The organism is Kitasatospora sp. NPDC051853 (genome assembly GCF_044452665.1).
In the GTDB taxonomy this organism is placed as follows: domain Bacteria; phylum Actinomycetota; class Actinomycetes; order Streptomycetales; family Streptomycetaceae; genus Kitasatospora.
Genome location: NZ_JBITBY010000001.1, coordinates 917,734 through 973,801, shown reverse-complemented (window position 1 = coordinate 973,801; position 56,068 = coordinate 917,734). Strand labels below are relative to the sequence as shown.

General features: G+C 73.3%; 54 protein-coding genes (2 of these 54 running past the window's edge). 25 read left to right on the top strand and 29 right to left on the bottom strand.

What is annotated here, in order from left to right:
- Positions 1-430, top strand: the 3' portion of a protein-coding gene (zapE, locus tag ACIA8O_RS04305) for a cell division protein ZapE (protein ID WP_396291984.1). Its footprint begins 647 nt before the window's first position; only the last 430 of its 1,077 coding nucleotides appear in the window; its start codon lies off the left edge, out of view; its stop codon occupies positions 428-430.
- Between the two features lie 49 nt (positions 431-479).
- On the opposite strand, the gene ACIA8O_RS04300 is transcribed toward zapE, so the two are convergent.
- Positions 480-1,697, bottom strand: coding sequence for an agmatine deiminase family protein (locus ACIA8O_RS04300; RefSeq protein ID WP_396291983.1), 1,218 nt, complete (start codon positions 1,695-1,697; stop codon positions 480-482).
- A gap of 146 nt (positions 1,698-1,843) precedes the next feature.
- On the opposite strand from ACIA8O_RS04300, the gene ACIA8O_RS04295 reads away from it, so the two are divergent.
- On the top strand, positions 1,844-2,461 hold the full coding sequence (locus ACIA8O_RS04295; protein ID WP_396291982.1) for a TetR/AcrR family transcriptional regulator: 618 nt from the start codon (positions 1,844-1,846) through the stop codon (positions 2,459-2,461).
- A gap of 7 nt (positions 2,462-2,468) precedes the next feature.
- Here ACIA8O_RS04295 and ACIA8O_RS04290 read toward each other — a convergent pair whose 3' ends face one another.
- The 9 genes from ACIA8O_RS04290 to ACIA8O_RS04250 form a co-directional block, all read right to left on the bottom strand.
- Entirely contained in the window at positions 2,469-3,341 is an 873-nt protein-coding gene (locus tag ACIA8O_RS04290; protein WP_396291981.1) for a DUF4436 family protein, read from the bottom strand.
- Positions 3,338-4,540 carry an agmatine deiminase family protein gene (locus ACIA8O_RS04285; RefSeq protein WP_396291980.1) on the bottom strand — a complete coding sequence of 401 codons (1,203 nt, stop codon included), beginning with the start codon at positions 4,538-4,540 and terminating at the stop codon, positions 3,338-3,340. The genes ACIA8O_RS04290 and ACIA8O_RS04285 overlap by 4 nt, the downstream gene beginning before the upstream one ends.
- Positions 4,541-4,744: 204 nt before the next feature.
- Complete coding sequence (locus ACIA8O_RS04280; protein ID WP_396291979.1) at positions 4,745-5,563, bottom strand: ABC transporter ATP-binding protein; 819 nt, start codon at positions 5,561-5,563, stop codon at positions 4,745-4,747.
- Positions 5,556-6,551: an ABC transporter ATP-binding protein gene (locus ACIA8O_RS04275; RefSeq protein WP_396291978.1), complete on the bottom strand. Its 996-nt coding sequence runs from the start codon at positions 6,549-6,551 to the stop codon at positions 5,556-5,558. Before ACIA8O_RS04275 ends, ACIA8O_RS04280 begins: the two co-directional genes overlap by 8 nt.
- Positions 6,548-7,402, bottom strand: a complete 855-nt coding sequence (locus ACIA8O_RS04270; RefSeq protein ID WP_396291977.1) for an ABC transporter permease — start codon at positions 7,400-7,402, stop codon at positions 6,548-6,550. Before ACIA8O_RS04270 ends, ACIA8O_RS04275 begins: the two co-directional genes overlap by 4 nt.
- Positions 7,399-8,358 carry an ABC transporter permease gene (locus ACIA8O_RS04265; protein ID WP_396291976.1) on the bottom strand — a complete coding sequence of 320 codons (960 nt, stop codon included), beginning with the start codon at positions 8,356-8,358 and terminating at the stop codon, positions 7,399-7,401. The genes ACIA8O_RS04270 and ACIA8O_RS04265 overlap by 4 nt, the downstream gene beginning before the upstream one ends.
- Positions 8,355-9,998 (bottom strand): ABC transporter substrate-binding protein, encoded by a 1,644-nt coding sequence (locus tag ACIA8O_RS04260; RefSeq protein WP_396291975.1) that lies wholly within the window; start codon positions 9,996-9,998, stop codon positions 8,355-8,357. Before ACIA8O_RS04260 ends, ACIA8O_RS04265 begins: the two co-directional genes overlap by 4 nt.
- A complete protein-coding gene (locus ACIA8O_RS04255; RefSeq protein ID WP_396291974.1) occupies positions 9,995-11,002 on the bottom strand; it encodes an agmatine/peptidylarginine deiminase in 1,008 nt (335 codons plus the stop codon). The genes ACIA8O_RS04260 and ACIA8O_RS04255 overlap by 4 nt, the downstream gene beginning before the upstream one ends.
- Before the next feature lie 95 nt (positions 11,003-11,097).
- On the bottom strand, positions 11,098-12,264 hold the full coding sequence (locus ACIA8O_RS04250; protein WP_396291973.1) for an agmatine deiminase family protein: 1,167 nt from the start codon (positions 12,262-12,264) through the stop codon (positions 11,098-11,100).
- 204 nt (positions 12,265-12,468) lie between these two features.
- On the opposite strand from ACIA8O_RS04250, the gene ACIA8O_RS04245 reads away from it, so the two are divergent.
- On the top strand, positions 12,469-13,056 hold the full coding sequence (locus ACIA8O_RS04245; protein WP_396291972.1) for a TetR/AcrR family transcriptional regulator: 588 nt from the start codon (positions 12,469-12,471) through the stop codon (positions 13,054-13,056).
- A gap of 88 nt (positions 13,057-13,144) precedes the next feature.
- Here ACIA8O_RS04245 and ACIA8O_RS04240 read toward each other — a convergent pair whose 3' ends face one another.
- From ACIA8O_RS04240 to ACIA8O_RS04230, 3 genes are all read right to left on the bottom strand, one after another.
- Positions 13,145-14,341, bottom strand: coding sequence for an agmatine/peptidylarginine deiminase (locus tag ACIA8O_RS04240; RefSeq protein WP_396291971.1), 1,197 nt, complete (start codon positions 14,339-14,341; stop codon positions 13,145-13,147).
- 101 nt (positions 14,342-14,442) lie between these two features.
- Complete coding sequence (locus ACIA8O_RS04235) at positions 14,443-15,543, bottom strand: agmatine/peptidylarginine deiminase (RefSeq protein ID WP_396291970.1); 1,101 nt, start codon at positions 15,541-15,543, stop codon at positions 14,443-14,445.
- 154 nt (positions 15,544-15,697) lie between these two features.
- Positions 15,698-16,252, bottom strand: coding sequence for a TetR/AcrR family transcriptional regulator (locus tag ACIA8O_RS04230; RefSeq protein WP_396291969.1), 555 nt, complete (start codon positions 16,250-16,252; stop codon positions 15,698-15,700).
- A 211-nt stretch (positions 16,253-16,463) separates the two neighbouring features.
- On the opposite strand from ACIA8O_RS04230, the gene ACIA8O_RS04225 reads away from it, so the two are divergent.
- Positions 16,464-18,095, top strand: coding sequence for a serine/threonine-protein kinase (locus ACIA8O_RS04225; RefSeq protein WP_396291968.1), 1,632 nt, complete (start codon positions 16,464-16,466; stop codon positions 18,093-18,095).
- A 94-nt stretch (positions 18,096-18,189) separates the two neighbouring features.
- Positions 18,190-18,915 carry a dienelactone hydrolase family protein gene (locus tag ACIA8O_RS04220; RefSeq protein WP_396291967.1) on the top strand — a complete coding sequence of 242 codons (726 nt, stop codon included), beginning with the start codon at positions 18,190-18,192 and terminating at the stop codon, positions 18,913-18,915.
- 196 nt (positions 18,916-19,111) lie between these two features.
- Here the strand turns inward: ACIA8O_RS04220 and ACIA8O_RS04215 are convergent, their stop codons facing one another.
- Both ACIA8O_RS04215 and ACIA8O_RS04210 read right to left on the bottom strand, forming a co-directional pair.
- Positions 19,112-20,317, bottom strand: coding sequence for a cytochrome P450 (locus tag ACIA8O_RS04215; protein ID WP_396291966.1), 1,206 nt, complete (start codon positions 20,315-20,317; stop codon positions 19,112-19,114).
- Between the two features lie 93 nt (positions 20,318-20,410).
- Positions 20,411-20,629: a ferredoxin gene (locus tag ACIA8O_RS04210; RefSeq protein WP_396291965.1), complete on the bottom strand. Its 219-nt coding sequence runs from the start codon at positions 20,627-20,629 to the stop codon at positions 20,411-20,413.
- Between the two features lie 664 nt (positions 20,630-21,293).
- Here ACIA8O_RS04210 and ACIA8O_RS04205 point away from each other — a divergent pair.
- Positions 21,294-22,052, top strand: coding sequence for a MerR family transcriptional regulator (locus ACIA8O_RS04205; RefSeq protein WP_396291964.1), 759 nt, complete (start codon positions 21,294-21,296; stop codon positions 22,050-22,052).
- 7 nt (positions 22,053-22,059) lie between these two features.
- Here ACIA8O_RS04205 and ACIA8O_RS04200 read toward each other — a convergent pair whose 3' ends face one another.
- Together ACIA8O_RS04200 and ACIA8O_RS04195 are read right to left on the bottom strand one after the other, a co-directional pair.
- Complete coding sequence (locus ACIA8O_RS04200; RefSeq protein ID WP_396292119.1) at positions 22,060-22,602, bottom strand: hypothetical protein; 543 nt, start codon at positions 22,600-22,602, stop codon at positions 22,060-22,062.
- A 122-nt stretch (positions 22,603-22,724) separates the two neighbouring features.
- On the bottom strand, positions 22,725-22,907 hold the full coding sequence (locus ACIA8O_RS04195; RefSeq protein WP_396291963.1) for a DUF4253 domain-containing protein: 183 nt from the start codon (positions 22,905-22,907) through the stop codon (positions 22,725-22,727).
- Between the two features lie 88 nt (positions 22,908-22,995).
- Between ACIA8O_RS04195 and ACIA8O_RS04190 the strand changes: the two genes are divergently transcribed.
- Positions 22,996-23,439, top strand: a complete 444-nt coding sequence (locus ACIA8O_RS04190; protein ID WP_396291962.1) for an NTP pyrophosphohydrolase — start codon at positions 22,996-22,998, stop codon at positions 23,437-23,439.
- Between the two features lie 49 nt (positions 23,440-23,488).
- Here the strand turns inward: ACIA8O_RS04190 and ACIA8O_RS04185 are convergent, their stop codons facing one another.
- Positions 23,489-23,734: a hypothetical protein gene (locus tag ACIA8O_RS04185; RefSeq protein WP_396291961.1), complete on the bottom strand. Its 246-nt coding sequence runs from the start codon at positions 23,732-23,734 to the stop codon at positions 23,489-23,491.
- 187 nt (positions 23,735-23,921) lie between these two features.
- On the opposite strand from ACIA8O_RS04185, the gene ACIA8O_RS04180 reads away from it, so the two are divergent.
- Positions 23,922-24,860, top strand: coding sequence for a MerR family transcriptional regulator (locus ACIA8O_RS04180; RefSeq protein ID WP_396291960.1), 939 nt, complete (start codon positions 23,922-23,924; stop codon positions 24,858-24,860).
- Positions 24,861-24,922: 62 nt separating this feature from the next.
- On the opposite strand, the gene ACIA8O_RS04175 is transcribed toward ACIA8O_RS04180, so the two are convergent.
- Positions 24,923-26,170 carry a threonine/serine exporter family protein gene (locus ACIA8O_RS04175; protein WP_396291959.1) on the bottom strand — a complete coding sequence of 416 codons (1,248 nt, stop codon included), beginning with the start codon at positions 26,168-26,170 and terminating at the stop codon, positions 24,923-24,925.
- 192 nt (positions 26,171-26,362) lie between these two features.
- On the opposite strand from ACIA8O_RS04175, the gene ACIA8O_RS04170 reads away from it, so the two are divergent.
- The 6 genes from ACIA8O_RS04170 (at position 26,363) to ACIA8O_RS04145 (ending at position 32,403) form a co-directional block, all read left to right on the top strand.
- Positions 26,363-26,644, top strand: a complete 282-nt coding sequence (locus ACIA8O_RS04170; protein WP_396291958.1) for a heavy-metal-associated domain-containing protein — start codon at positions 26,363-26,365, stop codon at positions 26,642-26,644.
- A 48-nt stretch (positions 26,645-26,692) separates the two neighbouring features.
- A complete protein-coding gene (locus ACIA8O_RS04165) occupies positions 26,693-28,945 on the top strand; it encodes a heavy metal translocating P-type ATPase (RefSeq protein ID WP_396291957.1) in 2,253 nt (750 codons plus the stop codon).
- 107 nt (positions 28,946-29,052) lie between these two features.
- Positions 29,053-29,805 (top strand): (Fe-S)-binding protein, encoded by a 753-nt coding sequence (locus ACIA8O_RS04160; RefSeq protein ID WP_396291956.1) that lies wholly within the window; start codon positions 29,053-29,055, stop codon positions 29,803-29,805.
- Positions 29,802-31,235, top strand: coding sequence for a lactate utilization protein B (locus tag ACIA8O_RS04155; protein WP_396291955.1), 1,434 nt, complete (start codon positions 29,802-29,804; stop codon positions 31,233-31,235). Before ACIA8O_RS04160 ends, ACIA8O_RS04155 begins: the two co-directional genes overlap by 4 nt.
- Positions 31,235-31,888 (top strand): lactate utilization protein C, encoded by a 654-nt coding sequence (locus ACIA8O_RS04150; protein WP_396291954.1) that lies wholly within the window; start codon positions 31,235-31,237, stop codon positions 31,886-31,888. Before ACIA8O_RS04155 ends, ACIA8O_RS04150 begins: the two co-directional genes overlap by 1 nt.
- A 2-nt stretch (positions 31,889-31,890) precedes the next feature.
- Positions 31,891-32,403 carry a hypothetical protein gene (locus ACIA8O_RS04145; protein WP_396292118.1) on the top strand — a complete coding sequence of 171 codons (513 nt, stop codon included), beginning with the start codon at positions 31,891-31,893 and terminating at the stop codon, positions 32,401-32,403.
- A gap of 9 nt (positions 32,404-32,412) precedes the next feature.
- Here the strand turns inward: ACIA8O_RS04145 and ACIA8O_RS04140 are convergent, their stop codons facing one another.
- Complete coding sequence (locus ACIA8O_RS04140) at positions 32,413-32,943, bottom strand: DUF6584 family protein (RefSeq protein WP_396291953.1); 531 nt, start codon at positions 32,941-32,943, stop codon at positions 32,413-32,415.
- A 145-nt stretch (positions 32,944-33,088) separates the two neighbouring features.
- On the opposite strand from ACIA8O_RS04140, the gene ACIA8O_RS04135 reads away from it, so the two are divergent.
- Positions 33,089-33,535 carry a nitroreductase family deazaflavin-dependent oxidoreductase gene (locus tag ACIA8O_RS04135; protein ID WP_396291952.1) on the top strand — a complete coding sequence of 149 codons (447 nt, stop codon included), beginning with the start codon at positions 33,089-33,091 and terminating at the stop codon, positions 33,533-33,535.
- 42 nt (positions 33,536-33,577) lie between these two features.
- Here the strand turns inward: ACIA8O_RS04135 and ACIA8O_RS04130 are convergent, their stop codons facing one another.
- The 7 genes from ACIA8O_RS04130 to ACIA8O_RS04100 form a co-directional block, all read right to left on the bottom strand.
- On the bottom strand, positions 33,578-34,843 hold the full coding sequence (locus ACIA8O_RS04130; RefSeq protein WP_396291951.1) for an MFS transporter: 1,266 nt from the start codon (positions 34,841-34,843) through the stop codon (positions 33,578-33,580).
- Complete coding sequence (locus tag ACIA8O_RS04125; RefSeq protein WP_396291950.1) at positions 34,840-35,388, bottom strand: ArsR/SmtB family transcription factor; 549 nt, start codon at positions 35,386-35,388, stop codon at positions 34,840-34,842. The genes ACIA8O_RS04130 and ACIA8O_RS04125 overlap by 4 nt, the downstream gene beginning before the upstream one ends.
- Positions 35,389-35,458: 70 nt before the next feature.
- Positions 35,459-35,686: a hypothetical protein gene (locus ACIA8O_RS04120; RefSeq protein WP_396291949.1), complete on the bottom strand. Its 228-nt coding sequence runs from the start codon at positions 35,684-35,686 to the stop codon at positions 35,459-35,461.
- A gap of 98 nt (positions 35,687-35,784) precedes the next feature.
- Positions 35,785-36,147, bottom strand: coding sequence for a DUF6210 family protein (locus tag ACIA8O_RS04115; RefSeq protein WP_396291948.1), 363 nt, complete (start codon positions 36,145-36,147; stop codon positions 35,785-35,787).
- A 91-nt stretch (positions 36,148-36,238) separates the two neighbouring features.
- Positions 36,239-37,231, bottom strand: coding sequence for a phosphotransferase family protein (locus tag ACIA8O_RS04110; protein ID WP_396291947.1), 993 nt, complete (start codon positions 37,229-37,231; stop codon positions 36,239-36,241).
- A gap of 104 nt (positions 37,232-37,335) precedes the next feature.
- Positions 37,336-38,697: a glutamate--tRNA ligase gene (gene gltX, locus ACIA8O_RS04105; protein WP_396292117.1), complete on the bottom strand. Its 1,362-nt coding sequence runs from the start codon at positions 38,695-38,697 to the stop codon at positions 37,336-37,338.
- Positions 38,698-38,845: 148 nt separating this feature from the next.
- Positions 38,846-39,397 carry an SMI1/KNR4 family protein gene (locus ACIA8O_RS04100; protein WP_396291946.1) on the bottom strand — a complete coding sequence of 184 codons (552 nt, stop codon included), beginning with the start codon at positions 39,395-39,397 and terminating at the stop codon, positions 38,846-38,848.
- A gap of 140 nt (positions 39,398-39,537) precedes the next feature.
- On the opposite strand from ACIA8O_RS04100, the gene ACIA8O_RS04095 reads away from it, so the two are divergent.
- The 6 genes from ACIA8O_RS04095 (at position 39,538) to ACIA8O_RS04070 (ending at position 45,619) form a co-directional block, all read left to right on the top strand.
- A complete protein-coding gene (locus tag ACIA8O_RS04095) occupies positions 39,538-40,821 on the top strand; it encodes a sensor histidine kinase (RefSeq protein ID WP_396291945.1) in 1,284 nt (427 codons plus the stop codon).
- A complete protein-coding gene (locus tag ACIA8O_RS04090) occupies positions 40,818-41,747 on the top strand; it encodes an alpha/beta fold hydrolase (RefSeq protein ID WP_396291944.1) in 930 nt (309 codons plus the stop codon). Before ACIA8O_RS04095 ends, ACIA8O_RS04090 begins: the two co-directional genes overlap by 4 nt.
- Positions 41,748-41,812: 65 nt before the next feature.
- Entirely contained in the window at positions 41,813-42,157 is a 345-nt protein-coding gene (locus ACIA8O_RS04085) for a RidA family protein (protein WP_345279619.1), read from the top strand.
- Between the two features lie 216 nt (positions 42,158-42,373).
- Positions 42,374-43,612, top strand: coding sequence for a threonine--tRNA ligase (thrS, locus tag ACIA8O_RS04080; RefSeq protein ID WP_396291943.1), 1,239 nt, complete (start codon positions 42,374-42,376; stop codon positions 43,610-43,612).
- A 191-nt stretch (positions 43,613-43,803) separates the two neighbouring features.
- Complete coding sequence (locus tag ACIA8O_RS04075; RefSeq protein ID WP_396291942.1) at positions 43,804-44,793, top strand: GlxA family transcriptional regulator; 990 nt, start codon at positions 43,804-43,806, stop codon at positions 44,791-44,793.
- A gap of 70 nt (positions 44,794-44,863) precedes the next feature.
- Positions 44,864-45,619, top strand: coding sequence for an MBL fold metallo-hydrolase (locus tag ACIA8O_RS04070; RefSeq protein WP_396291941.1), 756 nt, complete (start codon positions 44,864-44,866; stop codon positions 45,617-45,619).
- A gap of 10 nt (positions 45,620-45,629) precedes the next feature.
- On the opposite strand, the gene ACIA8O_RS04065 is transcribed toward ACIA8O_RS04070, so the two are convergent.
- The gene (locus ACIA8O_RS04065; protein ID WP_396291940.1) at positions 45,630-47,957 is read right to left on the bottom strand and encodes an MMPL family transporter; all 2,328 of its coding nucleotides are present in this window, start codon (positions 47,955-47,957) and stop codon (positions 45,630-45,632) included.
- A gap of 175 nt (positions 47,958-48,132) precedes the next feature.
- Between ACIA8O_RS04065 and ACIA8O_RS04060 the strand changes: the two genes are divergently transcribed.
- Entirely contained in the window at positions 48,133-49,305 is a 1,173-nt protein-coding gene (locus tag ACIA8O_RS04060) for a sensor histidine kinase (RefSeq protein WP_396291939.1), read from the top strand.
- Entirely contained in the window at positions 49,280-49,942 is a 663-nt protein-coding gene (locus ACIA8O_RS04055; RefSeq protein WP_396291938.1) for a response regulator, read from the top strand. Before ACIA8O_RS04060 ends, ACIA8O_RS04055 begins: the two co-directional genes overlap by 26 nt.
- Positions 49,943-50,003: 61 nt before the next feature.
- On the opposite strand, the gene ACIA8O_RS04050 is transcribed toward ACIA8O_RS04055, so the two are convergent.
- Positions 50,004-51,503 carry a SulP family inorganic anion transporter gene (locus tag ACIA8O_RS04050; RefSeq protein WP_396291937.1) on the bottom strand — a complete coding sequence of 500 codons (1,500 nt, stop codon included), beginning with the start codon at positions 51,501-51,503 and terminating at the stop codon, positions 50,004-50,006.
- A gap of 242 nt (positions 51,504-51,745) precedes the next feature.
- Between ACIA8O_RS04050 and ACIA8O_RS04045 the strand changes: the two genes are divergently transcribed.
- Both ACIA8O_RS04045 and ACIA8O_RS04040 read left to right on the top strand, forming a co-directional pair.
- On the top strand, positions 51,746-52,333 hold the full coding sequence (locus tag ACIA8O_RS04045; protein WP_396291936.1) for a hypothetical protein: 588 nt from the start codon (positions 51,746-51,748) through the stop codon (positions 52,331-52,333).
- 271 nt (positions 52,334-52,604) lie between these two features.
- On the top strand, positions 52,605-56,068 hold the 5' portion of the coding sequence (locus ACIA8O_RS04040) for a DNRLRE domain-containing protein (protein WP_396291935.1). It continues 4,246 nt past the right edge of the window; the window shows 3,464 of its 7,710 coding nt (coding positions 1-3,464); the start codon lies at positions 52,605-52,607; the stop codon falls past the right edge of the window.

Here is a 56,068-nt window from a genome sequence, read left to right as displayed (position 1 = left end):
GAGGTTCGCGGAGGGCGCCGTCCTCACGCCGGAGGAGGCGGAGCAGGAGGGCTTCACGGCTCCGACCCCGGACGAGCGGACCGTGGTCGCCGGCCACCTGCGGGAGCTGCCGGCCCGTGCGGTGCGCGGCGGCACGGTGTGGCTCGGCTTCGAGGAGCTGTGCGAGACCACCACCTCCGTACCGGACTACCTGGCACTGGCCGGGCGCTTCGACACGGTGGTGGTGGACGGTGTGGTCCCGCTCGCCGAGGCCAGCGCGGACGGGCGGCAGCGGTTCGGGAACCTGGTGGACGTCTGCTGCGACCGCGACGTCCGGCTGGTGCTGGTCGGCTCCGACCCGCTGGCCGGGGCCGGGCCGGAGATGCTGCGCGACCTGGACCGGATCGCCAGCCGGCTGGCGATGCTGCAACGAGTCGCGGCCGCACGGTAGTCGGCGGGCCCCGGCGGGCAGGGATGCCGCCGGGGCCCGCCCGAACGGACTACGGGACGGGCTGCTGCTGGGTGACGCAGTGGATGCCGCCGCCGCCGAGGCCCAGGTAGTCGATGTTCAGCTGGACCACGGTGCGGCCGGGGAAGAGCGCCTGGAGCTTGGACTTGGCGGCGGCGTCGGCCCGGGAGTCGCCGAACTGGGCCGCGATGACGGCGTCGTTGCAGACGTAGTAGTTGGCGTAGGAGCCGACGAAGGCCGGGTCCGACTGGCGGATGGAGTAGTAGTCGGGGCCGCCCAGCTTGCTGACCTGGACGCGGACGCCGCGGGCGTCGGTGGAGGCGGAGAGGACGTTGTACTGGTTGATCTCGTCCTTGGTCCAGACGTCCGACGGGTCGTCGGTGGCGTTGGGGTACTGGACGAGTCCCTTGCCAGGCTCCAGGAAGCGCGAGGTGGCGTCCACGTGGTCGCCGGTGATGTCCTGGTTGTACACGCCGGTGAACCAGATCACCTTGCTCGCGCCGTAGGCGGCCTTCATCGCGGCCTCGGCCGTGGCCTGGCTCATGCCGGGGTTGCGGTTGGAGACCAGCAGGCTGCTCTTGGTGGCCATCAGGGTGCCGGCACCGTCGGTCTCGATGGCGCCGCCCTCGCCGACGATGGCGGCGGCGGTGAACGGGAGGCCGAGCAGGGCGGCGACCCTGGAGGCCACCTGGCCGTCGTGGGTGTAGACCTGGTTGCCGCCCCAGCCGTTGAAGTTGAGGCCGATGGTGTCCAGGCCGCCGAGGCCGTTGGTGCGGAAGACCGGGCCGGTGTCGCGCATCCAGCAGTCGTTCACCGGGATGCTGGTGATGATGGTGATGTTGCCGGAGGGGCAGAGCTGGCGGGCCCGGGCCGCCGACGCCGGGTTGGCCAGCAGGTGGACCGGCTCGTAGCGGGCGATGGTGTTGGCCACCAGGGCGATGTTGGCCTGGATCTGACTGAGCGACGGCACCTTGCCGCCGCGCCGGCCTCCGCTGCGGCCGGTCCAGATGGTGGGGTCGTCCGGCCAGGCCATCCAGGTGCGGGTGTGCCGGGCGGTGTCCCCCGGCACGGAGAAGGCGCCGGCCGCCAGGCCGGGCGTGGCGCCGCCGCGGGCCACGGAGGCCCCGGCCGTGCCGCCGCCGGCCACCGCCCAGGTGGCCCCCGCCGCGGCCAGGCCGGCGGCGGCCAGGAAGCCCCGCCTCCCGATGGGGTTGTGCGGCTGCGCGTGGGGATCGCGTGCGCTGGTCATGTCTTGACCCTCCGTCAGTGCGGCCGTGGTCGCTCCACGGCCTTGCCCAGACGGTAAAACTGACCAAGCGCCCGGTCAATACTTCTCGCAGGACTCGGTACGGGCCGACGTCACCCCGGCCCCGCCCGGCTCGGTAGAGTGCGCGGATGGCCCAGCTCGACGAAGACCAGGCACCCACCGCCCGCAAGCCCCGCGCCTCGGCCAAGGGCGAGCAGACCCGCGCCCGGCTGCTCGCCGCCGCCCGCGAACTCCTCGCCGGGGACGGCGAAGTGCCCTTCACCACGCGGAACGTGGCGGCCCGGGCCGGGGTCACGCACGGGATGTGCCACTACCACTTCCAGACCCGCACCGACCTGATCGTGGCCGTGGTGGAGGCGATCCGCCCGGAGTGGGTCACGCCGCTGGAGGAGGCCGTGGCCGCACCCGGCACCTTCGCGGAGCGGACGGAACGGGTGATCGCCCTGCTGAGCCAGCCCGAGGCCGGGGACCTCTCCCGCCTGCACTCGGCGATGCACTGGTTCGCCGTCAACGACGAGCGCGTGCGGGAGGCCCTGGCAGCGGAGTACGCGCGCTGGCGGGCCTGCTTCACCGCGCTGTTCGGGGTGCTGGCGCAGGAGCGCGGCGGCGCGTTCGACCCGTACCCGCTGGGCGAGGCGGCCGCGGCCGGCACCGACGGTCTGGCCGCCTTCCAGTCCCTGGACCCCTCGTACGACCCGGCACCGCCGCTCCGGTCCCTCTTCCTCGGTCTGGCCGCCGCCCCCTGAGCCCACGTCAGGTCTCCGCCGCCCGGTGCTCGGCCCGCAGCCCGCTCGCCACCGTGCAGACCAGGCTCGCCGCGATGATGCCCTCCGCCCAGAACAGCGCGACGTAGTCCATCAGGCAGCCGATCGGCGGCGAGCCGGTGGCGGCGTTGCGCAGCCCGATCAGGGCGAACAGGGTGGCGGCCATCCAGCCCAGTGCGGGCCAGACCAGCGGGCTGCGCTTGCGGATCAGCACGTGGGCGCCGCCCAGTACCGAGAGCGCCAGCGCCCACATCGCGGCGATCATGAACCAGGCCAGGATGAAGGTGCTCCGGGAGCGGGTGATCTTCGCCTCCAGCACCGCCTCGGCCGGCTCCTCGGAGACGTCGCGCGCCTTGGTCAGGAAGAACGGGTCGGCATCGGTGAACAGCACCTCCAACGGCACCGGTTGGCCTCCCGAGGAGGCCGTCCAGCTCGCCGACAGCTTGTACCGGTCGAAGGGGTAGTCGCTGGGCGTCCCGCCGTACAGGCCGAGGGTGACGGCCTGCGGCGTGGCAGCCTGCCCGGCCTCCACCCTGAGCCTGGTGGCGGTCTGCGCGTTGACGGTGACCTCCACCGGGCGGGTGAAGGTCAGGGAGTCGGGGCCGGCCGCCAGGGTGCCGTGCGGGACCAGCACGGTGTAGAGCGTGACTTCCTGCGAGCTTGGGTCCACCTCCTGCACGGTCATGTCCAACTCCACGCCGTCGCCGAGGACTTCGACGCCGAGGCGGCGCGGTTCCTGACGGCTGTTCCGCTCGTCCAGGTAGAGCGTGATGCCGGCTGCCAGCAGGACCACCACCAGCGCCAGCAGCCCGAACTGCCAACGGGCGGGCCGCGCGCGGCGCACCGCGCTCAGCGGGCTCACCGGACGGGCGGCGGCGCGGAGGCGGCCTCCGGCTGCTGCTGGGTGGAGCAGTGGATGCCGCCGCCGCCCGCGGCGATGGCGTTGATCTCCACGGGCACCACCTGACGCCCCGGGTGGAGATCGCCGAGGATGCCGGCGGCCCGGTCGTCGGAGGTCTTGTCGCCGAAACGCGGCATGATGACAGCGCCGTTGACCACGTAGTAGTTGAGGTAGGTGGCGAGGAAGTCCTTGCCGCGGTCGGGCTGCCCGCTCATGTCGGGCTCGACCAGCTCGACGATTCGCAGCCTGCGGCCGTTGGCGTCGGTGGCCTCCTTGAGCACCTGGAGCGCCTGGTCGGAGGCGCGGGACCAGATGTCCGGCTCGGCGTCCGGGCCGGGGCGGTGCAGCACCACCACACCGGGCTCGGCGAAGCGGGCCAGCGCGTCGACGTGGCAGTCGGTGATGTCCTGTCCGGCCACGCCGGTGAACCAGAGGACCTTCCGGACGCCGAACAGTTCCTTGAAGGAGGCCTCGATCTGGTCGCGGCTCCTGCCCGGGTTGCGGTTGGGGTTGACCCAGGAGCTCTCGGTGGCCATCAGGGTGCCCTCGCCGTCGACCTCGATGCCGCCGCCCTCGCCGGTGATCGGGGCCTCGATCCGGCGGACCGAGTAGCGCTCCAGCACCCGGCGGGCCACCTGCGAGTCGTTGGTGTGGGTCTGCTTGTTGCCCCAGCCGTTGAAGTTGAGGTCGACCCCGGCCAGCGCTCCCCCGCCGGTGACGAAGGTCGGGCCGGTGTCCCGGGCCCAGAGGTCGTCCACCGCGAGGTCGATCACCTCCACGCTGGAGCCGCACAGCTGCCGGGCCGCGGCGCTCTGCTCCGGACGGGCCATCAGCACCACCGGTTCGAACCGGGCGACGGCCTGCGCCACCCGGGCGATGTCCTGCCGGACGGCGGGCAGGTCGGCGCCCCAGACCTCCTCCAGGGCCGGCCAGGCCATGAAGGTGCGGGTGTGCCGCCTGGACTCGGACGGCATCGCGAGCGGGACCGCCGACGCGGAGGCCGACGGGGAGGGAGTGGGCGAAGGGGCGGCCGACGGGGAGGCCGAAGGCTCTGACCCTTCGTCACCATCCGCCGAGGAGCACCCGTCCAGCAGCGCGATCGCGGCCAGGACGGAGCCCGACCGCAGCAGGGTCCGACGGGTCAGGGCGGGCTCTCTCACGGGCGGGTCCCCTCGCAGCAGGAATGGGCACAGAGCGGCCGGAATCCGACACTAGAGGCAGGTGCGGCCGATCCGTGTGAGCCCGTCCACCGCCGAACGGGCGAATCACACGGACCGGCCGGCCGGCCCACCGCCGTGGGGGCCGCGGCGGGCCGGGCGGGCGGCGCCGCGGGTCGGCTCACAGCACCGGCCCGCGGCGCCGGATCACAGCGCCCGGCGGGCCGCCGCGATCGCCTTCGGGTCCCAGCCGGGCCGCGGGACGGAGTCCAACAGGAGCCTGGTGTAGGGGTGTCGGGGCCTGGCCAGCACCTCCGCCGTCCGGCCCTGCTCGACGATCCGGCCCTGCCGCATCACGATCACGTCCTCGGTGACGCAGCGCACCACGCCCAGGTCGTGGGTGATGAAGAGGTACCCGATGCCCGTCCGCTCGCGGATCTCGGCGAGCAGGTTGAGGATCTGCGCCTGCACCGAGACGTCCAGCGCGGCCACCGCCTCGTCCAGCACCAGCACGGCCGGTTCGACGGCCAACGCCCGTGCGATGGCGACGCGTTGGCGCTGTCCGCCGGAGAGCTGGCGGGGCAGCGCGGAGGCCTCGCGCGCGCCCAGGCCGACCTGCTCTAGCAGTTCCTCGATCCGGGTGGAGTGGTCGGCCCCGGGGAAGTGCAGCCTGAGGGTCTCGGCCAGCGCGGTGCCGACGGTGCAGCGCGGGTCCAGCGAGAGGTACGGGTCCTGGAAGACCATCTGCACCTCCCGGGCCCGGGCCAGCCGGGCCGCCTTCCCCCGGGCGCCGGCCGCCGTCCGGTCCCGGCCGTTGACCGACACCCGCCCGGAGTCGGCCCGTTCGAGGCCGACCACGATCCGGGCACTGGTGGTCTTGCCCGAGCCGGACTCGCCGACGATGCCGAGCGAGCCGCCCTGGGCGAGCGTGAAGGAGACGTTGTCCACCGCCCGCACCGCGCCGTAGGAGCGGTGCAGGCCGACCACCTCCAGGACGGGTGCGGCGGGCGTCGCGTGATCAGCCATGGGCGAGGACCTCCCCGGTACGGTCACTGTGGTGGCAGGCGGCCAGCCGCCCCGGCTCGCCCTCGACGGGCAGCAGCGCGGGCTCCTGCTGGGTGCACTCGAAGGTGGCGACCGGGCAGCGCGGGGCGAACGGACACCCCGTCAACTCCTCGCGCAGGCTGGGCGGCCGTCCCTCGATGGCGGCCAGCCGGCCTCCCGGCGCGTCCAGCCGCGGGGTGGCCGCGAGCAGGGCCGCCGAGTACGGGTGGCGCGGGCGCTCGAACAGCGCCTCGGCCTGTCCGGTCTCCACGATCCGGCCGGCGTACATCACGTACACCCGGTCGCTGATCGCGGCGGCCAGGCCGAGGTCGTGGGTGACGAACAGCAGGCCGGTGCCGAAGCGCTGCTGGAGGTCGTCGAGCAGCGCCACCACCTCCGCCTGCGAGCTGACGTCCAGCGCGGTGGTCGGCTCGTCGGCCAGGATCAGCGCCGGGTCGCCCATCAGGGCGGCGGCGATCATCACCCGCTGGAGCATGCCGCCGGAGACCTGGCCGGGGTAGCGGCCGAGCACCGAGGCGGGCAGGCCGACGGCGTCCAGCATCTCCACCGCGCGCTGCTCCGCCTCCCGGTCGGAGCGGCCGTCGTTGAGCCTGAGGCTCTCGGTGAGGAAGTCGCCGAGGCGGCGCAGCGGGTTGACCGCGGCCCTCGGGTCCTGGAAGACCATCGCGGCGGTGCGGGTGCGCAGCTTGCGCAGCTGACCGGGCGTCATGGTGAGCACGTCGTCCCCGGCCACCCGCAGGGTGCCCTCGGTGACGGCGCCCGGCGGCAGCAGGCCGAGCGCGCTGCGCGAGGTGAGGCTCTTGCCGGAGCCGGACTCCCCCACCAGGGCGACGGTCTCGGCGGCACCGACGGTGAGGTCGACCCCGGCGAGCACGGGCCGGGCGGTGCCGGGCAGGCGCAGCCGGTAGCCCTGGACCTCCAGGGTCGGCGTCTTCTCCGGGATGGTCATCGGTCCCTCCTGGCGACCTGGTCGGCCCAGCGCTCGCCGACGACGTTGAAGGCGACGACGGTCAGCACGATCGCGACGCAGGGCAGGACGGCGGAGAGCGGGTAGCCGTTCTGGATGGCGGGCTGTCCGTCGAAGACCATCCGGCCCCAGTCGGGGGTGAGCGCGGGGACGCCCAGCCCGAGGAAGGAGAGGCCGGCCAGGTCGATCAGGGCGTAGCCGAAGTTGACGGTGGACTGGGCGAGCACCACCGGCGCGATGCCGGGGATGACGTGCCGCAGGCAGATCTGCAGGCCGGAGTGGCCCTGCACCTGGTAGGCCTCGACGTAGGGGCGGGTCCGTTCGGCCAGCACCAGCGAGCGGGTGAGCCGGCTGACGTAGGGCAGGTAGGCGACGGCCAGGGCGATCACCGGGGCGAGCAGGCCCTCGCCGTAGACCGAGACGATCAGGATGGCGAGCAGCATGCCCGGGAAGGCGAAGACCAGTTCGGTGCTGCGGGAGAGCACCGAGTCCAGCCAGCCGCCGCGCCAGGCGGCGGTGACGCCGACGGCGACGCCGGCCAGGGTGGAGAAGGCCACCACGCCGAGCGGGCCGAGCAGCGAGGTGCGGGCGCCGAGCAGCAGCCGGGAGAGGGTGTCCCGGCCGGAGGCGTCCACCCCGAGCAGGTGCTCGGCGGAGGGGCCGGCCAGGGCGTTGCCGAGGTCGACCGCGTTGGGGTCGGCCGGGGCCAGCCAGGGGGCGAGCAGCGCGGCCAGCACCACCAGGGCGACGAAGCCCAGGCAGACCAGCTGGAGCACGCTGCGGTCGGTGCGGATCCGGGCCAGGCCCGGACGGCGGATCAGGGTGGCGGTCATCCGGCGCTCCTCCCGGAGCCGAGGGTGACCCGGGGGTCGACCAGCGGGTGGACCAGGTCGACCAGCAGGTTCACGCCCATGAACAGCCCGACCATGATCAGTGAGATGGCCTGCACGGTGGGGAAGTCCTTGGTGGTGGTGGAGAGTTCGAGCAGCTGGCCGATGCCGCCGACGCTGAACGCGGTCTCCACCAGCACGGTGCAGACCAGCAGGGTGGAGACGATCAGGCCGCCGGTGGTGAGCACGGTGCCCAGCGCGTTGCGGAAGACGTGACGGCGGATCACCTGGTGCTCCGTCACCCCGCGGCTGCGGGCCACCGTGACGTGCTCCAGGCCCATCACCTCGGCCATCGCGGCCCGGGTGACCCGGGCCAGCATGCCGATCAGGTAGAGCGCGAGCGCGACGGCCGGCAGGGTGAGGTGCCAGACCATGTCGCCGAAGCCCTCCCCGGTGCCGCCGGTGGGGAACCAGCCGAGGCCGACCGCGAAGACGCCCTGGAGCAGTACGGCCGCGACGAAGGACGGGGTGCCGAGCGCCACGGTGGTGGTGACCAGCACGGTGGAGTCCACCGCGCCGCCCTTGACGGCGCCGAGCCAGCCGAGCAGCAGCCCGACCACCAGGACCAGCACCAGGGCCATCGCGACCAGCAGCAGGGTGGCCGGCAGCCGGTCGGCGAGCAGCCGGGAGACGTCCGTGCGGTAGGTGACGGAGCGTCCGAAGTCGCCGTGCAGGATCTGCCCGGCCCAGCGCAGGTACTGCACGAAGAACGGGTCGTCCAGGTGGTACTGGGCGTTGACCGCCGCGATCGCCTCGGGGGAGGCCGAGCGGCCCGCCAGCAGGAAGCTGGCAGGGCTGCCCGGCGCGAGGTACATCGCCCCGAAGATCACGAAGGAGGCGGCCGCCAGGGTGGCGGCCATCTCGGCCAGCCGTCGGGCGGCGAATCTCAGGAAGCTCACGGTGCGGCTCCCACCGCGGCCGCCCACGGCTGGTAGAGGTAGGAGATGGTGGTCGGGGCGCCGCTGATCCGCTTGTTGAGGAAGACGGCGGTCGGCCACTCGGCGACCGGGATCCAGAGCAGCTGCTCGGAGGCGGTCTTCTGGAGCTTGGCGCTGAGCGCGTACCGCAGCGACGGATCGGTCGCCTTCACCGCCTCGTCCACCAGGCCGTCGTAGACCGGGTCGCTGTAGCCGGCGAAGTTCTGGTAGGCGCCGGTCTTGAAGTTGGCCAGCAGGTCCAGCGGGTCGGTGATCGAGTCGTAGTACGTCTCGGGGAACATGTCGATGCCCTCGCGCGCCTGCGGGTCGGTGAACAGCGCGGTGAACGCGTTCGGCGCGACGGTCTTGAGCTTGACGTCCAGTCCGATCTTGGCGCCGGCCGCCTGCACCGCGGTGGCGAGCACCGAGACGTCCAGGCCGATCGGGCTGGTGGCCACCGTGATGCTCTTGCCGGTGGCGCCGGCCTCCTGGATCAGGGCCTTGGCCCTGGCCAGGTCGGGCTCGGTCGGGGTGAGGCCCTCGAAGGCCTGCTTGCGGACCGTCTCGGGGGCGCCGGCCCAGGCGGCCCGGGTGGTGAGCGAGCCGGTGACCTGCCCGGCGCCGCCGAGCCCGGCCTTCTGGAAACCGGAGCGGTCCAGCGCCAGCGAGAGCGCCTGACGGACCCTCAGGTCGCCGAGCACGCCCTTCATGTTGGTGACGTTGACGTTGACGGTGCTCAGGCCCTCGCCGAAGTAGAGCGTGCCGGCGCCGCTGGAGCGCAGCCGCTGGTAGGCCTCGGTGGGGATCAGGTAGCCGCCGTCGGCCTCGCCGCTGAGCAGCGCGTTGACCCGGGCCGAGGGGTCGGTGAGGAAGCGGAAGACCGCCTTCTTGGACTTGGCCTTGGTGCCCCAGTAGCCGTCGAAGCGCTCCAGCTCGATCGACTGGCCCTTGGTCCAGGTGCCGAGCTTGAACGGGCCGGTGCAGGCCAGGCTGCCGGTGGTGCCGTAGTCCTTGCCGGCCGCCTCGACGCCCGCCTTGGAGGCGATCACGCCGGCGGCGGTGGCCATGTACTGGTTGAACTGCGAGTCGGGCTGGGTCAGCTTGACGGTGACCTGGAGCGGCCCGGTCTTGGTGACCGAGCTGACGTGCTGGAACTGCTGGGCCCAGGCGGCGGCGTTGTCCGGGTTCATCTGGCGGCCGAGGCTGTACACCACGTCGTCGGCGGTCAGCGTGCCGCCGTCGTGGAACTTCACGTTCGGCCGCAGGTCGTAGACCCAGGTGTTCGGGTCCGGGTTGGTGGCCTTCTCGGCCAGGCCGGGGCCCAGGGTGAGGTCCGGGTTCCACCGCATCAGGCTCTCGCAGACGTTGGAGAGCACCGTGTTCTGCGGGTAGTCGAAGGCGGAGATGTAGTCCAGGGTGGGCGGTTCGGCGTAGACGGCCCAGCTGAAGGAGTCCAGCCCGTCCTTGCCGACCGGGGTCCCGGCGGAGAGCTTGAAGCCCTCGCCGTCGAGGTTCCCGGTCTTCGGCGGCCCGGAGCAGGCCGAGGCGGTCAGGGCGAGCAGTGCGGCGGCCGCCAACGCCGAGGATCTCACGGCGGCGGAGCGGTACTGACGGCGAGTCATGCGCGGGGCTCCTTCGGGATCTGCTGGGTGATGCAGTGCACGCCGCCGCCACCGAAGGCGATGGCCCGGGCCCGGACACCGACCACCTTGCGGCCGGGGAAGCACTCGGCGATCACCGCGAGCGCCTCCTCCTCGCCGGGCAGGTCGGCGACGGGGACGACCACGCCGCCGTTGGCGACGTAGAAGTTGAGGTAGCAGACCTCGATCTCCTGGCCGGCGATCTCGGTGAAGACCGTCTGCGGGAGGTCGATGATCTCCAGTGTGCGACCCCGGGCGTCGGTGGCCGCCTCCAACACGGCGCGGTTGTCGCGCATCCGCTGGTAGTCGGGGTGGGCCGGGTCACTCGGGAGCTGGATCAGCACCTGGCCGGGGCCGGTGAAGGCGCAGACGCCGTCCACGTGGCCGTCGGTCTCGGTGTCCAGCAGACCGCCGTACGGGAGCCAGATCACCTTGGTGACCCCGAGCTTGGCGATCAGCTCGGCCTCGATCTCCTCCTTGCTCATGCCCGGGTTGCGGTTCGGGTGGAGCAGGCACTGCTCGGTGGTGATCAGGGTGCCCTCGCCGTCCACCGTGACGGCGCCGCCCTCCAGGATCATCCGGGAGTCGATCCGCTCGACGCCGAGGCGCTCCAGCAGCAGGCCGGAGATCCGGTCGTCGGAGTCCCAGGGGCTGTGCTTGCCGCCCCAGGCGTTGAACCGGAAGTCCACCCCGGCGCGGGCACCGTCCTGGTCGAGCACGAAGATCGGCGCGGAGTCGCGGAACCAGGCGTCGTCGATGGGCAGTTCGGTCACCTCGATGCCCTCGCCGCAGAGCGCGCGGGCCTCCTCGCCCTGCCCCGGGGCGGCGACCATGGTCACCGGCTCGAACTCCGAGATCGCCCGGGCCACCTGCGCGTACTCGCGCTTGGCGTCCTCGAAGGTGGCGCCCCAGAGGTCCTCGCGGGTGGGCCAGGCCATCAGGCAGCCCTCGTGCTCGGTCCACTCGGCGGGCATGCGGAACGTCATGACAACTCTTCTCTTGAGGGTGGTTCAGAGGGTGGAGCGGCCGGGGCCGGCCGGGCGGCCCACCGGCCGCCCGGCCCGCGGCCCGGCGCTCCGGCTCAGTAGGCCGGCGGGACGACGGGCTGGGACTGGGTGGCGCAGTGGATGCCGCCGCCGCCCGAGGCGATGCCGTCGATGTTCAGCTGCACCACCCGGCGGTCCGGGTAGGCGCCCTGGAGGATGGCGTACGCGAGGCCGTCCGCGTAGCGGTCGCCGAACTGCGGGGCGATCACCGCGCCGTTGACGGTGTAGTAGTTGGTGTAGCTGGAGAGGAACTCCTTGCCACTGCCACGGATCAACTTCTTGTCCGGGCCGGGGAGTTCGGTGATCTGCAGGCGGCGGCCGCGGGCGTCGGTGGCGCTCTGCAGCAGCCGCTTGGTCTCCTCGTAGACCGCCACCCACTTGGGGTCGGTGTCCGGGCCGGGCTTGTCCAGCAGCACCTTGCCGGGTGCGGTGAAGCGGGCCAGGCAGTCGATGTGGCAGTCGGTGATGTCCTGCCCGGCGAGGCCCGGCACCCAGATGACCTTGTCCTGGCCGAGCGCGTACTTGAGCTCCTGCTCCACCTGGCCCCGGCTCATCCCCGGGTTGCGGTTCGGATTGACCAGCGAGCTCTCGGTGGCCAGCAGGGTGCCCTCGCCGTCGGTCTCCAGCGAGCCGCCCTCGCCGACGAAACCGGCCTTGATGCGGTTCACGCCGTAGCGGTAGAGCAGCTCCTCGGCCGCCACCGCGTCGTTCTGGTAGGGCTGGTAGTACGTGGTGCCGGTCTTGCCCCAGCCGTTGAAGTTGGTGTCCACGCCGGCCACGGCGCCGGGGGCGACCACGAAGGTGGGGCCGAAGTCGCGGATCCACAGGTCGTCGTTGGCGATCGTCTCGACGTCGATCCGGTGGTAGGCGCCCGAGCCGCAGTAGTACCGGGCGTCGGCGGCCTGCTCGGGCCGGGCCAGCACCACGACCGGCTCGTAGCGGGATATCTCGTACGCGACGTTGGCGATGTCCCGCCGGACCGCCGCGAGGTCGTAGGACCAGACCGAGCGCAGGGCCGGCCAGGCCATGAAGGTCCGGACGTGGCGGCCGTCCTCGGCCGGCATCCGCAGGGTGGCACCGTTGGGGGCGGTGGCGGCCCGGGCCGTTCCGACGCCGGGGAGGGCCAGGCCCAGGGCGGCCAGCGGCGCGGCGGCCGCGCCGAACTTGAGCAGGCTCCGGCGGGAGGTGACAGGGGTGTTCATGAAGACTCCCTTGAGGGTTCGGGAGGTGTGTGGGGTGACACACATCCTGCTCTGGACTGAAAATTCAGTCAAGGCGTGAGGCGCATCCGATCGGGGAAGGTGAGGTATCCAAGGCCTCGACGTACCCGCACAGGCCTGTCACCATGGGATTTCTTCGCTGAAAATCTCGTCAGGATCACTTCTGTGCAGGTAGAGTGAATGCCCGTGTCAGACCGTCGAACAGAAATACTCAGGGCCGCCACGCGGGTCATCAGCCGCCGCGGCGTGCGCGGCCTGCGGGTCGCCGAACTCGCGACCGAGGCCGGCGTCTCGGCCGCGCTCATCTACTACCACTTCACCGACCGGGCGGGGATCCTGCGCGAGACGCTGGAGTTCATCGGCGAACGGGCCGACCGGTACACCGCCGAACAGGACCCGGAGCTCGCCGGGGACCCGCGCGCCGAACTGGCCCAGGTGCTGCTGCTGGAGCTCCAGGACACCGTCGAGGTGCGCGAGAACAGCACCGCCTGGGGCGAGTTGAGGGCCAGCGCGGTCTTCGACCAGGACCTGCGCGAGGACCTGGCCCGCGCCACCCACACCTGGGTGCACGAGATCGCCTACCTGCTGGGCCGCGCCGACCCGGCCGGCACCGCCCCCGCGCACGCCTCCTCCGCCGAGCGGCTGACCGCCCTGCTGGAGGGCCTCAGCGTGCGCTGGCTCAGCGGCTCGATCCCCCTGGAGCACGCCCGGATGCTGCTCGCGGAGGCCATCGAGGCCGAACTCCCGCCCTTCGGCCAGGAGTTCGGCGCATGAGTGAATTCGGCGCATGAGCGGGTCCGGTGCATGAGCGCGCCGCAGCCCCTCCGGACGGTGGAGTCCGAAGGGGCTGTGGAGTGATGCGTCAGCCGGCGTCCGGCGTGCCGGGCTGGTCGTGGGTGGAGCAGTGGATGCCACCGCCGCCGGAGGCGATGTTGTCGATCACCACCGGCACCACGTCACGCCCGGGGAACTGGTCCCGGACGATCTGCTGCGCCCGGTCGTCCGCCTTGGCATCGCCGAACTTCGGCAGGAAGACCGCCTTGTTGGCGATGTAGAAGTTGATGTAGGAGGAGACGAAGGCGTCACCGCGCCCGGTGATCCGGTCCGGGTCGGGCTGCGGCAGGTCTATCACCTTGAGCGGGCGGCCGAGCGCGTCGGTGGCGTTCCTGAGCACCTCGCGGGCCTGGGCCGACGAGCGCGACCAGACGTCGGCCGGCGCCCCGGGGAACGGCTGGTCGAGCAGCACCACCCCCGGCGCGGCGAACCGCACCAGGCAGTCCACGTGCGCGTCGGTGATGTCCTCGCCGCGCACCCCGGCGAACCAGATCACCTTGGTGACGCCCAGCGCCTGCTTGAGCTCGGCCTCGATCTGGTCGCGGCTCTTCCCCTTGTTCCGGTTGTCGTTGACCACCGAGCTCTCGGTCACCATCAGGGTGCCCTGGCCGTCGGTCTCGAAGGAGCCGCCCTCGCCGACCAGCGGCGTGCGGATCCGCTCGATGCCGTACTTGCCGAGCACCGCGGCGGCCAGCGCGGAGTCGTTGCCGTGCTCCTTCTGCTTGTTGCCCCAGCCGTTGAAGTTGAAGTCCACGCCCTTGACGTGGCCGCCCTCCTCGACGAAGACCGGCACGGTGTCCCGCGCCCAGAGGTCGTCCACCGCGAGCGGCACCACCTCGACCTCGTTGCCGCAGGCGTTCTGCGCGGCGTCCACCTGGTTCGGGCGGGCGAACATCACCACGTGCTCGTACCCGGCCACCGCCCGGGCCAGCCGCGCGATGTCCGCGCGCACGCCCGGGAGTTGGTCGTCCCAGATCCCGGTCGAGGCGGGCCAGGACATGAAGGTCCGGGCGTGGCTCTCCCACTCGGCCCCGAACCGGCGGCCCTCCTGCCGCACCGGCGGGGTCGGCTGGGACGGCGGCCGCTCGGTGGAGGCGGGCGGCTCGGGCCCCTCCTCGTCGAGCACGCCGCAGGCGGTGGCGCCCAGGGTGAGCAGCCCCGCTCCGGCGGCGGCGCGCAGCACCGTGCGGCGGGTGGGCGAGAAGGGCGTGGTGCGGTCTGACACGGAATCACTCCGGCTCTGCTGTGGGGTGGTGGTACGGCACGGCGGCACGCGGGTCGCGAGTGGCGGGACACCGCGCGCGCCGGCCTTCGTGGTGGGATCGGCTACGGCAGGGGTTCCTGCATGGTCGAGCAGTGGATGCCGCCGCCCCCGGCCATCAGGCGGTCCACGTCCAGCTGGACCACCTCGCGGCCGGGGAAGCATTCGGCGAGGGTCCGCCGGGCGGCCTCGTCCTTGGCGCGGTCGCCGAACTGGGCCGTGATGACGCCCCCGTTGACGACGTGGAAGTTCAGGTAGGAGTCGACGAACTCGGAGTCCCGGGAGCGGACTTCGTCCGGCCCGTCGACCCGGATGACCCGGAGCCGGCGGCCGCGGGCGTCGGTGGCCCGGGACAGGATGTCGAACTGCTCACGGGCGTCCCGGGCCCAGGCGTCGTTCCGGTCGGCCGGCGGCAGCTGCACCAGGACGACCCCGGGAGCGACGAACCGGGAGGTGACGTCGATGTGGTCGTCGGTGATGTCGCGGCCCTTGATGCCGGGCACCCAGATCATCTTGTCCGCGCCGTAGACGTCGAGCACGGCCTCCTCGACCTCGTCCCGGCTCCAGCCACGGTTGCGGTTCTTGTTCACCAGGCTGCTCTCGGTGGCCATCACGGTGCCGTCGCCGTCGGTCTCCACCGAGCCGCCCTCCCCCGTGAACTCGGCGTAGGAGAACGGGAGTCGGAGGTGCTCGGCGATCCCGCGGGCCACCTCGGCGTCGTCCCGGTGGGTCTGCTTGTTGCCCCAGCCGTTGAAGTTGAGGCCGACGGCGTCCAGCCGCCCGCGCCCGTCGCGGCGGAAGACCGGTGCGGTGTCGCGCATCCACAGGTCGTCGGTCGGGATCTCCTCGGTGACGGTGACGGCGGGCCCGCAGAGGGCGCGCGCCTCCCGGACGCTGTAGTCGTCCGGCGCGCACATCACCACCGGCTCGAAGCGGGCCACCGTCCGGGCGATCAGCGCGATGTCCTGCTGGACGCCCGGCAGTCGGCGCCCCCAGACGGAGCGGCGGGAGGGCCAGGACATCCAGGTCCGGGCGTGCGGGACGTCGTCCCGGTCCACCCACCACTGCGGCGGCTCCCCGGCGGACCGGTGGGCCGTCGGCGCGGGAGTCGTCGACGCGGGGGCCGCCCCGAAGAGGCGGCTGATGAAGGACCGGCTGTCACTCATGGGATCTCCATCTCGAGAATTGCACGGAACCACCGGCCTGTCGGCCCGGCCCCGCGCCTTCACTCTCGCACTGACTGAATTTTCAGTCAAGGAAGCTGCCATGCAGAAGGCCCCGGGGCGGCTCGGAAACCGCCCCGGGGCCCGTCGTTCCCACTCAGTGGTGCAGCCGCTCCAGTTCGCTGTCGATCGCGCCCGCCATCAGCTCCCGCGCGTGCTCCAGCGGCAGGCTGCCGCTCAGCCAGCGCACGCTGAGCCCCTCGACCATCGCGGTCAGCCGCTCCGCGGAGGCGGCCAGGGCCGCGGCCCCGTTCATCGGCCGCACCCGGCCGATCAGCTCGGCCACCTCCTGGACCCAGCCCAGGGTGGCCCGGGCGAGGTCCTCGCGCAGGTCCGGGTCGAAGACCGCACTGGCGCGCAGCTCGCCCCAGGCCGTGCTGTTCTCCCGCACCTCGGGCGTGTCCTGGAGTTCGAGCAGCAGGGTCTGCTCCAGCTCCCCACGGGGCGTCAGCGGCGGCTCGTCGGCCAGCCGTTCGGTGGTGTACCGGCCGGCCCGGTCGTTGATGAACTCCAGCGTCGCGCGGAGGATCCCCGCGCGGTCCTTGAAGTGGTAGTAGATGAGCGCGGTGGACACGCCCGCCTCGGTGGCGAGCTCCTCCACCCGCAGCCCGCGGACACCGCGCCGGGCGATCACCCGCGCGGCCGCTTCCATGATCGAGGTTCTACGGTCTGCCACAAGCGATCACCCTACCCGTACCCCTTCCGCACACCGCCGCCCACCCGTACCGCCGGCGGCCCGTACCGCCATCAGCCCGCGAGCCCCGCCGCACCACCCATACTGACTGATATTCCGGTCAGGGTATAGTCCGAGCCGTTCCGAGACCTCCCCCTTGCACACCTGCACCGACCTGCTGGGAGCCCCCATGACCGCTGACCTCTTCGGCAACAAGGCCCCCGGCGCGTTCACACCGCTCACCCCCGAGGACCCGGCCGAGGTCGGCGGCTACCGGCTCCGGGCCCGCCTCGGCGCGGGCGGCATGGGCCGGGTCTACCTCGCCTACACGCCCGGCGGACGCCCCGTCGCCCTCAAGGTGGTCCGCCCCGAGCTGGCCGAGGACCCGCAGTTCCGCCACCGCTTCGCCCAGGAGGTGGCCAGCGCCCGCCTCATCCACGGCCTCTTCACCGCCCAGGTGGTCGACGCCGGCCCCGACGCCGAGCTCCCCTGGCTCGCCACCGCCTACGTCCCCGGCCCCTCCCTCCACCAGGTCGTCCACCGCCACGGCCCGTTGCCCGAACGGACCAGCCTCCTGCTGCTGGCCGGCATCGCCGAGGCCCTCCAGGCCGTCCACGCCGCCGGGGTCGTCCACCGCGACCTCAAGCCCGGCAACGTCCTGCTCGCCGCCGACGGCCCTCGCGTCATCGACTTCGGCATCGCCCGCGCCGCCGACGCCCTCCCCCTCACCAGCACCGGCCTGCGGATCGGCTCCCCCGGCTTCATGGCCCCCGAACAGGCCCTGGGCCGGACCGCCACCCCGGCCACCGACGTCTTCGCCCTCGGCGCCCTGACCGCCTTCATCGGCTCCGGCACCCTCCCCTTCGGCTTCGGCCCCGAGGCCGGCTCCCTCTACCGCGCCGTCCACGAGGAACCCGACCTCGACCGCCTCCCGCCCTCCCTCCTCGAACCGGCCCGCCACTGCCTCGCCAAGGACCCGGCCGACCGGCCCACCACCGCGCAGCTCATCGACTACGTCCGCAGCCACCCGGCGGTGGGGGGCGAACTCCGTTTCACCGACGGCTGGTTGCCGGAGGCGGTGAGCTCCGCCCTTGTCGGCCACGGCGAACTCCCGCCCACCCCGGCACCGACCGCCGCCGCCTCCTCCCTCGCGACGGCGCTGCTCCCGCCCGCGGCAGCCGCGCCGGAGGCCGCCACCCGCCTGGCCGAGCCCCCGTCGACTCCCGTCCCCACCGGGAGGCGGGGAGGACGCCGGATCGCCGTCCGGGTGGCGGTCGTCACGGGCGCGCTGCTGATCGGCGCCGTCGGCGGCTTCCTCCTGCTGGACCCGTACGACTTCGACGACTCCGAGGCCGAGGCGGTCGGCCCCGCCCCGTCGGCCTCCGGGCCCTCGTCGCCCTCGCCGTCCCCCTCCTCCTCCCCCTCTCCCAGCGCGACGCCCACCCCTGGCTACGCCCCGGTCCGGACCGACCTGGCGCTCAGATCCCCGGACTCCTCCTACGAGTTCGACCTCCGCGCGGGCAAGGTCACCCCGCAGGACGTCTCCCCCTGGTACCTCGGCCGCCACGGCGACGACCTCACCCTCCCCGACGGCGCCACCGCCTACGTCTCCCCCACCAGCGAGCTCCAACTCCCCGACTGCATCCGGGGGTTGTCCGCCGCCCCGGTCTCCTCGGTCCCGCTCGGCACCGTCCAGGACGGCCGCGGCTTCTGCCTCCGCTCCCGCGACGGCGCCGACCTCGCCCTGGTCCGCGTCACCGACTCCGGTGCCGAGGACACCCCCTTGTCGGTCACCGTCACCACCTACCGCCGCGCCTCCTGACCGTCCGTCAGGTCGGTGGCGGCCGGACGGACCGCTGTCTGCCGTCGGTGAACACCGCTGCGGACCGCCGAAACCACGACTACGGTCCCGTCCCATGACGGCAGTCACCACCCACACGGTCGAATACCCGGCCGACGACCTGACGATGACCGGACACCTCGCGCTCCCGGCCGGCACCTCACGCCGGCCCGCCGTACTGATCGGCCCCGAGGGGATGGGGCTCAGTGACGTCGAGCGCCGGAGAGCCGATGCCCTCGCCGAACTGGGCTACGTGGCACTGGCCTTCGACCTCCACGGCGGACGCTACCTGGAGGACCCGGAGGCCATGCTGGCCCGCTGCCTGCCGCTGCTGGCCGATCCCGACCGCATGCGGGCCGTCGGACGCGCCGCGCTCGACGTGCTGCGCGCCGAACCACGGGCCGACCCCGACCGGACCGCCGCCATCGGCTACGGCACCGGCGGCGCGATCGCGCTGGAACTCGGTCGGGCCGGCGTCGACCTGCGTGCGATCGGGACCGTCAACGCACTGACCACGGGCCGGCCGGGCGAGGCGGCCCGCATCCGCTGCCCGGTGTGGGCGGGGGTCGGCTCGGAGGACCCGATCATGCCGCCCGCGCAGCGGGAGGCCTTCACCGCGGAGATGCAGGCCGCAGGCGTCGACTGGCGCCTGACGGTCTACGGAGGAGCGCTCCACGCCTTCCACCACCCGACGGTCGACCACCCCACACCCGCCGGCGTCGGCCACCACCCACGGCACGCCGAGCGGGCCTGGCGTGACGTCCTCGCCCTGCTCGCCGAGTGCCTGCCCGTCACCGGATGACCAGGGCCGGCCCCTCGCACAGCCGCGTCGGCACTTCCGTGGTGCGGCTCCGCGTGTGGATCTCCAACACCAGGAGCCGCCGGGCCAAGCCGGCCAAGCCGTGGCTCGACCGGCTCCGACCCGCCCTGGCCCGCCTGCCGTGCGGAAACGTCGTGACGGGCGGGCCGGTACTCCAGTGCTCTCCGTCAGGCCCCGCTCACCAGGTCACGGGCAGCGACCGCATCCCGTAGATGAACGAGTCGGTACGGAACTCACGCTCGCCGGCCAGCCGCAGCCCCGGCAGCCGGCGGAACAGCGTCTCCAGCGCGATCTGGAGTTCGGCGCGGGCCAGCGGCTGGCCCAGGCACTGGTGCACGCCGAAGCCGAACGCCAACTGCCGCCGGGCGTCCCGGTAGAGGTCCAGCTCGTCCGTCGCCCGATGACCGGCGCCACCGAACACCGTCTCGTCCCGGTTGGCGGTGGAGAGCAGCGCCATCACGCCCTCCCCGGCCCGGACGGTGACGCCGCCCAGCTCCACGTCCTCCAGCGCCACCCGGGGCAGGCCGGTGTGCACGATGGTCAGCAGCCGCAACAGCTCCTCCACCGCGCCCGGCAGGGTGGCCGGATCGGCCAGGCCGGGGATCTGCTCGGGGTGGTCCAGCAGCAGCGCGGTCGCCAGCGAGATCATGCTCGCGGTCGTGTCGTGCCCGGCGATCAGCAGCAGCACGCCCATGCCGGCCACGTCGTCCGGGGTCAGGTCGTCCCGCGCCGCGAGTCGGCTGAGGGCATCGTCCTCCGGGTGTGCGCGCTTGCGGTCCGTCAGGACGCGGAGGTAGTCCCGGACCTCCTCCTGGGCCACCCGGAGCTGCTCCACGGTGGCCTCCCGGCTGACCATCGTGCGGCTCAGGCCCTGGAAGCGTTCGTGGTCCTCGTACGGCACGCCGAGCAGCAGGCAGATCACCAGCGAGGGCACCGGCAGTGCGAAGTCGGTGACCAGGTCGGCCGTGGTCCGGCCCGCGGTCATCCGGTCCAGCGCCCCGTCCACGATCCGCTGGATCTCCGGGCGCAGCGCCTCCACCCGCTTGACCAGGAACTCCCCGGTGATCATGCGGCGCTGGCGGGCGTGCTCGGGGTCGTCCAGCCGCAGGAAGTCCGGGTTGTCGGTGATCAGCTCGCGAGCGCCGGCGATCAGCAGCGGGAAGGTCGGGTGGCGTATGTCGGCACTGAACCGGCGGTCGGACAGCACGGTGCGGACCTCGTCGTAGCCGGTGACCAGCCAGCAGAGGTCGCCGTCGGGCAGCTTCGCCCTGGTCACCGGCCCGGTGGCGGCGGCCTCGGGGTACGCGGGCGGCGGGCCGAACGGGCAGCCGCCGGAGTGCGGGGCCGGCAGCGGAAGGACGGGGGTGGTGGGTGCGGTGGTCACAGCGGGGGTCTCCTCACGTCGCGGATGTTCTCGTGGGGGTTCGGGGCCCGGGAAGGTTCCCGGCGCGGCCCGCGGGGCCGAGGCGGGGGTCCGTCAGGCCCCGGTCCGCGCGGGCTCGTCCCCGGTGACGGTGATCGCCCGGCCCGGGCAGAGCTCGGAGGCGAGCCTGACGTCGCCGAACTGCTCCGGCAGCAGGACGGCCTGACGGAGCCTCACGAGAGCGTCCCGGTCGTCCTGCTCGAAGACCGCGGGGGCGTTCGTCACGCACATGCCGGAGCTACAGCAGCGCTCCCGGTCGACGCTCACCTGCATGTCGGGCACCTTTCGCCAGGGCGGCACCGGCTGGCCGGCGGCCGCCTCTCCTTGTCACGGCCAACCTAGCCGCCACTGGTCCAGACCACGGTGGCCGGAACGGGAATGGCCGATTCGGCCACCGTGCGCGAACCCCGTTGCGGCGCAAGGCGTTTCGCCCCACGGCACTCCGCCGGACCGGCAGCGGACCCCACCGTACGGACGGCCTCACGTGTCTTCGGAGGTGGCCAACTCCCCTGGGAAGGACACCGTTTCATCCTCGGCGACCCTCTCCTCCGGCTCACACCGCACCACCCGGGCCGGCCCGGCGAGACAGCGTGACCGCGCTCGTGGGGCAGCGGAGACTGCCCCGGCGGGGCACCGACGACTGCGCTCGCAGCGCAGCGGCAACTGCACCGGAGGCCGCCGAAGGCGGATCTCAACGACCCCTTCCGGCCAGGTCCGCAACGTCCGGGGCGTCCCGGGAGTACGTCCACTGCCCGGTCGGACTTCCCGTCGGTCCCCGGTCCCCGGTCCCGGTCGCCGGTCGCCGGTCGCCGGCGGCTGGGCGGCGCCCGACTCGTCGTGCGTGGTGCCCACGCCGAATCGGGGCTTGAAGTTGACGCTGCGGCAGCTCCTACAGTCGTGACCAGGGCCGGACGGACCGGCCCGGTGAGGAGGGGCGATGGACCTGCCGATCGCGGAGGTCGCCCGACTGTCGGGCGTGACCGCCCGGACGCTCCGGCACTACGACGAGATCGGCCTGCTCCCGCCGGCCCGGATCGCCGCCAACGGGCACCGCCACTACGGGGAGGGGCAGCTCCTGCGGCTGCAACAGATCCTCGTGCTGCGGACGCTCGGCCTCGGCCTCCCGGAGATCGGCCGGATCGTCGGCGAGCAGGTCGACGAGGTGGAAGCCCTGCGCGGCCACCACCGTCGCCTCCTGGCCGAACGCGACCGGCTCGACGCGCTGGCCGCCACCGTCGCCCGCACCCTCGCCGACCTGGAACGCTCCAGAGAGGACGGCAGCCCCATGACCATCAACCGCCCGGAGAACCTCTTCGAAGGCATCCACCCCGCCCGCTACCAGGACGGGCTGGGCGACTTCCCCGAACTCGCCGAGGCGACCGCGCGCCGGACCGACGGCATGGACCTCGCCGAGGTCGAGCGGGGCCAGCGGGAGCGCACGGCCGTGATGATCCGGCTCGCCGAACTGATGGTGAGCGGTGTCCCGGTGGCCGACGGGGCGGTGCAGGCCGAAGTCGACGCGCAGTTCCGCTCCCTGACGTCGCTCCACCCGGTTTCGGCGGACGAGTTCCGTGCCATGGGGCGGGCCTGCGTGCGGCAGCCCGAGTGGCGCGCCGCGCACGAGGCGATCGCTCCCGGGCTGGCCGAGTACCAGCAGGCCGCGATCGAGCTCTACGCGGCGGGTCTGCCGGCCTGAGCCACCGTCAGGCCTCCCGGCCCAGCTGCTCCGCCCAGTCGGCCAGGCGGGCGAAGTCGTCCGGCGTCAGACCGGTCCTCGGGTCGACGTGGTACAGCAACGCCGGGCCCGGGTGGTGGGCCCGGACCCAGGCCCGGTCCGCCTCCGTGATCAGGTCGTCGACCCACGCGAACGGACGCCCCTGGGCCCAGGCCACGATCTCCGGCGTCTTCCAGAACACCCCGCCCCCGGGTTCGGGGCGGGGCTCCGACCAGACGACGACCGGCAGTTGGGGCAGGCCGAGGAGCGGCGCGATGAAGGCGTTCGCCTCCTCCTCCCAGGTCGTCGCCCAGACGAGGTCGAACGGGAGCCCGGTGAGCGCCGCCCCGTGGTCCTCGTTGAGCCAGACCCGCAGCGGCTTCACCCGTTTGTTGGGCAGCCCGTACTCACGCAACCGCCGCCGCTCCATCGCCTCCCACCGCGGCGTGGTCAACCGGTGCGTCCCGTACCCCTCGGGCCGCCGGTACGGCTTCGCCGCGAACGGGTTCAACGGCCCGTCCACATCCACCATCAACAACGGCCGCACCGTCCCACCCTCCACTCTTTCGTGACCGGACCATACCGATGACCATGGCTCGCAACCACGGGTTTTGTGGTGCCCGGGCCCGCACTGCCGGGGCTCGACGGGGCCCTTCAGTCCCACCAGAAGTCCCAACTGCGGCTGAGCGCGAGCCGTTCCGCGTAGCCGGCCAGGGTGGTGGGGTGGTGGCCCTGCCAGATGTTGTCGGGGCAGAACGCGAAGTGCTCGGCGGCCACGAGGAACGCGTCCCGGGCGGCCTGCGGGGTCCCGACGCCGTCCAGGAGCTCGGAGTTCATGGGCGGAGGCTCACCTCGACCCCCGACAGCGCGAACCCCCGCCCCACAGTCGCACCCTGCCCTGGTGCCCGTGGCAGGCTTGCTGGTCATGGATACGGACATCGTGGAGGTCAGCGCACAGCCACTGCCGCTCCTCGTGGTGGACGCCGCGAACGTGGTGGGTTCGGTGCCGGACGGCTGGTGGCGTGACCGGCGGGGTGCTGCGGAGCGGCTGCGGGACACGTTGGTCCCGGTCGCGGAGCACGGGTTGGTGCTGCCCCCGGATCGCGTTCCGGGCCCGTGGCACGGCGGCCGACCGGATGTGGTGCTGGTCGTGGAGGGGGCTGCTCGCAGGGTGGCCGGGATCCCTCGGGTACAGGGGGTCGAGGCCCTGGGGAGCGGCGACGACCGCATCGTCGAGTTGGTCGGCGCGGCTCGGTCCGCCGATCCGGAGCGCGCCTGCCTGGTCGTCACCGCCGACCGGGAGCTCCGCATCCGGGTCACGTCCTTGGGCGCGGAGGTGGCCGGCCCGCGCACCGTCCGCCCCGCCTGAACGGTTCGCGCGAACCGGCCGCCGTAACGAGGAGCAGCCTCGGCATCCCTCAGGGGCCGGACTCCTCAGGCGGGCAGACGCAGAGCCCGTCCACGGCACGCTCGGCAGCGGTGTGCAGTTGCCGGACCTCCCTGCGGGGGAGGCGGGCGACCGCGATGGCGATCCGATCGGGATCGGTGGGGGTTCTCGCGGTCACCTCGAACTCGGCCTGCTCGGCTGCCGCCGCTCGGAGCAGGATCGAGAAGACGTAAGCGTCCTTCTCCATGGCGTAGGCGTCGGCCCACAGTTCGATCAATGCGCCGCTCCGCAACGTCACGTGCCAAGCGGAGGGAACTCCAGCAGCGAACTCCATGGCCGCGAGCCTAGCCGTTGCCGGGGCGGTCGACTCCTGTGGGTGAATAGGGGTCTTCTCAGGGGCCGCCGACAGGCCCCGGGGCGAAGGCGCTTGAGTCTCCAGTGGGGGGAGACGGGAGGGTGGGGGCATGGACGGCGACGCGCTCTTCACGATCGGGGACCTGGCCCGGCGGACCGGGCTGACGGTCAAGACCATCAGGTTCTACTCGGACGCGGGGATCGTGCCGCCGACGGACCGCAGTCCGTCCGGCTACCGGCTGTACGACGTCGGCGCCCTCGCCCGCCTGGACCTGGTGCGCACCCTGCGCGACCTCGGGGTCGAACTCGCCGTCGTCCGGCGGGTGCTGGACCGGGAGGTGTCGGTGTCCGAGGTGGCGGCCGCGCACGCCGATGCGCTGGAGGTGCAGATCCGCACGCTCCACCTGCGACGTGCCGTGCTGCGCGCGGTGGCCGAACGAGGCTCCACCACCGAGGAGATGACCCTGATGCACCGACTGGCGAAACTGACCGACGAGGAACGCGAGCGCCTGGTGGCCGAGTTCATCGACGACACCTTCGGCCGCTACGACGCCAACCCGGAGCTCGTCGCGATGATGCGCGCGGCGGCGCCGGTGCTGCCGGAGGACCCCGCACCCGCGCAGGTCGAGGCCTGGGTGGAGCTGGCCGAGCTCACCCGGGACCCGGAGTTCCGGGCGTCCGTGCGCAGGATGGCCGAGTACCAGGCCGCCGAACGCGCCCGGGGCGATGACACGGGGCTGCACCACGAGCTCACCGAGACCGTGCGCGAGGAGGTCGGCCGGGCGCTGGCGGCCGGTACGGCCCCGGCCTCGGTGCAAGGGGCCGCCGTGCTGGACCGCCTGACGGCCCGTTACGCGCAGACCTTCGGCCGGGCCGACGACGCGGAGCTGCGGCGCTGGCTGCTGCACCGGCTGGAGGTCGCGGGCGATCCCCGGGCGGAGCGGTACTGGCACCTGCTGGCCACCGTCAACGGCTGGCCCGTCCCGGAGGGGCTGGGGCCGGTCTTCGGATGGCTCGGCGAGGCGCTCCTCGCGCACCCGGGGCAGTAGCACGGGCCCGCCCGCTCTGACGCTCCGACGGGGAGCGGGCGGGGCCGGCACCCGTCGGAGCGTCACAGCGGGCGCGACCGAGGCCGGTCGGGAGCGGCCAGGGCGGCGCCGAGGACCATGCCGACGGCGATGCTGACGACAATGGTCACCAGCTTGAGCAGGTCCTGGAACCCCTCGATCACGTAACCGCCGGCCAGCGTGGTGAGGCCGCGCATGCCGAGCGAGCCGACGGTGAGGGTGAAGAAGCCCGGGAGCAGCAGCACGAGCCGGGGCGGGTGCCGCGGTGAGCGGGCCAGGACCGTGGCCACCACGGCGAGGACGGTGGCGGCGACGAACGTGCCGCCGACCTCGCCGATCAGTCCCGTGACGAGCGACTGCACTCCGACGGTCAGGTAGACGAGGAGCAGCAGCACCCCCAGGAGGCGCAGCGGGACCGCGAAGGCGAGCACGGTACCGACGGTGAAGACGATCCAGCTGAGGAACAGCGACCAGCGCGGCAGGTCGGAGGTGGCCGCCTGGTCGAACAGGGCCCGGGTCGGGGTTCCGGTGACGAGGACGCCGATCAGCACGCCGACGTACAACTGCAGCAGCAGGAAGGCCGAGTAGACCAGGCGGACGGCACCGGTGGTGACGAGGCCGGCGGCGAGCTCTGCCGAGGCCGCGCTGAGGTAGTCGCCGGGGACGAAGAAGAACAGCGCCGGGAGCATCAGCAGGACGGGGCCGCCACGGGCCGGGTCGTCGGCGAACAGTTCCAGGGTGAGCACGGAGACGGTCACCGACACCACCAGCGGCAGGACCTTGGTGAGCCGTGGCCTCCGGTCGGCCGCGACCGCGAGGGCGGCGACGACGGCGCTGAGGGCGGCGGTCGTGCCGATCTCGTACCAGGTCGGCTGCATCAGCGGGGCGAAGCCGACCGAGAACAGCACGATGCCGAGCAGCTTGAGCCACCAGGGGTAGGGCGCCGGGGAGTTCCGGATCCGCTCCAGTCGCCGCTCGGCCTGCGTGAGGTCCGTGCGGCCCTGGGCCAGGTCGGCGAGGAGCGGCTTGAGCGCGGTGAGCCGGTCGAGCCGGAACACCTCGGGGACGCCCTGGACGGTGACGGTCCTGGCCCGTCCGCGGACCGTGACCGTGAGGGTGGCCCCGTCCGGCACGAGGAGCATCTCCGTCTCGGCCCCCAGTACCTCGGCGGTGGACCGCAGGTGACGCCCGATCAGTTCGGCGCCCTCGCCGCTGGTGTCGAGCAGCAGCTCGGTCAGTTGCCGCAGGAAGGAGGTGACCCGGTCGAGGTCGGCGTCGTCTGGTCGGTCCACTGCCTCACGTCCCGGTGCGACTCGTGCTGCGAACGTAGCACCGCGTTCCTCCCCCGCCCCGCGCGAACACGCCGCCGGTCGGCTGACGATCCGTCGGGCACCCCTTGCGCCAGGTACCCCCCAGGGGTATAAATATCTGCACAAGGAGATACCCCCCATGGGTATCTGACGGACCATCAAGGGGAGAACGCCATGTCCTGCTGCTCCACCACCGGCACCTGCTCGACCACCCTCACCATCGAGGCCCCCGCGAGTGCCGCGACCGTGAGCACCGTCTACGCCGTCGCCGGGATGACCTGCGGCCACTGCGAGAAGTCGGTCGGCGCCGCCGTCTCCGCCCTCCCGGGCGTCACCTCCGTCACCGTCGACGTCACGGCCGGCCTGGTCACCGTCGCCTCCGAGGGCGAGCCCGAGGACGCGGCCGTGCGCGCCGCCGTCGACGAGGCCGGTTACCAACTCACCGGCCGCGCCTGAGGGTCCGCCCCTCTTCCGAAAGCCTTCACGACCCAGCGAGGAGCACACATGAGCACGCAGGCACCCGCCTCCCACGAGGTGGAACTCGAGATCGGCGGCATGACCTGTGCGTCGTGCGCGGCCCGGGTCGAGAAGAAGCTGAACCGGATGGACGGCGTCGAAGCCATCGTCAACTACGCCACCGAGAAGGCGAAGGTGTCCTTCGCCGCCGACTCGGTGCAGGTCGCCGACCTGATCGCCACCGTCGAGGCCACCGGCTACACCGCCGCCGTCCCCCGGCCGGTGGACGCCGAGCCGGAGACCGGCACCGCCGGGGAGCCGGACGCCCTGGCTCCACTGCGGCAGCGGCTGGTCACCTCGGTGGTGCTCAGCCTGCCGGTGATCGCGATGGCGATGATCCCGGCGCTGCAGTTCGACAACTGGCAGTGGCTCTCCCTCACCCTGGCCGCGCCGGTGGTGACGTACGCCGCCTGGCCGTTCCACCGGGCCGCGTGGACCAACGCCAAGCACGGCGCCGCGACCATGGACACCCTGGTCTCGCTCGGCACCGGCGCCGCATTCCTCTGGTCGCTCTGGGCCCTGTTCTTCGGGCACGCGGGGATGCCGGGGATGCGGCACGGCTTCGAGCTCACCATCGCCCGCTCCGACGGCTCGTCGAACATCTACCTGGAGGCGGCGGCCGGCGTCACCGCCTTCATCCTGGCCGGGCGCTACTTCGAGGCGAAGTCGAAGCGGACGGCCGGCGCGGCGCTGAAGGCCCTGCTGCACCTCGGGGCCAAGGACGTCACCGTGCTGCGCGACGGCGCCGAGGTCCGGGTGCCGACCGCCCAACTGGCCGTCGGCGACCTGTTCGTGGTCCGCCCCGGCGAGAAGATCGCCACCGACGGGGTGGTCGAGCAGGGCTCCTCCGCCGTCGACGCCTCGATGCTCACCGGCGAGTCCGTCCCCGTCGAGGTCGGGGCCGGCGACGCCGTCACCGGAGCCACCGTCAACGCCGGCGGCCGCCTGGTGGTCCGCGCCACCCGGATCGGCGCCGACACCCAACTCGCCCGGATGGCCAAGCTGGTGGAGGACGCGCAGAACGGCAAGGCCGCCGCCCAGCGCCTCGCCGACCGCATCTCCGGGGTCTTCGTCCCCGTCGTCATCACCCTGGCCCTGGCCACCCTGGTCTTCTGGCTCGCCACCGGCGAGGGCTGGACGGCCGCCTTCACCGCCGCCGTGGCGGTACTGATCATCGCCTGCCCCTGCGCCCTCGGCCTGGCCACCCCCACCGCCCTGATGGTCGGCACCGGCCGCGGCGCGCAGCTCGGCATCCTCATCAAGGGCCCCGAGGTCCTGGAGACCACCCGCAAGGTCGACACCATCGTCCTCGACAAGACCGGCACCGTCACCACCGGCAAGATGACCCTGCTCGCCGTCCACACCGCCGACGGCGTCTCCGAGGAGCAGACCCTGCGCCTGGCCGGCGCCCTGGAGCACGCCTCCGAACACCCCATCGCCGCCGCCGTAGCGGCCGCCGCCACCGACCGCCTCGGCACCCTGCCCCCCGTCGAAGGCTTCGAGAACGTACCGGGCCTCGGGGTGCAGGGCGTGGTGGACGGCCACGCGGTGGTCGCCGGACGGGAGCAGCTGCTCACCTCCTGGTCGCAGTACCTGACCCCGGAGCTGGCCGAGGCCAAGGCCGCGGCCGAGGCCGCCGGACGCACCGCCATCGCGGTCGGCTGGGACGGCCGGGCCCGTGCCGTCCTGGTGGTCGCCGACGCCGTCAAGCCCACCAGCGCCGAAGCCATCACCCGCCTGCGCGCCCTCGGCCTGCGGCCGGTCCTGCTCACCGGCGACAACACCGCCGCCGCGAAGGCCGTCGCCGCCGAGGTCGGCATCGACGCCCAGGACGTCATCGCCGAGGTACTGCCGCAGGAGAAGGTGGAGACCGTCCGCCGGCTCCAGGCGGAGGGCCACTCGGTCGCCATGGTCGGCGACGGCGTCAACGACGCCGCCGCCCTCGCCCAAGCCGACCTCGGCCTCGCCATGGGCACCGGCACCGACGCCGCCATCGAAGCCGGCGACCTCACCCTGGTCCGCGGCGACCTGCGCTCCGCCGCCGACGCCATCCGCCTCTCCCGCCGCACCCTCGCCACCATCAAGGGCAACCTCTTCTGGGCCTTCGCCTACAACGTCGCCGCCATCCCGCTGGCCGCCGCCGGACTCCTCAACCCGATGATCGCGGGCGGGGCCATGGCCTTCTCCTCGGTCTTCGTGGTCGGCAACAGCCTGCGGCTCCGGACCTTCCGGGCCCGCTGACTGTCCCTCCCCCTCCCGGTTCGCCCGGCACCGTCCCCCCACGGTGCCGGGCGAACTGGCATGATCCAGCGTCAGAGGGACCACGACCGAAGGAGGGAGCCGCCGCCATGCGCGTCGCACTCTTCGTCACCTGCGTGAACGACGCGCTCCGCCCGGAGACCGGCCGGGCCGTCGTCACACTGCTCGAACGGCTCGGCGTCGAGGTCGACTTCCCGGCCGGGCAGAGCTGCTGCGGTCAGCCGCAGTACAACTCCGGCTACCGGCGGGAGGCCGAGCCGCTGGTACGGCGGATGGCCCGCGAGTTCGCCGGCTACGACCACGTGGTGACGCCGTCCGGGTCGTGCGCGGCGATGGTCCGCGGGCACTACCCCCGGATCGCCGCCAAGGCAGCCGCCGAGGGCCGCGAACTGGGCCCGGCGGTGGAGGAGTTGGTACCCCGGGTGTACGAGCTGACCGAGTTCCTGGTGGACGTGCTGAAGGTGGAGGACGTCGGCGCCTGCTTCCCGCACACCGTCTCCTACCACCCGTCCTGCCACGGCCTGCGGATGCTCGGCCTCGGCGACCGGCCGCTGCGACTGCTGCGGGCGGTCCGGGGGTTGGAGCTGCGGGAGCTGCCGGGGGCGGAGGAGTGCTGCGGCTTCGGCGGCACCTTCGCCGTGAAGAACCCGGACGTCTCGGTGGCGATGGGACGGGACAAGCTCGCCAACGCCGCTGCCGGCGGCGCCCGTTACCTCTGCGGGGCGGACAACTCCTGCCTGCTGCACCTGGACGGCCTGCTCTCCCGCCGAGGAGGCACCGCCGTACGGACGGTGCACCTGGCCGAGATCCTGGCGAGCACCGGCGAGGAGGACGGGCGATGAGCGGCACCTTCCTCGGCATGCCCGCCTTCCCCGAGGCGGCCCGCACCGCCGTCCGGGACGAGCGGCTGCGCGCCAACCTGCGGCACGCCACCCACACCATCCGCGACCGACGGGCCACCGCCGTCGCGGAGTTGGACGACTGGGAGGAGCTGCGGGCCGCCGGGAAGGAGATCAAGGACCGGACGCTGCGCCACCTGGACCGGTACCTGGTGCAGCTGGAGGCCGCCGTGACGGCGGCGGGCGGCACCGTGCACTGGGCGGCGGACGCGGCCGAGGCCAACCGGATCGTGGCGGAGCTGGTGCGGGCCACCGGCGAGACCGAGGTCGTCAAGGTCAAGTCGATGGCCACCCAGGAGATCGGCCTCAACGAGCACCTCGCCGCCGAGGGCATCACCGCCTACGAGACCGATCTCGCCGAGCTCATCGTGCAGTTGGGCGACGACCGGCCCTCGCACATCCTGGTGCCCGCCATCCACCGCAACCGTGCCGAGATCCGGCAGGTCTTCGCGGACCGGATGGCCTCCTGGGGCCGCCCTGCCCCGGAGGGGCTCACCGACGAGCCCGCCGCCCTGGCCGAGGCGGCGCGGCTGCACCTGCGGGAGAAGTTCCTCACCGCCAAGGTGGCCGTCTCGGGAGCCAACTTCATGGTGGCCGAGACCGGCACCCTGGTGGTGCTCGAATCCGAGGGCAACGGGCGGATGTGCCTCACCCTCCCCGAGACGCTGATCTCGGTGGTCGGGATCGAGAAGGTGGTGCCCAGCTGGCAGGACCTGGAGGTCTTCCTCCAACTCCTGCCGCGCTCCTCCACCGCCGAGCGGATGAACCCCTACACCTCGATGTGGACCGGCACCTCGGCGGGCGACGGCCCCGCCGACTTCCACCTCGTCCTCCTCGACAACGGCCGCACCGACACCCTCGCCGACGAGGTCGGCCGCCAGGCCCTGCGCTGCATCCGCTGCTCCGCCTGCCTCAACGTCTGCCCGGTGTACGAGCGGGCCGGGGGCCATGCGTACGGCTCGGCCTACCCCGGGCCGATCGGGGCCATCCTGGTGCCGCAACTGGCGGGTGTCGGAGGTGAGTTGGAGGCCTCACTGCCGTTCGCCTCCTCGCTGTGCGGGGCCTGCTACGAGGTCTGCCCGGTGGCGATCGACATCCCCGAGGTCCTGGTGCACCTGCGGGAGCGGGCGGTGGAGGAGGGGCCGGCACACCGGGTCGAGCGGGTGGCGATGCGGGCGGCCAGCTGGCTGCTCGACCACCCGGCCGTGTTGAGCGCCGCCGAGCGGGCCGCCTCGGCCACGCGGGCGGTGCATCCGCGGCGGTTGCCGCTGCCGGGGGCGGTCGGGGCGTGGAGCGAGGAGCGGGACCTCCCGCCGGTACCGGCGGAACCGTTCCGGGTGTGGTGGGCCGAGCGCGGGAAGGGTGAGCAGTGATGAGCGGTTCGCGTGACACGGTGCTGGCCCGGATCCGGGCCGCCCTCGCCGACCGGCCGGGCGACGACGACCCCGGTCCCGTCCGGCGCGGCTACCGGTCCTCCCATCTGGCCCCGGGGACCGACCTGTTGGGCCTGTTGGGCGCCAACCTGAGCGACTACCGAGCCTCGGTCCACCGCTGCACCGAGGCCGAACTCCCCGCCCTGATCGGCCGCCTGCTCGCCGACCGCGGCGCGCGGACGGTGGCCGTCCCCGCCGGGCTGCCCGACGCGTGGCTCTCCGCCACCGACGCGGCCCGACTCCACGACGGCACCGACGAACTGACCCCGCAACACCTGGACACGGTGGACAGCGTCGTCACCACCTGCGCCCTCGCCATCGCCGAAACCGGCACCCTGGTCCTCGACACCGGCCCCGGCCAGGGCCGCCGCGCCCTCACCCTCGTCCCCGACCACCACATCTGCGTCGTCCGCCCGCCCCAGATCGTCCCCTCCGTCCCGGCCGCCCTCCCCCTCCTCGACCCCACCCGCCCCCTCACTTGGATCTCCGGCCCCTCCGCCACCAGCGACATCGAACTCGACCGCGTCGAGGGCGTCCACGGCCCCCGCACCCTGGAGGTCGTCATCCTCGACGGAGAGGTTCACACGCCGTGAGGATGGGCATCGCCGGTTTCGAGCCGTCGTTCCTGGTCGGGGTCGACGCGGTTCGGCGGGCGCACGGGGCGCGGCTGGCGGCGCTGGCCGGCAGGCGGCTGACGGGGTTCGCGGTGGTGCGGTTCGCCGAGGACGGGGAGTGGTTCGCCGACTGTCCGGTGGTACTGGACTTCGACGGGGTCCGGGTGGAGGTCTGCCACTGGAAGTTCGACGAGCTGTCGATCGGCTGGGACACGATCGACACCACGGCGGCCATCACGGGCTGGGAGGACTCCGGGTTCACGCCCGAGTGGTCGCGACGTGACGAGCACCTCGCGCCGCTCCTCGGACAGGAGCTGCGGGAGGTGACGCTCCTTCAGTGGCGGCCGTCGAAGCACGACCTGGCCGCAGGATCGGTGACGGTGGAGTTCGCCTTCGCCGACGGCTTCCTGCGAATCGCCAACGGCATGGACGAGAACACCATCGAACTCGGCCCGGCCGGGCCCGAGTACGTCCGCCACGGGCTGACCCGCTGACTTCCGCCGTCAGAGCAGCCAGCGGACGAAGGTGACGACGCCCAGGACCGCGAAGGCCAAGAGCACCAGGGCACCGGCGACGAGACCGACGCAGCCCAGCCATCCGTCGTCCTCGGAAGCGGACTCGGCACCGTCACCACCGCGCCGCAGGATGTGGTCCCCGACGGTGTGCCAGTACACCGGACTGCCGGCGTGCGCCGAGGCCGCCTCCCGGAGGCCGACCAGCCGGGCGCGGGCGGTCTCCGTCTCGACCAGCCGCTCGGAGCCGTACCAGCGGACCGCCGCCATCCGGGCGAGCGGATCGGAGTAGCGGGCCTCGAAGGCCGCCGTCTCGTCCGGGTCGCGGTCGGCTTCGAGGTAGGCCCAGCGACCGGCCTCGACGGGCTCGCCGTACAGGCGGTAGACCTCGGCCAGGCGGCGGCGGGCCGTGAGGTCGGCGGGGTACGAGCCCACCAGGCCGCGCAGGCGTTGGCGGGCGACGGGTATCCGGCCGGCGCGGAGGTCCGCGTCGACCTTCAGGAGAGTGGTCTCGACTGTCATCGGAGCATCGTGGCCGAGGGAGAACCGCAGGTCAAAGGGGTTATGCCGGGCGGCCGGCGAGGCTCGGGCGGCGGTGGCCGGTTTAACGCCGGGCCCGTGTTGGAATGTCCCGGTGTAGTCCGTGTACGACATGGAGGAGGGTGCGATGCCCCTCGAAGGCGAGTACGACCCGAGCCCGGCCCGGTGGATCCGCGAGCAGGTGGAGCTGTACGAGGGTTCGGGCGGCACGGAGGGCACCACCCTCTGGGACACCGGCCTGCCGGTCGTCATCGTCACGATGCGCGGTGCCCGCAGCGGCCGGATCCGCAAGGTGCCGCTCATGCGGGTGGAGCACGAGGGGCGGTACGCGGCGGTGGCCACCAAGGGTGGCTTCCCGCGGCATCCGGTCTGGTACCACAACCTCAAGGCCAACCCGCTGGTGGACCTCCAGGACGGCCCGGTGCGCCGCGGCATGACGGCCCGTGAGGTCACGGGGGCCGAGAAGGCCGTCTGGTGGGAGCGGGCCGTGGCCGCCTTCCCGACGTACGCCGAGTACGAGAGGACGGCCGGCCGGGTGATCCCGGTCTTCGTCCTGGAACCCGGGCCGGCGTAGGCCCGGGCGCGGACGGGGCGCGGACGGGGCGCGGACGGGGCGTCAGACGAGCGCGGCCGGGCGGGGCGGCTCCTCCGCCGAGGCGGCGGCCTGCAGGGCCGCCTCGACGCGGCGGTTGCTGGTCATGGTCGCGGTGACCACGGTCATGGTGAGCAGCAGGCCGGCCGCGACGAAGATCGGGGTGCGGACGTCGTAGGCGGTGGCCAGCCAGCCGCCGAGGAAGGCGCCGAAGGGGGCCGCGCACATGGCGAGCATCCGGGAGGTGGAGGCGACCCGGCCCATCAGGTGGGCGGGGACGATCGCCTGACGGAGCGACGGGGCGAGCACCATCGTGGCGCCGATGCCCGCGCCGCAGACGGCCAGGCCGAGGCCGGCGACATAAGGGTTCGGGGCGGCGGCGACGGCCAGGATCGCGAGGCCCTCGACCGTGGCGGTGCAGGTCAGGGCGGTGCCGGTGCCGAGGCGTCGGCCGAGGAAGGAGGCGAAGCCCGCGCCGAACAGGCCGCCGACGGCCTCCGCGGTGAGGAGCAGGCCGAAGCCAGAGGTGCCGACGCCGAGGCGGTCGTGGGCGAAGAGGGCGAGCACGGTCTCCATGGCGAGGAAGGCGACGTTCCCGACGGCGGGGCGCAGCGCGAGGCCGAGCAGCAGGCGGTCCCGGAAGACGTAGGAGGCTCCGGCCCGGGCCTGCTTCAGCAGTGACTCGCGGGCCTCGGGCGCGGGCCGGGGCACGGCGGGCAGCGAGCGCACCAGCGCGGCGGAGAGCGCGAACGAGAGCGCGTCGGCGAGCAGCGGCACCGAGCGGCCGAGGGCGAGCAGGGCGCTGCCCGCGGGCGGGCCGGCGAAGCCGGCGGCGGCGGTCTGGGTGCCGCGCATGCGGGAGTTGGCGCGCTCCAGCAGGGCGGCGTCGCGGCCCAGCAGGGCCGGGAGGTAGGCGGTGGCGGCGGTGTCGAAGAAGAGTCCGCCGAGGCCGAGGAGGAAGGCGACGGCCGCGAGGAGCGGGATGCTCAGGGCGTCGAGGGCGAGGGCGGCGGCCGGTACGGCGAGCAGCACGGCGCGGGCGGCGTCGGCGACCCACATGGTGCGGCGGCGGTCCCAGCGGTCGACGAGCGCGCCACCGACGATGCCGAAGAGCAGCCAGGGCAGGGTGCCGGCGGCGGTGACGACGGCGATCGCGAGCGGGTCGCGGGTGAGGGTGAGGGTGATCAGCGGCAGGGCGGAGTGCAGCACTCCGTCGCCGAGGGAGGAGACCGTCTGAGCGGTCCACAGCCGTCCGAAACCGGTCGGCAACTTCTGTACTGCAAGGGTCACTTGGTGTTCTCCTCGGCCTGGTCGGCCTGGTTGCGGGTGCCGGGGTGGAAGAGCGCGAAGACGAGCGAGGCGTCCGGGAGGGACGGGTCGGAGAGGGCGCGGTACTCGTCCGCGAGGGCCTCCAGGCGGGCGCCCAGCTCGGCGAACTGCTCGTCGGTGAGGCGCAGGTGGGCCATCCGTACGTGCCGCTCGCCGTCGGACGGCGAGGCCTCCAGGTCGGCCACCGCGTGCCGCATGAGCACGTCGGGGCCGCCCTCCCCCGGGTCGGGCAGCACGATCGAGCGGGCGGCCATCGCGTAGTACCGCTCGATGACCCCCCGGACCTTCCGCGTCCGCACCACCTTGATCAGCCCGGCCTGTTCGAGGATCCGCACGTGGTAGCTGGAGCTGCCCTTGGCGATGCCGACCCGGTCGGCGATCTGGGTGATCGTCGAGGGCTCGAAGCGGAGCACCGCCATGATGCGGTGGCGGGTGAGGTTGGAGACGGCGCGGAGCTGCTCGTCGGTGGAGAGGTGGAGCGCCTCGGGAAGATCATCGCTGGACATACCCCCAATGGTCAACACTTCTTGACCATTGCGCAAGAGGGTTTCCCGAACGGGCCGCGGTGACCCGGCGTCAGGCGGCGCTCTGGGGATCGGGGGTCTTCCGCAACCGCATCCCGCCGAGGACCAGCACCGCACCCCCGGCCACCACGCCGAGGTGGGCGGGGGACGGGAGTTCGACGATCTTGTGCAGCCAGCCCCACTCGGCGCCGAAGAAGGTCCGCGACACGAAGCCGAGCAGGCCCTGGGCCCCGACGACGTAGCCGAGGCTCTCGATGATGTATCCGATGGTGATCCGCATGGATCGAGCCTCTCGCGGCGGCGCCGGACGTTCGTCCTGCCCAGGGGCGAGAACGCGGTACACCGAAGGATGCAGGACGGGGCCGGCCGGGATGCCGCTCAGTCGGAGTTCGACCACAGCAGGACGGCCGGGCCGTCCGGGGTGAGGACCGGGACCCAGGCCTCGTCCGTCTCGGCGGTGCGGCTGTCGTCCAGACGCAGGGAGTGGGGGTGGTCGTCGGTGCCGTCGGAGGTCCAGTAGCGGATGGCCGAAACGGCGGAGCGCAGGCGGGCGCGCTGCTCGGCCGTCCACCGGTGCCCCTCGGCGCCACCACCGCGCAGGTCCCGCTCGAACAGGGCGCGCAGGCAGGCGAGTTGGTCGGGGCTGTGGAGCGGGACCAGGAAACCCTCGACCTGTCCCTGGCGGTTGGTGGTGCCGCCGTACTGCTGGTGGTGGACCACCCCGGTGCCCGCCTCGACCACCAGGCAGAGCTAGTCGCGGCCGGCGGTGCCGTCGGGGTCGAGGAGGACGTGGTGACGCTTCGTCATGGGGCGCAGTGTGGCAGCCCCGCGCTCAAGGGCTCGACGGGATTTCCTCGGGGAGGAGGCGGGGGAGGTCGGCCAGGGTACCGGTGAAGGCGGTCCAGGAGTCCTGGGTGTCGGTGTCGTCGGTGTGGGGGCTGCGGAACCGGTGGAGGTAGGCGTCGATGTCCTCCAGGGCCCAGCGGAGGCGGTAGTGGGTGAGGGCGGCGGGGTCGACGGGGTGGCCGGTGGTGGCGGTGTAGTGGGCGAGGTCGTCGGGGGTGGGGGCGAGGAGCCAGAGGTCGCGTTCGGGGGTGGCGAGGGCGACGGTGTCCCAGTCGACCAGGAGGACGTGGTCGGGGTGGCGGAGCAGGTTGCCGGGGTGAGGCTCGCCGTGGGTGACCACCGGCGGGCCCGTGAGGGTGGCGGTGGTGCGGTCGAGGTGGGCGAGGGCGCGGCGCAGGGTGGGGAGGTGAGTGGCCGTCAGGGTGCGGGCGGGCTCGGCGTACGGGCCGGTGGTCCAGGGAGTGGCAAGGGAGGCGAGGGCGGCGTCGAGGCGGGGGCGGTCGGAGAGGCCGGGGTGGTGGACGGGTGTGCCGGGCGGCGGGGCGGCGGTGTGGAGCCGGGCCAGGGCGTCGAGGAGCAGGCGGCGGTCCGCGGGGGCGAGGCGGTCGGAGAAGCCGCCGGGGGTGCCGGAGGCGTACGGGAAGACGCTGAGTGCGTAGCGCGGCGAGAGCCGGACGGCGGTCTCACCGTCCGGGGTGGACGAGGGGGCGACCAGCAGGCCCAGCTGACGGAGCGACCGGGCGGTGGACATCGCCGCGCGCAGGCCATAGAGGGCGGAGTCCGGGTCGGGGCCGCAGTGGCTCTTGTGGGCGAGGTCCGCGACGGTGAGGAACCAGCGGCGGCCGTCGGGGTCGGTGGCGGTCCAGTGGTGGTCACCGAAGCCGACGGGAGCGTAGGCCAGGGAGGCGGCGGTGAGGCCGTAGGCGAGCAGGCCGGTGCGGAGCTGCTCGTCGCGGAGGTCGTCCGGTCGGGTCTTCACCCCGTCGAGGGTAGTGAGCGCAGGCACGCGAAGGGCCCGCCCCACCCCGGAGGGGGCGGGCGGGCCCTGAGAACGCGTCAGGCCGGCGGCCGGCGATGCGTCCGTCAGCCAAGCTTGGCGATGGCCGCGTCCAGACGGGCCAGGGTGCGCTCCTGGCCGAGGACCTCCATCGACTCGAAGAGCGGGAGGCCGACGGTGCGGCCGGTGACCGCGACGCGGATCGGGGCCTGGGCCTTGCCGAGCTTCAGGCCGTGCTCGGCGGCGACGGCCTCCAGCTCGGCCTTGAGCGCGTCGGCCTGCCAGGCGGCCCCGGCGAGGCGGGTGCGGGCGGTGCGCAGCAGGTCGGCGGCGCCGGCCTTCATGGCCTTGTTCCAGGAGGCCTCGTCCTGGACCGGCTCCGGCAGGAAGAGGAAGTCGACCTGCTCGGTGATCTCGGAGAGCAGCGCGATCCGGGACTGGGCCAGCGGCGCCAGCACGGCGAAGGCCTCGGCGTCGAAGTCCTCGGCGGCCCACGGGGCGCGGTCGGCGGCCAGCCACGGCGCGCAGGCCGCGGTGAAGGCGGCCACGTCCATCGCCCGGATGTACTCGCCGTTGAAGGAGCGCAGCTTGGCGACGTCGAAGAAGGCCGAGGCGGCGTTCACGTCGGCGACCCGGAAGAGCTTCTCGATCTCCTCGTAGGGACGGATCTCGACGTCGTCCTTGGGGCCCCAGCCGAGCAGCATCAGGTAGTTGACGAGGGCCTCGGGCAGGTAGCCCTCGGCCAGGTAGTCCTCCAGAGCGACCTTGTCGCGGCGCTTGGAGAGCTTCTGGCGCTTCTCGTTGACGATCACCGGCAGGTGCGCCCAGACCGGCGGGGTGGCGCCGAGGGCCTCCCAGAGCAGCTGCTGCTTGGGCGTGTTGGAGAGGTGCTCCTCGCCGCGGATCACCTGGGTGACGCCCTGCTCGACGTCGTCCACGACGTTGGCCAGCAGGAAGACCGGGCTGCCGTCGCCGCGGGCGATGACGAAGTCCTCCATCGCCGAGTTGGGGAAGGCCGGCTCGCCGCGGATCAGGTCGACCACGACGGTGGTGCCCTCGTCCGGGGTGCGGAAGCGCAGCGCGCGGCCCTCGGCGTACTCCAGGCCGCGGTCGCGGCAGTGGCCGTCGTAGCCGGTCTGGGCGGAGCCGGTGCGCTCGGCGAGCTGCTCGCGGGTGCAGTCGCAGTGGTAGGCGCGGCCGGCGGTGTAGAGCTTCTCGGCGGCGGCGCGGTGCAGCGGGGCGTTGGCGGACTGGAAGTAGGGGCCCTCGAAGGCCTCGTCGCCGCCGTGGATGCCGATGGCGGCCAGGGCGCTGATGATGCCGTCGGTCCACTCGGGCTTGTTGCGGGCGGCGTCGGTGTCCTCGATCCGCAGGACGAACGTGCCGCCCTGCTGTCGCGCCGTCGCCCAGTTGTACAGGGCGGAGCGGGCACCTCCGACGTGGAACATGCCGGTGGGGCTCGGTGCGAAACGGACACGGACGGAACGGGATACCTCGGTCATGGGGGAAGCCTACTGACTCCGGAGACCTCCCATGGTCACCGGGCCCCTCGCCACACCCGCCGACCGGCCGCCGGGCCGACCGCCGGGACCCCTCTCACGACCAGCCGTCCTCCTCCGCGCGCCACTGACCGACCCACTCGGCGAAGCCCCACGCACCGCCCGCGGTCGGCACCGGGGTGACACCCACGTCGGCGACCATCCAGACCTCGCCCCGCCGCGGCCCGGTGGTCACCAGCAGCCAGAAGGACTGGCCGTCGTCCGAGCCGAGCACCACCGAGCCGTCGTTGAACGCGGCGTCGATGCGCGGGTCGTCGGGGTCACCGTCCTCCTCGTCCTCCCAGCACCAGGCGGCCTCGACCGGGAACGGGGCTCCCGGCCGGCGGCCGCCCGGCCCGAGGTCGGGCCACTGGGCCGGGAGCAGGCCGAGCGGCTGCAGGCCGCCGTCCTCAGCCGGGCCGACGGCGCTGCCGTTGGCGATCTCGGCGACGAAGGTCCGGTAGGGCTCGGGGAGGGCCACCCCGTGCTCGGCCTCCCAGGCGGCGACGGCCCGCTGCCCCAGCGGTGGCTCGCGCCACTCCGGCGGGAACGCGGCGCGCAGCGCGTCGAGGACGTCGTGGCCGGGGCAGGGGTCACGGGTGGTGGTCACGAGGGGAATGCTGACAGGGGCGACCGACAACGGAGCTGACGGGGCGTCGGACGGGTGGGGCCCGCCGTGGTGGGGTGCGTTCGGAGGGGGAGGCGGCTGTCGGGGTGGGTGGGCGGGCGGCATAGGCTGCGGCGGTGCTGATGGGACGGGGATTCCTCGGACGGGTGGGGCGGGGGCTGCGCCGGCCCCGGGTGGTGGACGCCGGGTTGGCGGTGGCGTACACGCTGGCGGCGCTGGTACTGGGGCGGGAGGCACCGCCCGGGGGCTGGCACGCGCCGGACGGCCGGGGTGCGCTGCTGACGGTGCTGATCGGCCTGGCGCTGGCGGCCCGGCGGGTGGCGCCGGTGCCGGTGCTGGGCATGACGGTGGCGGTCTGGCTGGTGTCGATCGGTCTCGGGTACTGGCCCGTCGTCAACTCCCCCGCGGTGCTGCTGGCCCTGTACGCCGTGGCGGCCGCCTCGGGGCCGGTGGCGACGGTGCTGTGCTCGGTGTCGGTGGGCCTGGCCTGGGTGGTGGCCGGGCTGATCCACCGGGCGCACGGGTCGATGGACTCGGTGCTGGTGCAGGCGGTGGCGTTCCCGGTCGGGGTCGCGCTGCTGGGCCGCACGGCCGGGCTGGCGGCCGAACGGAGCGTCCGGCTGGCGGAGTTGACGCGGCGGCTGCGGGCCGAACAGGAGGCCCGGGCGGAGCAGGCCGTGACGGAGGCGCTGACCGAGGAGCGGGTGCGGATCGCCCGGGAGCTGCACGACGTGGTGGCGCACCACCTGTCGGTGGTCTCGCTCCAGGCGGGCGTGGCCTCGTACGTCTTCGAGAGCGACCCGAAGACCGCGCGCGGGGCGCTGGACACCATCGCGGAGACCGGCCGGGAGGCGCTGGACGAGCTGCGGCGGATGCTGACCCTGCTCCGGGTCGGGCCGGACGGGTCGAACGGGCCCACCGAGGACGGTACGGAGGTGGACGAGGGACCGGCACCGGGCCTGGGCCGGGTCGAGGAACTGCTCGCCCGCGTCCGAGCCGCCGGCGTTCCGGCCGAACTCCGTTGCGAGGGCGAGCCGTTCGCGCTCCCGCCCGGGATGGACCTGTGCGCGTACCGGGTGGTCCAGGAGGCGCTGACCAACGTGCTGAAGCACGCCGGCCCGGCCACCGCCACGGTCCGCGTCCGGTACGGGCCGCAGCGGCTCACCGTCCGGGTCACCGACGACGGCGCGGGCGTCGGCGGCGGGCCCTCGGCCGGGCACGGCCTGATCGGGATGCGCGAACGGGCCCGGGTCTACCACGGCACGGTGAGCGCCGGACCCCGGCCGGAGGGCGGCTTCGAGGTGCTGCTCACGCTGCCCGCCCCGGGCCGCTCCGAGGACGAGGGTGAGAACGAGGACGAGAACGAGGGCACGGGCACGGGCACGGACGAGGAGACCGGACGGTGAAGTCGATCTACCGCAGCCCGGAGGGGCGGCAGGCGGTGCGGCGCTGGTGCGCCGAGCGGTTGGACGCCTGGCCGGTGCCGCACGAGCACCTCCGCCTGACGGCGGCCGGGGCGGACACCCGGGTGCTGACGGCCGGTTCCGGGAAGGTGGTGGTGTTCGTGCCGGGCACCAACCTCAACGCGGCGGCCTCGCTGCCCTTCCTCTCCGCGCTGGTGGCGGCCGGGTGCCGGGTGCTGGTGCCGGACGTGCCGGGCCAGCCCGGACTGAGCGACGGACGGCGCGGGCTCTCCGGCGGGCGGCTCGACTGGTACGGCGGCTGGCTGGACGAGGTCCTGGAGCAGGTGGCAGCCGGACTCCCGGCACGGTCGGTGGTGCTGACGGGGCATTCGTTCGGGGCCGCCGTCGCACTCTCCGCCCGCTCCCCGCTGGTGCGGCGTTCGGTGCTGCTCTCCCCCGGCGGGCTCTGCGGGCTGCGGCTGACGCCCGGCCTGCTGGCCGCCTCGGCGGCCTGGTACCTGAGGCCCGGGCCGGCGCGCAGCGAGCGCCTGGTGCGGGCCATGCACGGTCCGGGGCACCTTCCGGCGCCGGAGCTGGTGGAGTGGATGACGCTGGTGGCGCGGCACAGCCGCTCCAGCGGGGCGCCGGGCCTGGCCGTGCCGCCCCCGGCCGGGGACCGCCCGCCCCTGCTGGTGGTGAGCGGCGGGCACGACGTCTTCCTGCCGCCGCGCCGGCTCGCCCCGGCGGTGCGGCGCGCGCTGGGGACGGAGCTGCGGGTGGTGGAGGCGGCCGGGCACCTGTTGGTGGACGAACACCCGGAGCTGCTGGCCGGGTTGGTGACGGCGGGGGACGCACCGGCCCGGATCGCCGCACCCGGGTCTGCTCTCCATTCGGACAGCTCGGACGGGCGGGGCGGACCGCCCCTATGATCGGCGCGCCCGGAGTGATCAAGCTCCACGCTCCCCCCGCCCCACGTACCTCCAGGAGGTCCCCCATGATCCAGCGAATCGGCAGCAACGCGCGCATGAGCGAGGCGGTCGTCCACAACGGCACCGTGTACCTGGCCGGCCAGGTCGCCGGTGACCTCTCGGCGGGCACCACGGAGCAGACCGTGCAGGTGCTGGCGAGCATCGACAAGCTGCTGGCCGAGGCCGGTTCGGACAAGACCCGCATCCTGCGCGCGGAGATCTTCCTGGCCGACATCGCCGAGTTCGCGCAGATGAACGAGGCCTGGGACGCCTGGGTGCCGGCCGGCGCCGTCCCGGCCCGGGCGACCGTGCAGGCCGCGCTCTACCACCCGGACGTGCGGGTGGAGATCGTGGTCACCGCGGCGGTCTGACCCCGCTGACGGCGGGTCACCGGAAAACCGTTCGGCGGGAGCGGCGGGCCGCTGCTAGCGTCGGAGGCATGAAGCAGCGCGCCCGCATGTTCCGCACGACGACGCCGGAGTACGTCCCGGCGCGCTGACCCATGACCTGAGTCCGAAGCCCCGGGGCGAGTGCCCCGGGGCTTCGCCGTGTGGTCGCTCGCTCCGCCGTACCGCGAGGAGACCACCGTGCACGACCACCGCCGACTCGGCCGTGAGCTGGACCTGTTCGACACCGACCGCCTGATCGGCGCCGGGCTGCCGTACTGGCTGCCCGACGGCGCGGTGGTCCGGCACGCCCTGGAGGAGTACGTCCGGGAGGCGGAACGCCGGGCCGGGTACCGGCACGTCCACTCCCCCGTGCTGGGCAAACGCGAGCTCTACGAGATCTCCGGACACTGGGCGCACTACGGCGAGGACATGTTCCCGCCGATGGAGCTGGGCGGCGAGCAGATGGTGCTGCGCCCCAGCCTCTGCCCGCACCACGCCGTCATCTACCGCTCCCGGCCCCACAGTTACCGCGAACTGCCACTGCGGATGGCCGAGCTCGGCGGCATGTTCCGGGCCGAACTCTCGGGCGTGCTCGGCGGGTTGACCAGGGTCCGGGCGATCCAGCTGAACGACGCGCACGTCTTCTGCACCCTGGAACAGGTCGCCGGAGAGGCCCAGGCCGCGCTCGAACTGATCCGACGGGCACACCGCGACCTCGGCATCACCGGCGCCCGCTACCGGCTCTCACTGCCCGGGCCCGGCGGCAAGTACGTCGCGGCGCCGGAGAAGTGGCGGCGGGCCACCGAGCTGCTGCGGGAGGTCCTGGACGCCTCCGGCGTGGCGTACGAGGCGGCGGAGGGCGAGGCCGCCTTCTACGGGCCGAAGATCGACGTGCAGGTGGCCGACGGAGCCGGGCGCGAGTCCACCCTCTCCACCGTCCAGGTCGACTTCCACCAGCCGGAGCAGTTCGGGCTGGAGTACACCGGGCCCGACGGCGCCAAGCACCGCCCGGTGATGGTGCACCGCGCGGTCATCGGCAGCGTGGAGCGGGCCGTCGCCCACCTGATCGAGCAGCACGGCGGTGCCTTCCCCACCTGGCTGGCACCCGTCCAGCTGGTGGTCCTGCCCGTCTCGGGAGCCGAACTCCCCGACGCCGAACGGCTGGTGGCGCGCTGCCTGGAGGCCGGCCTGCGGGCCGAACTGGCCGCGCCGGAGGAGGGGAGCCTGGGTGCGCGGATCCGGCAGGCGCGACTGGTGCCCTACCAGGCGGTGATCGGGGCACGGGAGGCGGCGGACGGCGCGGTGGCCCTGCGGCTGCGCGACGGCCGGCAGGTCCCGGGAGTGGCCGTCGGCGAACTGGTGGCTCGGATCGGCGCGGCGGTCGCCGACCGGCGATCGGAGCTGTGGGAGGAGGACGACAACCCGGCCGCCCCGTAGGCCCCGTAGGCCCCGTGGGCCCGTCGACCCCGCACACCGCACACGCCGGAAACGTCCGCCCCTCGGCCCGCCGACAGAGACGGCAGAGACGGCAGAGACGGCAGAGACGGCAGAGAACGCTCCGCGCGGTGGCCGGATGTGACAGAAGCCCGTCATTGCGGACATCCGCGGGCGGGCGGCAGGATCGGGGCATGCCCGCTCCGCACCGTGTGGTGATCGCCGCCTTCCCGGGAGTCGAACTGCTCGACGTCACCGGCCCCGCCGAGGTCTTCTCGGTCGCCACCCGGCTCACCGGGGCCGCCGGGGCCGCCCGGGCCGGGTACGAGGTGCGGGTGGCCACCGTCGACGGCGGGGCGCTGACCACCTCCAGCGGGGTGCGGCTGCTGGCCGACCTGCGGTTGGACGAGGTGCGCGGGCCGCTGGACACCCTGCTGGTCGCCGGGGCGATCGAGCCCGCCGGGGGCGGCGGGGCGGTCGAACCGGTGGTGGACCGTCAGGTGGTGGAGTGGGTGCGCCGGTCGGCGCCCCGGGCCGGGCGGGTCGGCTCGATCTGCGCGGGCGCCCACCTGCTGGCGGCGGCCGGGCTGCTCGACGGGCGGCCGGCCACCACGCACTGGCTGACCGCCGCCCGGCTGGCCTCCGACCACCCGGAGGTCCGGGTCGACCCCGATCCGATCTTCGTCCGGGACGGCCGGGTCTGGACCTGCGCCGGCGTCACCTCCGGCCTGGACATGACGCTCGCCATGGTCGCCGAGGACCACGGTCAGCAGCTGGCGCTGGCCACCGCCCGCGCCATGGTGATGTACGTCAAACGGCCCGGCGGGCAGAGCCAGTTCAGCGTCCCGCTCTCCGTCCGGGAGGCCGAGGACGACCGGATCGACGGGCTGCGGCGGTGGATCGCCGAGCACCTCGCCGAGGACCTGTCCGCCGAAGCCCTGGCCGCCAGGCTGCACTTGAGCGTGCGCCACTTCTCCCGCCTGTTCCGCGAACGGACCTCGAGGACCCCGGCGGTGTACGTGGAGTCGGCCCGGCTGGAGGCCGCCCGCCGGCTGCTGGAGGAGACCGGGCTCGGCCTGCCGGAGGTCGCCGCCGCGAGCGGACTCGGCTCGGTCGAGACGCTGCACCGGGTCTTCCGGCGCCGCCTGGGGACCACCCCGGCGGAGTACCGCCGCCGCTTCTGAACCCGTCGCGCCCGATCAACCGCCGTTCCCGCGCCGGCACTTCACCCTGCCCGTGTTCCCGAGGAGAACCATGCCCGGCACCACCCGCACCCAGGTCGTCCCGATCCCGGTGCTCGGCCGTCACGCCGTCAACGCCCACCTGCTGCTCGGCCGCCGTCCCGTCCTGGTCGACTCCGGCATCCCCGGCAGCGGGCGGCGGGTCCTCGACCGGATCGCCGCCCACGGGGTGGACCCGGCCGAGCTGGCACTGATCGTCATCACCCACGGCCACATCGACCACTTCGGGTCCGCCGCCGAGATCCACCGCCTCACCGGAGCGCCGGTCGCCGCCCACGTGGCCGACCTCGGACCGTACCGCTCCGGACGGGCCCGGGAGCCCTACCTGCCCAACGGGCCGATGGGACGGCTGATGGCCCGGCGGCGCGAACTGCACGTCCGCGCCCAGCCGTTCGAGCCCGGGCTGCCCGTCACCGGCGAGACCGACCTCGCGGACTTCGGGCTGGACGCCCGGATCGTGCCGACCCCCGGCCACACCGCCGGGTCGGTCTCGGTGCTGACCGGGGACGGCGAGCTGGTGGCCGGTGACCTGATCGCCAACTCCTTCATGGGCCTGCTCCCCGGCCGCCCCGCCAACCCTCCCTTCCACGACGACGCCCGGCAGAACCTCGCCAGCCTCCGCCGGATGCTCGCCCTCTCCCCCACCCGCCTGCACGTCGGCCACGGCCCGGCCCTGGCCCCGGAGCGGGTCCGCCGCTGGGCCGAGCGCGAGGACGCCCGGCTCACCCGGCTGGAGCGCTCCGGCCGCCTGCGCACGAGGACCGACTAGCCGTGCCGGTTCAGGGCGCGTACCGCGGGTCGCGGTCGACCAGCCGCGGCCCCGGGGCCCCACCCGTGGATTCCGCGCCGGTGCCGACGGCGCCGTCGTCGGCACCGTCGGCACCGTCGGTGCCGACCGGGCCGCGGGGGAGCAGCCGGTCCAGCCACTTCGGCAGCCACCAGTTGGTCCGGCCGAGGAGCGTCATGGTCGCCGGTACCAGCACCATGCGTACGACCGTGGCGTCGACGAGGATCGCGGTGGCCAGGCCGAGCCCGAACATCTTGGTGGAGGGGTCGTCGGCGACGGCGAAGGAGACGAAGACCGCCACCATGATGAGGGCGGCCGAGGTGATGATCCGGGCGGTGCCCGAGATGCCCTCGACGATCGCCGTGCCGTTGTCGCCGGTGCGCAGGTACTCCTCGCGCACGCGGGAGAGCAGGAACACCTCGTAGTCCATCGACAGGCCGAACAGGATGGCGAACAGGAACATCGGGATGAACGACACGATCGGGACCGTCGCCTCCAGCCCGATGAGCGCGCCTCCCCAACCCCACTGGAAGACCGCGACCATGATGCCGTAGGACGCGCCGATGCTCAGCAGGTTCAGCAGCACCGCCTTGAGCGGTACGAGGACCGAGCGGAAGACCAGCATCAGCAGCAGGAACGACATCGCCAGCACCGCGGCGACGAACAACGGCAGGCGCTCGCTGGTGCGTTGGCCCACGTCGGACAGACTCGCGGCGGCGCCGCCGACGTGGGCCCTGGCCGGGCCGGGACCGATCGCCGTGGGCAGCACGTCGGTGCGCAGCCGGGCGATGGTGTCGGCCGTGGCCTTGTCCTGGGGGCTGGTGGTCGGGAACACCACGAGGGTCGCGATGCCGGTGGCCCGGTCGGTGTGCGTCGGCACGACGGACGCGATGCCCGGGTCCGCCGCGACCGTCGCGACGAGCCGGTCCAGCACTCCCGGATCACCGGCGGGGTCCGCGGCGATGACGAGGGGACCGTTGGTGCCCGGGCCGAACCCCTCGGCGACGAGGTCGTAGGCCCGGCGCTCGGTACGGCTGGGGGGCAGTGAGCCGTCGTCGGGCAGGCCGACGCGCAGACCGAGCACCGGCAGCGTCGCGGCCAGCAGCAGCCCCGCCGCACCGGCCGCGTACGGCACCGGGTGCCGGCTGACGTGCCCGATCCAGCGGCGCCACCCGGCGGCACGGACGGCTCCTGCCGCCGGGTCCGGCCGCCGCGCGGGTCGGCCCGGCCTCCCGGTCCGCAGGGCCCGGCCGAGCCGGCCGATCCGGCCGGCCCTGGCCAGGCGTGGGCCGGCGGCGCCGAGGAAGGCCGGCAGCAGCGTCACCGACGCGACCACCATGATCAGGACGACGATCGAGACGGCGATCCCACCCACCGTCATGAACGGGACGTTCGCCACCGCCAGGCCGAGGATCGACACCACGACGGTGCCACCGGCGAAGACCACGGGCCTGCCCGCCGTGGCCACCGCCCGCCCCGCCGCCTCGCGGGGATCGAGCCCGCGCGCGAGGTACTCCCGGTGTCTGGCGAGCACGAACAGCGCGTAGTCGATGCCCACCCCGAGCCCGACCATGCTGCCCAGGACCGGTGCGAAGGCGGGGACGTCCGTCACCCCCGCCAGGACCGTCATCGTGGCGACCCCGACGGTCAGTCCGAAGACCGCCATGCCGATCGGCAGCGCGGCGGCGACCAGCGAACCGAAGGCCAGGAACAGGATCGCGGCCGCGGCAAAAAGACCGATCAGCTCGCTCACGCCGCCGTCGGGGTCGGAGAAGGCGTAGAAGAGGCTCCCGCCCATCTCGATGCGCAGGGGCAGTTCGGCGCGCAGCCGGTCGCCGAGACCGACGAGGGCGTGCAGGTCCTCGGCCGACAGCCGGCTCTGGTCGGGGTACTGCACCCGGACGACCGCGATCCGCCCGTCGGCCGAGACCAGGCCGCCGCGCACGGCGGCGTCCCCGCCCGCGTCGAGTGCCCCCACCGGGTCGCTCGTGCCGAGCACGTGCGGCAGCCGCTGCACCTCGGTCCGCAGTTGCGTGAGGGCGGTGCGCGCGCTGCCGGGGTCGAGGAACGTCGCACCGCCGTCGAGGGGGGTGACGACCACTTGGGCGGTCATCCCCTCCTGGCCGGTGCCGGCCCGCTCGATCAGCTGCGCGGCCCGTTGGGAGTCCAGTCCCGGAGCGGTCATCGAGTCCGCGGTCCGCCCGCCGACGGTGACCGCGGCGAGGACGGCGAGCGCGGCGGCAGCCAGCCATGCCGCGATCACCCGCCAGGGATGGCGGGCAGCGCTTGCGCCCAGGCGCAACAGGGCTTTCGAGAGCATCGGTTCCTCCAACCACCTCGGTGGCCGTCCTTGTACGGCCGCCGATGCCGAGGTTCGTCGCCACGGCGCGCCGCGGCATCGGCCCGCGGGCCGCAGATCCCCCGGCCCCGGGGCGGAGTGACGTCCCGTCCTTTCGGCCGATGCGCGGGACGGTGCGGTCCCTAGGCTGGGAACCGTGCTGCGAGACGACCTGCGAACCCTGTGGAACGAACCCCGGCCGCCCGGCGCGCCCGCCCGGGTGTGGCGGGACTGGGTGCTGCTCGCCGCGGCCCTGGTCGGTGTGGTGCTGGAGACCGGCCTGCGCGAGGACCTCGTGTGGCGGCCGGTGGCGGTGGTGTTCACCGTCTGGCTGTGCCTGCTGCCCCTGTGGCGCCGGACCCACCCCCTGGCGACGGTCACGCTGGCGTTCGGCTCGGTGATCCTGCTCCAGCTGGTCTCGCTGGCCGCCGCACCGCGCGGGCACGTCGGCCTGGACACCAGCGTGGTCGTGATCGTGCTGGTGTACGCGCTGCCCCGGTGGGGATCGGGGCGGGAGACCGTCCTGGGCGGCGCGGTGATCCTCACGGCCTTCGTGCTGGCGACCGTCGTGGACCGGACCCCGGCCACCGAACAGGTCGGGGGCTTCGTCTTCCTGATGCTGCCCGGCCTGCTCGGGGCAGCCGTGCGGTTCGGGGTGACGGCCCGTCAGCGGCAGTTGGAGCAGGTGCGCTCCCGCGAGCGCGAGCAGTTCGCCCGGGAACTGCACGACACGGTGGCCCACCACGTCTCGGCCATGGTGATCGTCGCCCAGGCGGGCCGGGTGCTCGCGGCCACCGACCCGTCCGCCGCCGTCGAGGCACTGGAGGGGGTCGAGGAGGAGGGGGCGCGCACGCTGGAGGAGATGCGGGCCATGGTCGCCGCGCTACGCGACCGCGGGGCCGGCGCCGAGCTGGCGCCGCTGGCCGGTGTCGCGGACCTGGAGCGCCTGGTGCGCACCCCGGGTGGGCGCCTCAGGGTCGACCTGGGGCTCGACGGCGAACTGGACACGCTGCCCCCGGCCGTGGACGCGGCCGTCTACCGCATCGTGCAGGAGTCGGTGACCAACGCCGTGCGCCACGCGGTCAACGCGACCGAGGTCGTCGTCCGGGTCACCGCGGAACCGCGCACGGTACGGGTGAGCGTGCACGACGACGGCCAGCGCACCGGCCGGGGCCGTGCCGGATACGGACTTGCCGGATTGCGCGAGCGCGCCGCCCTGCTCGGCGGCACACTACGAGCCGGGCCCGGTGCCGACCGGGGCTGGCACGTCGAAGCCGAACTGCCGAGAGGGAGGACCGAGAGCGGTGTCCATCCGCGTCCTCGTCGCTGACGACCAGGCCATCATCCGCACCGGGCTGCGGATCATGCTGAACGCCCAGCCCGGTATCGAGGTGGTCGGCGAGGCCGCCGACGGACGGGAAGCGGTACGTCTGGCCCGCGAACTGCGCCCCGACGTCTGCCTGTTCGACATCCGCATGCCCGTGGTCGACGGGCTGGAGGCCACCCGGTCACTGGCCGGCCCGGGCGTCGCCGATCCGCTGGCCGTGGTCGTCATCACCACCTTCGACCTCGACGAGTACGTCTACGGCGCACTACGGGCCGGCGCCCGCGGATTCCTCCTCAAGGACACCGGGCCGGACCTCCTGGCCCAGGCCGTGCGGTCGGCGTCCGGCGGTGAGGCGCTCATCGCGCCCAGCGTCACCATCCGTCTGCTCCGGGCCTTCGCGGACCTGCCCGCCGGCCGGCCCGCGGCCCAGCCGGTCTCCCCCGTCACCGCCCGCGAGGAGCAGGTGCTCCTCGCCGTCGCCCGCGGTCTGACCAACACCGAGATCGCCGACGCACTGCACATCAGCCTCAGCACGGTGAAGACGCACCTGGCCAGCCTGATGGCCAAACTCGGCGCCCGTAACCGGGTCGAGATCGCGATGTGGGCCTACGAGACGCGCCGCATCCTGCCCGGCACCTGAGCCGGGTGCCGGGCCGGATGCGGGTGCCGGGCCGCACCCGCCACGCGCCCTGGCCCAACGGTCAGTGGCCGGAGGCCAGTTCACCCGACAGGCGGGTGTGGAGGGCGGCGCTCGGGGTGTTCAGGCCGGTGAGCTCGACGGTCTTGCCGCGCTGGGCGTACTTGGCGGTGACGGCGTCCAGCACGGCCACCGAGGAGGCGTCCCAGACGTGGGCGCGGCTGAGGTCGATGGTGATCCGGTCCGGGTCGCCGGCGTAGTCGAAGCGGGTGACCAGTTCGTTGGCCGAGGCGAAGAAGAGCGCGCCGTCCAAGGTGTAGACCACCCGCCCGCCGTCCGGGTCGCGGACGGCGGAGAGCTCGGTGTGGTGCGCCACCCGGCGGGCGAAGACCGCCATGGCGGTGAGCGAGCCGACCACCACGCCGGCCGCGAGGTTGGCGGTGGCGACCACCACCACGACGGTGACCACCATCACGGCGATCTCCCCGGCCGGCATCCGGCGCAGCGTCCGGGGCATGACGGAGTGCCAGTCGAAGGTGCCGACCGAGACCATCACCATGACCGCGACCAGGGCCGCCATCGGGATCCCGGAGACCAGCGGGCCGAGCAGCACGCACAGCACCATCAGGAAGGCCCCGGCCAGGAAGGTGGAGAGCCGGGTCCGGGCGCCGGACACCTTGACGTTGATCATGGTCTGGCCGATCATCGCGCAGCCGCCCATGCCGCCGAACAGACCGGTGACGATGTTGGCGACGCCCTGGCCGACGGACTCGCGGGTCTTGCTCGACCGGGTGTCGGTCAGCTCGTCCACCAACTGGGCCGTCATCAGCGACTCCAGCAGGCCGACCAGCGCCATCGCCAGTGCGTAGGGGGCGACGGTGACGAGGGTCTGCGCGGTGAGCGGCACGTCCGGCAGGCCCGGCACCGGCAGCGAGTCCGGCAGCCCGCCCTTGTCGCCGACCGTCGGCACCGCGATCCCGGCGCCGAGGGTGAGGGCGGTGAGCACCACCACGGTGACCAGCGGCGCCGGGACCACCTTGGTCAGCTTCGGGGAGAACACCATCAGCACCAGGCCCAGCCCCAGCAGCGGGTAGACCGCCCAGGGCACGCGGGTCAGCTCCGGGAGCTGGGCCAGGAAGATCAGGATCGCCAGGGAGTTGACGAAACCGACCATCACGGAGCGCGGCACGAAACGCATCAGCCGCGCCACCCCGAGCGCTCCCAGCACGATCTGGAACACCCCGGCCAGGATCACCGCCGCCACCAGGTACCCGAGGCCGTGCTCCCGGTTCAGCGGCCCGATCACCAGGGCGACCGCGCCCGTGGCGGCCGAGATCATCGCCCGCCGGCCGCCCACCACCGCGATCACCACGGCCATGGTGAAGGAGCCGAAGAGACCGACCTGCGGCTCGACCCCGGCGATCACCGAGAAGGAGATCGCCTCCGGGATCAGCGCCAGCGCGACCACCAGGCCGGCCAGCACCTCGGTGCGCCAGACCCTCGGGTCCGACAGCCAGTCGGGGCGGAAGCGGCCGGCCGGGGAGGCGGGGGTGGAGGAAGACACGGCTGGTGGACCTCGTCGTGCTCGGGCCCGGCCCGGCGGTGGGACGGGGCGGTGCGGGTGGTCCGGCGGCGGGGCCGGGGAGGCAGTGGGTGACTCTACGGCCGGCCCCGGCGCCGTCGGCCGCCGTCGGGGCTACCCGACTCAACCCTCCCGACAGACCGTCAGGTCAGCGGCCGGGCAGCGGCCCTGACGGCCCGGAATCCGCTACCGGCCGCCCCGGGCCCCGTGGCAGCATGCCCGCCATGGAGACGAACGGAGTGCCCACCACCGAGGCCGAGGCGGTGCTGGAACTGCGGCGGATCGCCCACTCCTGGGTCGACGGCCGTCACGAGGAGCCGCACCTCCTGATCGAGGCCGCACTCCGCTCCCTCGACGCCGGCCTCTGCACGCCCTCGCTGCTGCACCTCGCGGCCCTGATGAGCGCCGAACACGACGAGGCCCCGGCCCTGTTCGACCGGGTGATGGACGAGCTCGGCTTCGGCTTCCACCCGCCGCAGGGCTACTGGGAGGGCCGCCTGGCCCTGGCCGGCTGGTGGGCCGCCGAGGTCACCGAGGGCTGGCTCGACCCGGGCGAGGGCATCGGCCTGGTGCTGGAGAACGTCGCCGACGCGTACGGCGTCTGCGAGGAGCTGGCACCCGTCCACGAGGTCATGGACTGGCTCTGGAACCGCACCGGCCCGCTGCCCCCACCGCAGGAGGTCGACGCGGCGATGGCCCGCGCCGCCCGCGAACTCGCCCGCCGCGTCCCGCTCCCCGGCCGTCCGTGGACGGATCGAACGGACCGGAGCACAGCTTCCGGGGGGTACGGTCAAGACATCGAAAAGTCATGATCAACCGACCGGAAACCCTTGATGATCATGATCGGAGCAAAACGGACAAAGGTCGCCGCTGGTTCCCGGCGGACCTCGATCGTTGCATGATCGATATCCCTGGTGGCGATGGACGTTCACGCAGCGTGAGAGGTTGTGCGGCGCTCCCCGGAGCATGATCATCCGCACCAAGTCATCAGGACCGATTTTGCCTAAGAACGATCAGGCCCTATCCGCATCAGCGGGCAGGGCCTTCTCACTGCCAACCCTGCGGCGGATATCCACCGTCGCGGTGCTCGGTCTGCTCGTGCAGACCGGCGCAGTGGTGGACGCGGTCGCGTCCACCGGCAGCACGCCGAAGCCCGGCGCCAAGCCCACCGCCGCGGCAACCCCCTCCGCCACCGAGGCCCCTGACGAGGCCTCGGCGCTGCTGGCGGCCCGGCTGAACAAGCGCCGGATCGAGGTGACCGGTGCCCGCACCGCCAACACCACCCTGTGGGCCAACCCCGAGGGCACCCTCACCCAGGAGATCGCCGACGGTCCGGTCCGGATGAAGTCCGGAGAGGCCTGGGTCCCGGTCGACACCACCCTGGTGGAGCGGCCGGACGGCAAGATCACGCCCAAGGCCCACCCGGAGGGCCTGGAGTTCGCGGGTGGCGACGCCGGCGTCAAGGTCGGCGACGCACTGCCGGGCACCGAGGCCGCCGCACGCGGCCGGCTGAAGGGCGCCGCCGGTTCGAACCAGGCCGCCGCCGCGGCCGACGCCCCGAAGCCGGCCGGTCAGGGCCTGGTGAAGGTCGGCAAGGGCCAGGAGCAGGTCGAGCTCGGCTGGCTCGGCAAACTCCCCAAGCCCAAGCTGTCCGGCTCCAAGGCCACCTACCCCGACGCCCGTCCCGGCGTTGACCTGGTGCTGGAGGCGACCCGGACCGGCTTCGAGCAGTACCTGATCGTCAAGGACCGCTCCGCGGTCTCCCAGGCCGGCACCCTCACCCTGCCGGTGGACACCACCGGCTACCGGATCGAGCGTCAGGCCGACGGCGGTATCCGCCTGGTGGCCGCGGAGGCCGGCAAGGCCCCGGTCCGCATCCCGGCCCCGGTGATGTGGGACGCCGCCGTCGACGAGAAGTCGGCGGAGCACCTGCACCGCGGCGCCGTCTCCATGGAGCTGCGCGGCGAGGGTGCCGGCGCCGAGCTGGTCTTCACCCCGGACGCGGCCTTCCTGGCCGACCCGAAGACGCAGTTCCCGGTCACGGTCGACCCGGCCGTGGACCGCGCCACCACCTTCGACACCTGGGTGCAGACCGGCGTCAACACCGACCAGTCCGCCTCGGCCGAGCTGAAGGTGGGCTCCTGGGACGGCGGCGCGAACGTGGCCCGGTCCTTCCTCCAGTTCCCGATCTCCAGCTTCAAGGGCAAGCAGGTCCTGGGGGCCACCCTCAACCTGTTCAACTTCCACTCGTACTCCTGTACGGCCAAGGAGTGGGAGGTCTGGAACACCAACGACGCCTCCACCGGCACCCGCTGGACCAGCCAGCCGACCTGGGGCCAGGAGTACGCGTGGTCCTTCGACACCCGTGACGTCGACACCGGCACCGACAACCACCAGTGCACCAACCCCGACGGCTCCGGCTGGGTCAAGGCCGACATCACCCGGCTCGCCTCGGACTGGGCGGGCACCGGCAACGACTACGGCTCCGTCGGCCTGAAGGCCGACAACGAGTCGGACTCCTACGCGTGGAAGAAGTTCTCCTCCGCCGAGGGCGGCGCCGTGCCGTACATCTCGGTGACGTACAACTCGGTCCCGCTGACCCCGAGCTCGGTGGACGTACTGCCCTCCGTCCCGGGTGACCCGACCTACACCTCCTCGGCCTCGCCCCGGTTCCAGGCCTTCGTGGCCGACCCGGACGGCGGCAGTGTCGGCGTCAACGTCGACCTGTGGCAGGGCTCCACCTTCCTCAACGGCATCTACCGCACCGCCCCCGCCGGGGCCTACTTCCAGGTGACGCCGGCCGACCTCGGGTTCCCGAACCTGCAGGAGGGCGTCACCTACTCGGTCTGGATGCGGGTCTCCGACGCGAACGCGCAGTCCGGCTGGGTCGGCCGCTCCTTCGTGGTGGACACCACCAAGCCGGGCGCGCCGTTCGTCACCTCGCCCACCTACCCGGCCGACGGCCTCTGGCACGGGGCGGCCGGAACCGCGGGGACGTTCACCTTCACCCCGCCCGCCGGCACCAACGACCTGATCGGGTTCGTCCACTCCCTGGACGGCGGCGCCCCGGTGACGGTCAACGCGACCAGTACCGCAAGCACCTCCATCACCCCGGGCACCGACGGCCACCACACCCTCAAGGTGCAGGCCAAGGACCGTGCGGGCAACCTCTCCGACGCCACCACCTTCGCCTTCCAGGTGGGCCGGGCCGGTCTGACCTCGCCGGTCGACGGCAGCAAGTCCGCCAAGCGCGTCAAGCTCTCGGTCGACGCGCAGGCCGACCTCAAGCGGGTGGTCTACCAGTACCGCCGCGGCCCGGGTGCCACCGAGTACAACGTCCCGCTCGCCAACCTCACCAAGGCCGACAACACCCCCGTCACCGACCCCAAGCCGCGCCTGGCGGACCTCGGCACGCACGCCAACTGGACCGTGGTCGACACCCTCGGCAACATCGGCGGCGTGGTCCAGGTCCGGGCGCTGATGTTCCCCGAGGACGGCTCCGGCACCGGCACCGCCACCGGCTGGAACACCATGACGGTGGACCAGAACGCGGACGGCGCGGCCACCACCCCGGTCGGCCCCGGCTCGGTCAACCTGCTCACCGGTGACTACACCGTGTCCAACACCGACGCCGACCAGTTCGGCATGTCGGTCAAGCGCACGTACGGCTCGCGCGGCCTCGGCCGCGGCTGGCAGCCCCAGGGCGAACGCCTGACGCCGGGCCAGCGCCAGGTCAGTGACCTGACCGGCTTCGTGGCCGGCCCCGCCGACGTCACCCGCTCCACCGTGCGCGGCCACGACAACTCCACCGACTCCCTCCTGATCAAGCCGTCCAACAGCTGGGCGTCCTACGCCGCGATCGGCCCGGAGTACACCCTCGGCCAGGGCATGAAGCCCGGCAGGACCTACCGCCTGACCGGCTGGATCTACGTCCCCTCGGCCTCCGGCCTCAACCCCGAGCGGGCCGACCTCGGCCTGCGCCTGGACGGTGTCTACCGGACCCCGGCCGGCTACAAGGACGTGCTCTCCCCCAAGGCCTCGTTCACCGACGGCTGGCAGCAGCTCTCGGTCGACATGGCCGTCCCGGCCGACGCGACCGAGGCCTGGTTCCGGCTGTTCAACGGCTTCGCGGCCGGCACCGGCAAGGAGGTCTTCTTCGACGACCTCTCGCTGAAGGAGATCGTCGCCCCGTTCGGCCCGCAGTGGGCCGGCGGTCCGGAGGCGGGCGCCGGCACCACCTACCGGTCGCTCTCCTTCCCGGCCTCCGACCTGGTCGAGATCAAGCACAACGACGACACCACCCTGACCTTCGCCAAGGGCGCGGACGGCAGCTTCTTCCCCGAGCCCGGGGCCGAGCGGCTGACCCTCAAGGCCGCCGCCGCCACCTCCGGCCCCATCGTCACGTCCTTCGGGCAGTGCCTGGAGGTGCCGAACGGTGCGCCCGGCAACGGCGTGAACCCGCAGTACGCCCCCTGCACCGGCGCTCCGAACCAGCAGTGGACCTACGGGGACGACCTGTCCCTGAAGGTGATGGGCTACTGCCTGGA

Coding starts and splice junctions, on each gene's coding strand:
- ACIA8O_RS04300 (WP_396291983.1), bottom strand. CDS start 1,697: ATGACCAGCGCACGCGATCCCCACGCGCAGCCGCACAACCCCATCGGG.
- ACIA8O_RS04295 (WP_396291982.1), top strand. CDS start 1,844: ATGGCCCAGCTCGACGAAGACCAGGCACCCACCGCCCGCAAGCCCCGC.
- ACIA8O_RS04280 (WP_396291979.1), bottom strand. CDS start 5,563: ATGGCTGATCACGCGACGCCCGCCGCACCCGTCCTGGAGGTGGTCGGC.
- ACIA8O_RS04275 (WP_396291978.1), bottom strand. CDS start 6,551: ATGACCATCCCGGAGAAGACGCCGACCCTGGAGGTCCAGGGCTACCGG.
- ACIA8O_RS04270 (WP_396291977.1), bottom strand. CDS start 7,402: ATGACCGCCACCCTGATCCGCCGTCCGGGCCTGGCCCGGATCCGCACC.
- ACIA8O_RS04260 (WP_396291975.1), bottom strand. CDS start 9,998: ATGACTCGCCGTCAGTACCGCTCCGCCGCCGTGAGATCCTCGGCGTTG.
- ACIA8O_RS04255 (WP_396291974.1), bottom strand. CDS start 11,002: ATGACGTTCCGCATGCCCGCCGAGTGGACCGAGCACGAGGGCTGCCTG.
- ACIA8O_RS04250 (WP_396291973.1), bottom strand. CDS start 12,264: ATGAACACCCCTGTCACCTCCCGCCGGAGCCTGCTCAAGTTCGGCGCG.
- ACIA8O_RS04235 (WP_396291970.1), bottom strand. CDS start 15,543: ATGAGTGACAGCCGGTCCTTCATCAGCCGCCTCTTCGGGGCGGCCCCC.
- ACIA8O_RS04230 (WP_396291969.1), bottom strand. CDS start 16,252: ATGGAAGCGGCCGCGCGGGTGATCGCCCGGCGCGGTGTCCGCGGGCTG.
- ACIA8O_RS04225 (WP_396291968.1), top strand. CDS start 16,464: ATGACCGCTGACCTCTTCGGCAACAAGGCCCCCGGCGCGTTCACACCG.
- ACIA8O_RS04220 (WP_396291967.1), top strand. CDS start 18,190: ATGACGGCAGTCACCACCCACACGGTCGAATACCCGGCCGACGACCTG.
- ACIA8O_RS04210 (WP_396291965.1), bottom strand. CDS start 20,629: ATGCAGGTGAGCGTCGACCGGGAGCGCTGCTGTAGCTCCGGCATGTGC.
- ACIA8O_RS04205 (WP_396291964.1), top strand. CDS start 21,294: ATGGACCTGCCGATCGCGGAGGTCGCCCGACTGTCGGGCGTGACCGCC.
- ACIA8O_RS04200 (WP_396292119.1), bottom strand. CDS start 22,602: ATGGTGGATGTGGACGGGCCGTTGAACCCGTTCGCGGCGAAGCCGTAC.
- ACIA8O_RS04195 (WP_396291963.1), bottom strand. CDS start 22,907: ATGAACTCCGAGCTCCTGGACGGCGTCGGGACCCCGCAGGCCGCCCGG.
- ACIA8O_RS04190 (WP_396291962.1), top strand. CDS start 22,996: ATGGATACGGACATCGTGGAGGTCAGCGCACAGCCACTGCCGCTCCTC.
- ACIA8O_RS04180 (WP_396291960.1), top strand. CDS start 23,922: ATGGACGGCGACGCGCTCTTCACGATCGGGGACCTGGCCCGGCGGACC.
- ACIA8O_RS04170 (WP_396291958.1), top strand. CDS start 26,363: ATGTCCTGCTGCTCCACCACCGGCACCTGCTCGACCACCCTCACCATC.
- ACIA8O_RS04165 (WP_396291957.1), top strand. CDS start 26,693: ATGAGCACGCAGGCACCCGCCTCCCACGAGGTGGAACTCGAGATCGGC.
- ACIA8O_RS04160 (WP_396291956.1), top strand. CDS start 29,053: ATGCGCGTCGCACTCTTCGTCACCTGCGTGAACGACGCGCTCCGCCCG.
- ACIA8O_RS04155 (WP_396291955.1), top strand. CDS start 29,802: ATGAGCGGCACCTTCCTCGGCATGCCCGCCTTCCCCGAGGCGGCCCGC.
- ACIA8O_RS04150 (WP_396291954.1), top strand. CDS start 31,235: ATGAGCGGTTCGCGTGACACGGTGCTGGCCCGGATCCGGGCCGCCCTC.
- ACIA8O_RS04145 (WP_396292118.1), top strand. CDS start 31,891: ATGGGCATCGCCGGTTTCGAGCCGTCGTTCCTGGTCGGGGTCGACGCG.
- ACIA8O_RS04140 (WP_396291953.1), bottom strand. CDS start 32,943: ATGACAGTCGAGACCACTCTCCTGAAGGTCGACGCGGACCTCCGCGCC.
- ACIA8O_RS04135 (WP_396291952.1), top strand. CDS start 33,089: ATGCCCCTCGAAGGCGAGTACGACCCGAGCCCGGCCCGGTGGATCCGC.
- ACIA8O_RS04125 (WP_396291950.1), bottom strand. CDS start 35,388: ATGTCCAGCGATGATCTTCCCGAGGCGCTCCACCTCTCCACCGACGAG.
- ACIA8O_RS04120 (WP_396291949.1), bottom strand. CDS start 35,686: ATGCGGATCACCATCGGATACATCATCGAGAGCCTCGGCTACGTCGTC.
- gltX (WP_396292117.1), bottom strand. CDS start 38,697: ATGTTCCACGTCGGAGGTGCCCGCTCCGCCCTGTACAACTGGGCGACG.
- ACIA8O_RS04095 (WP_396291945.1), top strand. CDS start 39,538: ATGGGACGGGGATTCCTCGGACGGGTGGGGCGGGGGCTGCGCCGGCCC.
- ACIA8O_RS04085 (WP_345279619.1), top strand. CDS start 41,813: ATGATCCAGCGAATCGGCAGCAACGCGCGCATGAGCGAGGCGGTCGTC.
- ACIA8O_RS04075 (WP_396291942.1), top strand. CDS start 43,804: ATGCCCGCTCCGCACCGTGTGGTGATCGCCGCCTTCCCGGGAGTCGAA.
- ACIA8O_RS04070 (WP_396291941.1), top strand. CDS start 44,864: ATGCCCGGCACCACCCGCACCCAGGTCGTCCCGATCCCGGTGCTCGGC.
- ACIA8O_RS04065 (WP_396291940.1), bottom strand. CDS start 47,957: ATGCTCTCGAAAGCCCTGTTGCGCCTGGGCGCAAGCGCTGCCCGCCAT.
- ACIA8O_RS04045 (WP_396291936.1), top strand. CDS start 51,746: ATGGAGACGAACGGAGTGCCCACCACCGAGGCCGAGGCGGTGCTGGAA.